The organism is Chloracidobacterium sp. N, assembly GCF_018304765.1.
Lineage (GTDB): Bacteria > Acidobacteriota > Blastocatellia > Chloracidobacteriales > Chloracidobacteriaceae > Chloracidobacterium > Chloracidobacterium aggregatum.
Genome location: NZ_CP072642.1, coordinates 1604555 through 1662225 on the forward strand (window position 1 = coordinate 1604555; position 57671 = coordinate 1662225).

At 61.7% G+C, this 57671-nt stretch carries 51 protein-coding genes (2 of these 51 running past the window's edge); 21 read left to right on the forward strand and 30 right to left on the reverse strand.

What is annotated here, in order from left to right:
- On the reverse strand, positions 1–1405 hold the 5' portion of the coding sequence (locus J8C05_RS06615; RefSeq protein ID WP_211421475.1) for a peptidase domain-containing ABC transporter. It extends 416 nt beyond the left edge of the window; only the first 1405 of its 1821 coding nucleotides appear in the window; the start codon lies at positions 1403–1405; its stop codon lies beyond the left edge, outside the window.
- A gap of 293 nt (positions 1406–1698) precedes the next feature.
- On the opposite strand from J8C05_RS06615, the gene J8C05_RS06620 reads away from it, so the two are divergent.
- The 6 genes from J8C05_RS06620 (at position 1699) to ychF (ending at position 8338) form a co-directional block, all read left to right on the forward strand.
- The gene (locus J8C05_RS06620) at positions 1699–3438 is read left to right on the forward strand and encodes a type IV pilus twitching motility protein PilT (protein ID WP_211421476.1); all 1740 of its coding nucleotides are present in this window, start codon (positions 1699–1701) and stop codon (positions 3436–3438) included.
- A 251-nt stretch (positions 3439–3689) separates the two neighbouring features.
- On the forward strand, positions 3690–5138 hold the full coding sequence (locus J8C05_RS06625; protein WP_211421477.1) for a glycine--tRNA ligase: 1449 nt from the start codon (positions 3690–3692) through the stop codon (positions 5136–5138).
- Between the two features lie 51 nt (positions 5139–5189).
- Positions 5190–5666 (forward strand): c-type cytochrome, encoded by a 477-nt coding sequence (locus J8C05_RS06630; protein WP_211421478.1) that lies wholly within the window; start codon positions 5190–5192, stop codon positions 5664–5666.
- Positions 5667–5795: 129 nt separating this feature from the next.
- Positions 5796–6161 carry a c-type cytochrome gene (locus tag J8C05_RS06635; RefSeq protein ID WP_058867597.1) on the forward strand — a complete coding sequence of 122 codons (366 nt, stop codon included), beginning with the start codon at positions 5796–5798 and terminating at the stop codon, positions 6159–6161.
- Between the two features lie 29 nt (positions 6162–6190).
- Positions 6191–7252 carry an Rpn family recombination-promoting nuclease/putative transposase gene (locus J8C05_RS06640; RefSeq protein ID WP_211421479.1) on the forward strand — a complete coding sequence of 354 codons (1062 nt, stop codon included), beginning with the start codon at positions 6191–6193 and terminating at the stop codon, positions 7250–7252.
- A 27-nt stretch (positions 7253–7279) separates the two neighbouring features.
- Positions 7280–8338 carry a redox-regulated ATPase YchF gene (gene ychF, locus J8C05_RS06645; protein WP_211421480.1) on the forward strand — a complete coding sequence of 353 codons (1059 nt, stop codon included), beginning with the start codon at positions 7280–7282 and terminating at the stop codon, positions 8336–8338.
- Positions 8339–8434: 96 nt separating this feature from the next.
- Here the strand turns inward: ychF and J8C05_RS06650 are convergent, their stop codons facing one another.
- From J8C05_RS06650 to J8C05_RS06660, 3 genes are all read right to left on the reverse strand, one after another.
- Positions 8435–8671, reverse strand: coding sequence for a thioredoxin family protein (locus J8C05_RS06650; RefSeq protein ID WP_014099862.1), 237 nt, complete (start codon positions 8669–8671; stop codon positions 8435–8437).
- A gap of 10 nt (positions 8672–8681) precedes the next feature.
- The gene (locus tag J8C05_RS06655) at positions 8682–9719 is read right to left on the reverse strand and encodes a permease (protein ID WP_211421481.1); all 1038 of its coding nucleotides are present in this window, start codon (positions 9717–9719) and stop codon (positions 8682–8684) included.
- A gap of 85 nt (positions 9720–9804) precedes the next feature.
- Positions 9805–10362 (reverse strand): sigma-70 family RNA polymerase sigma factor, encoded by a 558-nt coding sequence (locus J8C05_RS06660; protein ID WP_041569669.1) that lies wholly within the window; start codon positions 10360–10362, stop codon positions 9805–9807.
- Positions 10363–10577: 215 nt separating this feature from the next.
- On the opposite strand from J8C05_RS06660, the gene J8C05_RS15465 reads away from it, so the two are divergent.
- The 4 genes from J8C05_RS15465 to J8C05_RS06675 all read left to right on the forward strand — a co-directional run bounded on the left by J8C05_RS15465 (position 10578) and on the right by J8C05_RS06675 (position 13910).
- Positions 10578–10793, forward strand: a complete 216-nt coding sequence (locus J8C05_RS15465; RefSeq protein WP_246840669.1) for a GDCCVxC domain-containing (seleno)protein — start codon at positions 10578–10580, stop codon at positions 10791–10793.
- Positions 10794–10850: 57 nt separating this feature from the next.
- The gene (gene lepB, locus J8C05_RS06665; protein ID WP_211421482.1) at positions 10851–11684 is read left to right on the forward strand and encodes a signal peptidase I; all 834 of its coding nucleotides are present in this window, start codon (positions 10851–10853) and stop codon (positions 11682–11684) included.
- A 127-nt stretch (positions 11685–11811) separates the two neighbouring features.
- Positions 11812–12912 carry a magnesium-protoporphyrin IX monomethyl ester (oxidative) cyclase gene (acsF, locus tag J8C05_RS06670; RefSeq protein WP_211421483.1) on the forward strand — a complete coding sequence of 367 codons (1101 nt, stop codon included), beginning with the start codon at positions 11812–11814 and terminating at the stop codon, positions 12910–12912.
- A gap of 11 nt (positions 12913–12923) precedes the next feature.
- Positions 12924–13910, forward strand: coding sequence for a Gfo/Idh/MocA family protein (locus J8C05_RS06675; RefSeq protein WP_211421484.1), 987 nt, complete (start codon positions 12924–12926; stop codon positions 13908–13910).
- 59 nt (positions 13911–13969) lie between these two features.
- Here the strand turns inward: J8C05_RS06675 and rpsR are convergent, their stop codons facing one another.
- From rpsR to J8C05_RS06730, 11 genes are all read right to left on the reverse strand, one after another.
- Positions 13970–14314, reverse strand: a complete 345-nt coding sequence (gene rpsR, locus J8C05_RS06680) for a 30S ribosomal protein S18 (protein ID WP_072234206.1) — start codon at positions 14312–14314, stop codon at positions 13970–13972.
- A gap of 105 nt (positions 14315–14419) precedes the next feature.
- Positions 14420–15472: a tetratricopeptide repeat protein gene (locus J8C05_RS06685; protein WP_211421485.1), complete on the reverse strand. Its 1053-nt coding sequence runs from the start codon at positions 15470–15472 to the stop codon at positions 14420–14422.
- 132 nt (positions 15473–15604) lie between these two features.
- Positions 15605–16627 carry a CobW family GTP-binding protein gene (locus J8C05_RS06690; protein ID WP_211421486.1) on the reverse strand — a complete coding sequence of 341 codons (1023 nt, stop codon included), beginning with the start codon at positions 16625–16627 and terminating at the stop codon, positions 15605–15607.
- Positions 16628–16744: 117 nt separating this feature from the next.
- Positions 16745–18175, reverse strand: a complete 1431-nt coding sequence (pyk, locus tag J8C05_RS06695; RefSeq protein ID WP_211421487.1) for a pyruvate kinase — start codon at positions 18173–18175, stop codon at positions 16745–16747.
- An 88-nt stretch (positions 18176–18263) separates the two neighbouring features.
- Entirely contained in the window at positions 18264–21593 is a 3330-nt protein-coding gene (locus tag J8C05_RS06700; protein ID WP_211421488.1) for a VPS10 domain-containing protein, read from the reverse strand.
- Positions 21594–21739: 146 nt separating this feature from the next.
- Positions 21740–22657: an Hsp33 family molecular chaperone HslO gene (gene hslO, locus J8C05_RS06705; protein WP_211421489.1), complete on the reverse strand. Its 918-nt coding sequence runs from the start codon at positions 22655–22657 to the stop codon at positions 21740–21742.
- 36 nt (positions 22658–22693) lie between these two features.
- Positions 22694–24262, reverse strand: coding sequence for an RNA polymerase factor sigma-54 (rpoN, locus tag J8C05_RS06710; RefSeq protein ID WP_211421490.1), 1569 nt, complete (start codon positions 24260–24262; stop codon positions 22694–22696).
- Positions 24263–24279: 17 nt separating this feature from the next.
- Positions 24280–25074 carry an LPS export ABC transporter ATP-binding protein gene (gene lptB / locus J8C05_RS06715; protein WP_082671141.1) on the reverse strand — a complete coding sequence of 265 codons (795 nt, stop codon included), beginning with the start codon at positions 25072–25074 and terminating at the stop codon, positions 24280–24282.
- Positions 25075–25217: 143 nt separating this feature from the next.
- A complete protein-coding gene (locus J8C05_RS06720; protein WP_246840670.1) occupies positions 25218–27443 on the reverse strand; it encodes an ATP-dependent helicase in 2226 nt (741 codons plus the stop codon).
- 32 nt (positions 27444–27475) lie between these two features.
- Positions 27476–27826: an NfeD family protein gene (locus J8C05_RS06725; RefSeq protein ID WP_211421492.1), complete on the reverse strand. Its 351-nt coding sequence runs from the start codon at positions 27824–27826 to the stop codon at positions 27476–27478.
- On the reverse strand, positions 27801–28808 hold the full coding sequence (locus J8C05_RS06730; RefSeq protein ID WP_211421493.1) for a hypothetical protein: 1008 nt from the start codon (positions 28806–28808) through the stop codon (positions 27801–27803). Before J8C05_RS06730 ends, J8C05_RS06725 begins: the two co-directional genes overlap by 26 nt.
- Before the next feature lie 353 nt (positions 28809–29161).
- Here J8C05_RS06730 and J8C05_RS06735 point away from each other — a divergent pair, with 353 nt between their 5' ends.
- The gene (locus tag J8C05_RS06735; RefSeq protein WP_211421494.1) at positions 29162–29737 is read left to right on the forward strand and encodes a class I SAM-dependent methyltransferase; all 576 of its coding nucleotides are present in this window, start codon (positions 29162–29164) and stop codon (positions 29735–29737) included.
- A gap of 54 nt (positions 29738–29791) precedes the next feature.
- Entirely contained in the window at positions 29792–30610 is an 819-nt protein-coding gene (locus J8C05_RS06740; protein ID WP_014099881.1) for an SAM hydrolase/SAM-dependent halogenase family protein, read from the forward strand.
- An 89-nt stretch (positions 30611–30699) separates the two neighbouring features.
- Here the strand turns inward: J8C05_RS06740 and gatB are convergent, their stop codons facing one another.
- The 3 genes from gatB to J8C05_RS06755 all read right to left on the reverse strand — a co-directional run bounded on the left by gatB (position 30700) and on the right by J8C05_RS06755 (position 33409).
- Positions 30700–32199, reverse strand: a complete 1500-nt coding sequence (gene gatB / locus J8C05_RS06745; protein WP_211421495.1) for an Asp-tRNA(Asn)/Glu-tRNA(Gln) amidotransferase subunit GatB — start codon at positions 32197–32199, stop codon at positions 30700–30702.
- 36 nt (positions 32200–32235) lie between these two features.
- Positions 32236–32607: a response regulator gene (locus J8C05_RS06750; RefSeq protein ID WP_148263973.1), complete on the reverse strand. Its 372-nt coding sequence runs from the start codon at positions 32605–32607 to the stop codon at positions 32236–32238.
- Between the two features lie 91 nt (positions 32608–32698).
- Positions 32699–33409: a rhomboid family intramembrane serine protease gene (locus tag J8C05_RS06755; protein WP_187288351.1), complete on the reverse strand. Its 711-nt coding sequence runs from the start codon at positions 33407–33409 to the stop codon at positions 32699–32701.
- A gap of 286 nt (positions 33410–33695) precedes the next feature.
- On the opposite strand from J8C05_RS06755, the gene J8C05_RS06760 reads away from it, so the two are divergent.
- The 5 genes from J8C05_RS06760 to J8C05_RS06780 all read left to right on the forward strand — a co-directional run bounded on the left by J8C05_RS06760 (position 33696) and on the right by J8C05_RS06780 (position 37624).
- Positions 33696–34199, forward strand: coding sequence for a 3-hydroxyanthranilate 3,4-dioxygenase (locus J8C05_RS06760; protein ID WP_211421496.1), 504 nt, complete (start codon positions 33696–33698; stop codon positions 34197–34199).
- A gap of 45 nt (positions 34200–34244) precedes the next feature.
- Complete coding sequence (gene pheT, locus J8C05_RS06765) at positions 34245–36293, forward strand: phenylalanine--tRNA ligase subunit beta (RefSeq protein ID WP_211421497.1); 2049 nt, start codon at positions 34245–34247, stop codon at positions 36291–36293.
- Positions 36294–36400: 107 nt separating this feature from the next.
- On the forward strand, positions 36401–36685 hold the full coding sequence (locus tag J8C05_RS06770) for a hypothetical protein (RefSeq protein WP_148263974.1): 285 nt from the start codon (positions 36401–36403) through the stop codon (positions 36683–36685).
- A 184-nt stretch (positions 36686–36869) separates the two neighbouring features.
- Positions 36870–37208: a cell division protein ZapA gene (locus J8C05_RS06775; RefSeq protein WP_211421498.1), complete on the forward strand. Its 339-nt coding sequence runs from the start codon at positions 36870–36872 to the stop codon at positions 37206–37208.
- Positions 37209–37258: 50 nt separating this feature from the next.
- Positions 37259–37624, forward strand: coding sequence for a hypothetical protein (locus tag J8C05_RS06780; RefSeq protein WP_211421499.1), 366 nt, complete (start codon positions 37259–37261; stop codon positions 37622–37624).
- A 57-nt stretch (positions 37625–37681) separates the two neighbouring features.
- On the opposite strand, the gene J8C05_RS06785 is transcribed toward J8C05_RS06780, so the two are convergent.
- The 7 genes from J8C05_RS06785 to J8C05_RS06815 form a co-directional block, all read right to left on the reverse strand.
- A complete protein-coding gene (locus tag J8C05_RS06785) occupies positions 37682–38005 on the reverse strand; it encodes a hypothetical protein (protein WP_211421500.1) in 324 nt (107 codons plus the stop codon).
- A gap of 30 nt (positions 38006–38035) precedes the next feature.
- Positions 38036–39034: an FHA domain-containing protein gene (locus J8C05_RS06790; protein ID WP_211421501.1), complete on the reverse strand. Its 999-nt coding sequence runs from the start codon at positions 39032–39034 to the stop codon at positions 38036–38038.
- Between the two features lie 89 nt (positions 39035–39123).
- Positions 39124–39864 (reverse strand): metallophosphoesterase family protein, encoded by a 741-nt coding sequence (locus tag J8C05_RS06795; RefSeq protein WP_211421502.1) that lies wholly within the window; start codon positions 39862–39864, stop codon positions 39124–39126.
- Between the two features lie 86 nt (positions 39865–39950).
- Positions 39951–40214, reverse strand: coding sequence for an HU family DNA-binding protein (locus J8C05_RS06800; protein WP_211421503.1), 264 nt, complete (start codon positions 40212–40214; stop codon positions 39951–39953).
- 130 nt (positions 40215–40344) lie between these two features.
- Positions 40345–41385, reverse strand: a complete 1041-nt coding sequence (locus tag J8C05_RS06805) for a lysylphosphatidylglycerol synthase transmembrane domain-containing protein (protein WP_211421504.1) — start codon at positions 41383–41385, stop codon at positions 40345–40347.
- A 108-nt stretch (positions 41386–41493) separates the two neighbouring features.
- On the reverse strand, positions 41494–43521 hold the full coding sequence (locus tag J8C05_RS06810) for a VWA domain-containing protein (protein WP_211421505.1): 2028 nt from the start codon (positions 43519–43521) through the stop codon (positions 41494–41496).
- A gap of 65 nt (positions 43522–43586) precedes the next feature.
- Positions 43587–44423 carry a hypothetical protein gene (locus J8C05_RS06815; RefSeq protein WP_211421506.1) on the reverse strand — a complete coding sequence of 279 codons (837 nt, stop codon included), beginning with the start codon at positions 44421–44423 and terminating at the stop codon, positions 43587–43589.
- A gap of 165 nt (positions 44424–44588) precedes the next feature.
- On the opposite strand from J8C05_RS06815, the gene guaA reads away from it, so the two are divergent.
- The 3 genes from guaA (at position 44589) to J8C05_RS06830 (ending at position 49381) form a co-directional block, all read left to right on the forward strand.
- Complete coding sequence (gene guaA / locus J8C05_RS06820) at positions 44589–46127, forward strand: glutamine-hydrolyzing GMP synthase (RefSeq protein WP_211423223.1); 1539 nt, start codon at positions 44589–44591, stop codon at positions 46125–46127.
- A 530-nt stretch (positions 46128–46657) separates the two neighbouring features.
- Positions 46658–47473 (forward strand): TatD family hydrolase, encoded by an 816-nt coding sequence (locus J8C05_RS06825; RefSeq protein WP_211421507.1) that lies wholly within the window; start codon positions 46658–46660, stop codon positions 47471–47473.
- Positions 47474–49381 (forward strand): hypothetical protein, encoded by a 1908-nt coding sequence (locus J8C05_RS06830; protein WP_211421508.1) that lies wholly within the window; start codon positions 47474–47476, stop codon positions 49379–49381. It abuts the gene before it with no gap.
- A 20-nt stretch (positions 49382–49401) separates the two neighbouring features.
- On the opposite strand, the gene J8C05_RS06835 is transcribed toward J8C05_RS06830, so the two are convergent.
- The 5 genes from J8C05_RS06835 to J8C05_RS06855 all read right to left on the reverse strand — a co-directional run bounded on the left by J8C05_RS06835 (position 49402) and on the right by J8C05_RS06855 (position 55697).
- On the reverse strand, positions 49402–50145 hold the full coding sequence (locus tag J8C05_RS06835) for an RNA polymerase sigma factor (RefSeq protein ID WP_211421509.1): 744 nt from the start codon (positions 50143–50145) through the stop codon (positions 49402–49404).
- Between the two features lie 212 nt (positions 50146–50357).
- Positions 50358–53231: a M14 family zinc carboxypeptidase gene (locus J8C05_RS06840; RefSeq protein ID WP_211421510.1), complete on the reverse strand. Its 2874-nt coding sequence runs from the start codon at positions 53229–53231 to the stop codon at positions 50358–50360.
- Between the two features lie 93 nt (positions 53232–53324).
- Positions 53325–54512 carry an outer membrane protein assembly factor BamD gene (locus tag J8C05_RS06845; protein WP_211421511.1) on the reverse strand — a complete coding sequence of 396 codons (1188 nt, stop codon included), beginning with the start codon at positions 54510–54512 and terminating at the stop codon, positions 53325–53327.
- Between the two features lie 60 nt (positions 54513–54572).
- Positions 54573–55292 carry a ribulose-phosphate 3-epimerase gene (gene rpe / locus J8C05_RS06850; RefSeq protein ID WP_211421512.1) on the reverse strand — a complete coding sequence of 240 codons (720 nt, stop codon included), beginning with the start codon at positions 55290–55292 and terminating at the stop codon, positions 54573–54575.
- Positions 55293–55349: 57 nt separating this feature from the next.
- Positions 55350–55697 (reverse strand): PASTA domain-containing protein, encoded by a 348-nt coding sequence (locus tag J8C05_RS06855; RefSeq protein WP_157850656.1) that lies wholly within the window; start codon positions 55695–55697, stop codon positions 55350–55352.
- A gap of 181 nt (positions 55698–55878) precedes the next feature.
- Here J8C05_RS06855 and J8C05_RS06860 point away from each other — a divergent pair, with 181 nt between their 5' ends.
- Positions 55879–57671 carry the 5' portion of an ABC transporter ATP-binding protein gene (locus J8C05_RS06860; protein ID WP_211421513.1) on the forward strand. 1 nt of this gene lie beyond the right edge of the window, so only the first 1793 of its 1794 coding nucleotides appear in the window; the start codon lies at positions 55879–55881; the stop codon is cut by the window's right edge — 2 of its three bases fall inside, at positions 57670–57671.

Sequence of the window (57671 nt, forward strand, 5' to 3'; positions counted from 1 at the left end):
CCATCTCCAGAGCCCAGCGCAGGTCTTCCTGGGTCAACCAGTCGGCGCCGACCCGGATGTTTTCCTCGATGGTGCCCTCGAAGATTTCCTCCCGGTCGCCCACCATCCCCACGATCAGCCGGAGCGCATCGAGATTGGCATCCCGGACATCAGTTCCGTTGACCTCGACCGTTCCGTGTGACGGTTCGAGCAATCCGCAGATCAGCGCCATGAGGGTGGACTTCCCCGCCCCGCTGAACCCGACGACACTCACCCAATCGCCGGAATTGACGCTCAAATCCACTCCCGACAGGACTTCCGCACCTGGACGGTAGCTGAAGCGGACATTACGACACACCACCGCCGCGCCCTCCTCGCGGACGGGAACCTCGATGCCTTTTGCCCGCTCAATGGGCAGGTCCTCCACGTGTCCCACCTTGTCGAGGGCTGTCAGCAGGTCATAGACATGTTCGAGCTGACTGATGACCTTGTCCATTCCGGCCAGCACCGATACGACCACGATTTCGGAGGCCACCAGTTGCCCGATGGTCAACTCACGGTTGATGACCAGCCACCCACCAACCGCCAAAATGCCAGCGCTGGCAATGGCATAGAAAAAGTAGTTTCCAACGGCCTGTCGAAAGAGAACGGCGAAGTGCGAGCGGCGGGCTTTGAGATAGGCGACAGAAAGGGCATCCGTCCGTTCCCCCAGAAAGTCCAGCGTGCCGCTCATCTTGAAACTGATGTGGCAGCGCGCCAGTTCTTCAAGCCAGGCAGCAACTTTGTATTTTTTCTTGGATTCGAGAATGCTGGTGCGCAAGCCATTGATGCCCAGCACGAAAATGATGAACAGCCCGGCCAGCACCACTGCCACGTCAAAGCCAAGCAGGTAAGGACTGTAAAAGGCCAGCAGGAGCAACCCGACGAACACCTTCAGGACAGCGTCGAGCCCATCGAGCGCCAGCTTGGCGAAGGCCTTCTGAATGTTGATGACATCAAAGAAGCGGTTGACCAGCTCCGGGGCATACTCACCGGTCAGCGAGCCAAGTTGCACCCGTGGCAGGCGCTCTCCCAGGTTGATAGCCACCCGAACAAAGATGCGCTGCTGCAAACGCTCAATGAGCACCAACTGGAACAGCCGCAAAATACCGCTCAGGCTCAGAAAAAACAGCACCAGCGAGGTGAGCACCACGAGCTGCTGCAGGGACTGCCCTTGGGCAATGTTGTTGACAAGGACCTGCGCCGTGATGGGCACCGCAAGGGAAAACAGACCGGCAACCGTGGTGTAGGCCAGAATGGCCAGAATGTCACGTGAGTCGAGGGAGACGAGACGCCAGAACCGTTGGGGGGGCGTCAGGTGCACGTGTTCGCCGTCTGGGGCTGACAAGGTTTTCGTCCCTTCGTGAACAATGGCGTCGCCACCCATGACGGTACTCTCCTCAAGGCAGAACAGAAAGTGTGCCAACCCGGAACCATGCGCCCGTTTGTAGCCGAGCGCCAGAAAACCTCAGTGCGAGATTCCACACGTTTCCGACTTTTATGACCGCCTACACTGCAAGTTGAACAATTTGGCACATTTGGTGGTTTTGGCAACGAATCGGCACCCAAGCCCATACCTTGCATGAGGGCGGGCAGACCGACTAGATTTTTGTACACCAGACCGTCGTGACTCGCTGAATTCACTGTATCCTGACCTGTATCCTTAGCGGAGGGTGCGCCATGTCGGCGACGATTGAAAGCCTGCTCAAGGACCCGCGGATGGCGGGCGCTGACCAACTCGTTCTCCAGGCGGGCAAGGTTCCGACCGTTTTCAACTCATCCGGGGCAACCGAACTGACCCGCAGCCCGATGACGCCCTTTGACATTTATCGGCTCCTGCAACCGCACCTCCCCGACGACAAGAAAACCGCCCTGATGAGTCAACCGACCACCAATTTCCGGTTGAACGTCAACGGCGCCGGGACATTCGACGTGTCCATCACGAAAGAAGGCGGCGGGATGAAGGTCTCGTTCGTTCCGGTTGACAGCGCCCCGGCCAGGCCGGCTACGCCGAGCGCGCCCATACCTCCGCCCCCCGTATCCAGACCCTCTGGAACGTTTACTCCGACACCTACTCCGGCAACCAGCATCACCCCACCCCGCCCGACCCCGCCGATTCCGCCCACCCGCCCGGTGCCCCGTCCCCCGACACCGGCTTCCGGGATGACCGTGCCGGAACAGGTATCCGGGCGGCAGCCGGCGGTCAACCCGCCAGCTTCCACCACTGGCTCCAGCCCCTCTGTGGCCCCGGCGCACAGTCCGGCAACAACCGGTGCGGGTGCGGCCGTCCACCTGCGCAAGCGCGGTCCGCTCGAAATTGACAAGCTGTTTGAAAAACAGCTCGAACTCAAGGCGTCCGACATGCACATTTCGGCGTCCATGCCGCCGATGCTGCGCCTGGACGGAGATATGGTTGTCATGCAGGGCTATGAAGGACAAACCCTGACGGCCGCTGACACCGAACGCATCCTGTGGGAGCTGATGCCCGATAAAAACCGGGAGGAATTCAATCGCCGGCACGACACCGACTTTGCCTATGAGTTCGGCGATGCCGCCCGTTTCCGCTGCAACATCTTTATGGACCGCAAAGGCATGGGCGGCGTGTTCCGGGTCATCCCCAGCAAAATCCTGACCGCCGAAATGCTTGGACTGTCCAAAGAAATCCTCAAGCTCTGCTTTCTGAGCAAGGGGCTGGTGCTGGTGACGGGCCCGACCGGAAGCGGCAAGTCCACGACGCTGTGTGCGCTCATTGATTTCATCAACCGCAACCGCCGCGACCACATCATCACCATTGAAGACCCCATCGAGTTTGTCCACGAGAACAAAAACTGCCTCATCAACCAGCGCGAAGTGCACAACCACACCGACTCGTTCAAGGATGCGCTCCGTGCGGCCCTGCGTGAAGACCCCGACATCGTTCTGGTCGGCGAAATGCGCGACCTCGAAACCATCTCCATTGCCATTGAGACGGCTGAAACCGGACACCTCGTGTTTGGTACGCTGCACACCTCCACCGCCCCTTCCACCGTTGACCGCATCATTGACCAGTTCCCGGCCGACCGGCAGGCGCAAATCCGGGTGATGCTTTCTGAATCGCTCAAGGGCGTTATTGCCCAGACGTTGTGCAAGAAAATTGGCGGCGGACGGGTGGCTGCCCTTGAAACACTCATCTGTGACACCGGGATTGCCAACCTCATCCGTGAAGGCAAAACCTTCCAGATTCCTTCGGCCATGCAGACCGGCAAGGCCAAAGGCAATGTCACGCTCAATGATGCGCTCCTCGACCACGTCAAAAACAAACGGGTCGAACCACAGGAAGCCTATATCAAAGCCGTGGACAAAAACGGGTTTGAAGGGCTGCTCAAGCGCCACAACCTGGACGTGAGCTTCCTGACCAATCTGGCCAACTCGAACGCCTGATACCCGGCGACTTCCCCGGGCCTGCCGGCCGAGCCGGAAAACCGGCCGCTGAGCAGGGGGCGGGCGTCTGGCGGGGACGCCCCGGCTGGCTTTTCCGTGTCAGCCCGTCCGCCGCACAACCACCATCCAGCGCGAAAAAGGTGTGACAACCCCCAACGCGCGGTGTATAGTCCCCGGCTTGCGCAAGCGACCCAACGCTTCGCCACAGCAAGACCAGAAACGACTGACCTGACACAAAGGTAAGCCAGCTCATGGCGGCGGCCGACATTGGAATCATTGTTTCATTGTGCAAACGACGGGGATTTATCTTCCCGGCAAGTGAAATCTACGGGGGGCTGGGTTCGACCTGGGATTACGGACCGCTGGGCGTCGAACTCAAAAACAACGTCAAACGCGCCTGGTGGAAAGCCGTCGTCTATGACCGCGATGACATCGAGGGTATGGATGGCGCGATTCTGATGAATCGCCTGGTGTGGAAGTATTCCGGGCACGAAGCCACGTTCAGCGACCCGCTGGTGGATTGCCGCGAGTGCAAGGGACGCTTCCGGGCCGACAAAACCTACGAACTCGACTGTCCCCGGTACAAACGCAAGGTTGCCGCCTGTAGCGCCAACCTCACCGAGCCACGGGCGTTCAACCTGATGTTCAAAACCCAGGTGGGCCCCGTCGAAGAGGATGCCGCGCTGGCGTACCTGCGCCCGGAAACGGCGCAGAGTATGTTCGTCAACTTCAAGAACATCGTGGATTCGCGCTGGCGCAAGATTCCCTTTGGCATTGCCCAGATCGGCAAGGCCTTTCGCAATGAAATCGTGCCGGGCAACTTCACCTTTCGGACGCGCGAATTCGAGCAGATGGAAATCGAGTTCTTCTGCAAGCCGGGAACAGACGCCGACTGGCACGCCCACTGGATTGAGGAACGCCACAACTGGTATCTGCGCTATGGCATCCGGGCCGAAAACCTGCGCCGGTACGTCCAGCAGCCGGAGGAACTCGCGCACTACGCCCGCGCCTGCACGGACTTGCAGTACCGCTTTTTTCCCGAACGCGAAGACGAAGAAAAACAGTGGGATGAACTGGAAGGTATCGCCAACCGGACGGACTACGACCTTAGTGTTCACTCCAAAGGCAAGCACGACAAATGGCAGGTGCACAACGAGCACTCGACGCAGAGCCTCGTGTACCGCGACCCGGTGACGAACGAAAAATTCATCCCCTATGTCATCGAGCCGTCGGCCGGGGCTGACCGCGCCACACTGGCGTTTCTGATGGACGCCTACAGCGAAAAGCCCGGCCCGGATGGCGAATCACGGGTCGTCCTGAAACTGCATCCGGCATTGGCCCCCATCAAGGTGGCGGTGCTGCCGCTGGCGCGCAACAAGCCGGAACTCGTCGAGAAGGCCAAAGCCATCAAGGCTGACCTGCAACGTCACGGCATCCGCGCCGTGTATGATGACACGGCTGCGATTGGCAAACTCTATGCCCGGCAGGACGAGATTGGCACACCGTTCTGTGTCACGGTAGATTACGACACGCTGGGTATCGGTAAGACCAAGGATGGCGCAAAGGAAGAAGACGCCCCAGCTTCTCCAGCCGGTTTACTGGATACCGTCACCGTACGTGACCGCGACACCTGGGAACAGGTTCGTGTCCCGATTGCCGGGCTACGGGACTTTCTTGCCGACCGTCTTGGCACGGTGTAACGGTTGGCACAACAGCCCCTCGCACATTCCTCTCAAGGAGTTTTATCCGGTATGCACAACCTGAAGCGATTCCTGACCCTCTGCGCCGCTGTGGCGGCCGGCGTACTGTCTGCCTGTGTTGTCAAAGACAACGTTCCTCCACCGCCGCCGATGAAGCCCAAGGAAGAACAGGTCAAGACGGTTGAACCAACCAAACCCACGACGGAAACGAGTGCCAAGCCGGCGGAACCGGCCAAGCCAGCCGAAGGGGCGGAAGACCCGCTGATTGCCAAAGGGCGGGAGTTATACAACGGCAATGCCTGCGCCGGCTGCCATGGAGACAAGGGGCAGGGTGTGCTTCCCAATGCGCCCAAGTTCACCGATGCGGCCTGGCAGCAGAAGGAAAAGGACGAGGAAATCGTTGCCTCCCTCAAGGGGGCCAAGGCTGCCCAGGGCATGCCGGCCTTCAAAGGGGGTAACGGCACCGACGAAGAACACAAGGCGCTGGTGGCTTACATCCGCTTCCTGGGCAAACCGGCCGGGAAGTAAGCACCACCACAACCCTTTTGTCGTCGCTGACAGGCGTGTGGAGCCGGGCACAAGGTCGCTGGGAGACCAAGCCCGGCTTTTATCGTGCTGCATCGAAAGCAAGGTCGTCGCCAGGTTGGGGAGGCAGTCATGTTCTTTCAGTCAAAAACGTTTGTCGCCGGGCTGGCCGGGATGGCGTTCCTGACGACACTGTTGGGTAGCGGACCGGCAACCGGACGCGCACCGGCCACGCGGGACGAAAGCGCCGGGAAGCGGCTTGCCCGTGGAAAGCGGCTTTACAACGGGGCCGGGGCCTGTGTGGCCTGTCACGGGACGGACGGGCGTCCCACCGTACCCGATGCTCCCGACCTGACAGACGCCGACTGGCAGCGCCAACGTACGGATGAGGAACTGTCCAAATCCATTGCCAACGGCAAAGGAACGATGCCGGCTTTCAAAGGCTCACCGGCGGACATTGAAGCTCTGGTGGCTTACGTCCGGTCACTGGCCAGGTGACACCGGCACGGGCTGCGTGAGCACCGGTCATGGTTGAAGGTCATCTGGAAAATCCACACGACCGCTTCTTCAAGGACCTGCTCGGCCGGCCCGGCGTCGCCGCCGACTTTCTGGCGAATTACCTGCCCCCGGAGTTGCTTGCCCACCTGGATGTCACGGACCCGGAGGCGCTGTCCGGCACCTTTGTGGACGACGACTTGCGGGAGCACCTTTCTGACGCCCTGTTTCGCGTGCGTGACCGGACCGGAGCGGCGGCGCTGGTGTACGTCCTGCTCGAACACAAAAGCACCCCCTGGCCGTGGACGCCGCTTCAGCTTTTGCGGTACGTCGTCGCCATCTGGGAACAGGCGCGACGCGAAGGCCACACCTCCCTGCCGGTCATCATTCCGGTGGTGTTCTATCACGGGCAGACGCGCTGGAACGTGGCCACGGACGTTGCCGGGCTGGTGGCACACCACGACGAGCCGGCGCTGCGCGCCTGGACGCCCTCTTTCCGGTACTGGCTGTGTGACCTGTCCCGCTTCAGCCCGGAAGTCATCAAAGGCGGGGCCCTGTTGCGGGCTGGCTTATCGGTGTTACGTTATGTCTTTACCGATGAGCTGCCGGAGCGGCTGCGGGAGATTTTTCAGCTCATTGCCCTGCTGGAGCAGCAGAGTGTGACAGAATATCTGGGAACGGTGCTGCGGTATCTGGCCGCTACCGGAACCCCCCTTCGGTGGCAAACCGTCAAGACAGCCGCCAAAGAAGCCTTGAAGGAGCAGGCAGAAGCACTTATGAAAGCGCCATTTGTGACAGAAATCTGGCAGGAAGCCTTGGCACAAGGTCTGGAGCAAGGTCGGGAGCAAGGTCGGGAGCAAGGCCACGCCCAAGGGAGTGAACAGGGCAAACGGCTCGAAGCCCTGCACATTGTTCTGCGCCAACTCCGGCGGCGCGTCGGGCCGCTTCCGCCTGAGCTGGAGTCCACGCTCACGACCTTTCCCCTGGAAACCCTGGAAGCCCTGAGCGAGGCGCTGCTGGACTTCCAGACGCAGGCGGAAGCCTTGGCCTGGGTGCAGCAGGCACAGCACCAGACACCGCCTCGTGCCGAATAATCTTCACCTTTCTGGAATCAGACACTTATGAAAGTAGGCATCGTCGGCTTCGCCGGCGCCGGCAAAACCACTGTCTTCAACGCCCTGACGGGCCTGACGGCCGAAGTTGGCGGCTACGGCAGCAAGGAACGCCCCAACCTTGGCAACATCAAAGTCCCGGATGCCCGCGTGGACACCCTGGGCGACATCTACCGCACCAGAAAACGCACCTACGCGGAAGTCGCTTTTGTGGACGTGGCCGGCCCGGCCGAACAGCACAGCACAACCGGGCTGGATGCCAAACTCGTCACGGCGATGCGCGATGTGGATGCCCTGGCCCACGTCGTACGGGCCTTCCCTGACCCACTGGGAACCCGACCGACCGACCCGGCGGCCGACATCGCCAGCTTTGATGCCGAACTCATGCTCTCTGATCTGATCCAGGTGGAAAACCGTCTGGCGCGTCTCAAAAAGGACCAGAAAGCGACACCCCAGGAACGGGCGCTGTTTGAGCGGTGCCACTCCGCCCTCGACGCCGGACAACCGCTTCGGTCGCTGGATTTCGATGACGAAGAACGCCAGCTTATGGCCGGTTTCCGGTTTCTTTCACTCAAGCCACAGATGATTTTGCTCAACGTGGCGGAAGCTGACGTGGCGGCCGGTGTCCCGCCAGCCATCCAGGAAGCGGCTCGGACGCGGGCGATCCCGACATTCGTCGCCATGTGCGGGCAAACGGAAATGGACATCGCCCAGCTTGACCCGGCGGAACAGGCAGAGTTCCTGCGTGACCTGGGGCTGACCGCCCCGGCGCGGGACCGCTTCATTGTGGCCGCCTACGGGCTGCTCGACCTCATCAGTTTCCTGACGGCCGGCGAGGACGAATGCCGCGCCTGGCCTGTCCGGCGTGGGACCAAAGCCCAGCGGGCCGCCGGAAAGATTCACTCGGACATTGAACGCGGGTTTATCCGCGCCGAAGTCATTGCCTACGAGGACTTCATCAGCCACGGCTCGGAAGCCAGGTGCAAGGAAGCCGGCAAGCTTCGCCTCGAAGGCAAAGACTACGTCGTCCGGGACGGCGACATCATCCACTTCCGGTTCAATGTCTGATGAACTTCAGCGGTTTCAGCCTTGGACGGGCCGGTTCCGGCCTGCTCAGCCAAGGTACTCTCCCCTGACGCTTGAGGATGTGTTCCCCCTGACAACTCAGGAACACAACCACTGCTCAATCCTGTCACGGGACGGCATCCCGCCGGCATGGACGACCTTCCCATCAACCACGACAGCCGGCGTACTCATCACCCCATAATGCATGATGTCCTTGATGTCCTCGACCTTTTGCAGCGATACCGCAATGCCCTTCGTCCGGGCAACTTCCTCAATGAGGGCAACTGTGCTTTTGCAAGTGGCGCACCCCGTACCAAGCACCTTGATGTCTTTCATGGCAACCTCCTTATAACACCCAGTTGAAGACGTATCCCACGATCAAAATGCCGGTGGCGACGATGCCAATGAAGGCAGCTATCAGCCTGACTTTGAGCACCTTGCGCAGAATCACCATCTCTGGCAGGGACAACGCGATGACGCTCATCATAAAGGCCAGCACTGTGCCGACGGCTGCCCCCTTGTCCAGCAGTGCCTGAACCACCGGAATGATCCCGGCAGCGTTGGTGTACATCGGAACACCAAGCACAACCGCCAGCGGCACCGACCACCAGGCGGATTTGCCCATGAAGCTGGCCATGAAGTCCTGCGGCACATAGCCGTGAATGCCAGCCCCAATGGCAATGCCGGCCAGAATATACGGCCAGACCTTCCCGACGATGTCGCGCACACTTTGAAAGCCGGCGGCGAGACGTTCACCAAAGTCAACCTCCACGGCGGTGAACTGGGCTTCAGCTCTGGGAATGTCGCGCACCCAGTCTTCCAGATACGGCTCCATGTTCAACTTGCCGATGATCAAGCCAGCCACGATGGCCACGGATAAACCAAGTCCCAGATACAGCAGGGCGATTTTCCAGCCCAGCATGCCAAACAGGAGCGTCAGGGCAACCTCATTGACCATCGGGGCGGCAATCAGGAATGAGAATGTCACACCAAGCGGCACCCCGGCCTGTAAAAAGCCGATAAACAACGGCACGGCTGAACACGAACAGAAGGGCGTCACAATTCCCAGCAAAGCCGCCATGACATTGGCCAGCCCCTCTCTCCGACCAGCCAGCAGGGCGCGGGTTCGCTCAGGCGTGAAATAGGTATTAATCACCCCCATCACAAAGACAATGCCCGTCAGTAGCAGCAGCACCTTGGGCGTGTCGTAGAGGAAAAATTGCAACGTCGCACCAAGGTGGCTTTGGCGGTCAACCGGCAAAGCAGCCACTACCACTTCTGAAAGGGGCTGCAAGGTTTGATACAGGCCCCACCACAGCAGGGCCGCCAGGACAAGAAAGATTCGCGGGTGGTGTTGTGTCCAACGCACAGCCAGGGCACTCATGGCTCTCTCCCCCATTGTTCTCGGCAGCACAAAATCACTGGCTAGCAGCCATCTGTCAGGGAGACGAACAAGGTGGCAAAAGGATTCAGGATGCAGCCGAAGGTGACACGTGGCAACAGACGCGCCCGGACTCATCAAAGCGCACCTGGCAGTTCTCCACCAGGCGGTCGCGTAATCGTTTTCTGGCGCGCAGCAGGCGCGACTTGGCGGCCGGCAGTGTCAGACCATGGGCTTCGGCGTAGGCGCGCACCGTTTGCCCCCGAAGATCGCAGGCTTCAATAATGTGCCGGTCCTCGGCTTCCAGTCGCAGCAGGTTGTGGCTGAGACACGCCTCCAGTTCATCTACGGGACGCCGTTCCACAACCGGTGCCGCCGCCAGGTGCTCCGGCAAGGACTCAACCGGCTTGGACAGACGCGCCCGGTCAATCACGGCATGACGGGCGACCTGGAACAGCCAGGCGCGGGGATTGTCGAGCGCGCAAAACGCCTGCCCCTGCCGCAGGGCCTTGAGAAACACTTCCTGGAGGAGGTCTTCCGCCGCGTCAGGATCGCTGGTCCGGTGTAACAGAAAAGCCAGCAGGGCTTTTTCGTATGCCTGCCAGGCATCCAGGAGACACCCGGACGCGCTATGTGCCTGGTTCATGATTTTCGTACCACGGTTTTTTGGCCACGGTTTTTTGGCATTGTTGGCTGGCGTTGACGGCTCTGACAACCAGACTTTGACAGCTCTTGAGGCGCAATGGCATCCTCACTGACTTTGGGCCAGTGGCTTTGGCCAACCATGACCACTATGGAATGTGGTCGCTTTGGATGTCCAGTCAAGGTCACGCCCCCTCCCCAAGTACAGGATGCGCGGCCATGACCTCCATCATCTGGGAATCGCAACTTACCTGCCCGGTCTGTGGGGCAACCACGGTGGAAACCATGCCGGCCAACGCCTGCCAGTTTTCTTACACCTGTGACACCTGTGAGACCCAGTTACGCCCGCAACCCGGTGACTGCTGTGTGTTCTGCTCATTCGGTTCAGTTCCCTGCCCACCGGTTCAGTTGATGCAGCATTCTGACCAACCGTGACTTTGGACTGGCTTCGCTGGACTGGCTTTGCGTCCGGCGCACGATGACCTGAACCCTATGGAAACCAAAAACAGTTCCCAGACTTCCGCTGCGTCCGAAAAGCCCAAGCGATCGGAGCTGCGCGAGTTCATCGAGATGATCATCACGACGCTCATCATGGCGTTGTTCGGCATTACTTTCGTCATCCGTTCGGTCAATGTCCCGACCGGCTCGATGAACAACACCATCTATTCCGGCGATTTTCTGCTCGTCAACAAATTCATTTTCGGCTACGAGGGCGGTGTCCCCCTTGACGGCTTCACCCCCCACCGCCCGATCCGGCGGGGCGACATCATCGTGTTCAAGTTTCCGCAAAGCGAAGACCAGAACTACGTCAAACGGGTCATCGGCCTGCCGGGTGAGACCATCGAGATTCGGGGGCAGCGCGTGTACATCAACGGGCAGGAACTCCCTGAAACGCGCGTCATTGCCGAAAGCGACCTGGAAGACAGCGGCCGGCTGAGCATTCTCGAAGAACATCCCACCGCCGGGGCGCAGTGGAAGGTCTATTACCGCCCGGGGTCAGACTTTGAGTATGAAACCCAGGATGCGGAGCCGCTCCCGGAACTGCCCCTGCCAAGCGGTCGCTACCGCGACTACAAGAACGAACCGCACTACGGCATCGGGCGGCCGTTCAAGATTCCAGAGGGCTGCTACTTCGCCATGGGGGACAACCGCGACAACAGCCTCGACAGCCGCTACTGGGGACCCGTTCCACGGGACTATGTCATTGGGCGGCCGCTGTTTGTCTATGCCTCGTTCGACCCCAATCCGCAGGCTTCGCTGGGCGAACGGCTGGGGTCTTTCTTTTCCAAGGGGCGCTGGAAACGGCTGGGGTCACTGGTGAAGTAGGCGCGGTGGTGGCGACCCATGGCGTCCCCGCCAGAAAATTCATTTCAAATCGGAGCGGCCGCAAAGTAGGTTGGAAACGAAGTTTCGGCTTCCATCCACTTTGGTTCCTTCTGCGAGGTCGTGCCCTATGATTGCCACGGAATCCGTCATTCAGGAGACGAAAGCGGCGGCGGCAGACAAAAGTCTCATCAGTCCGCGTTTTTATGTCACGGATTACAAGAAGATGAATGCCCTGCGGTTCGATCACATGGCCGAAGCGTTCAAAGCCATGCACAAACGCTTTGCCGATGATCCGAACAAGCATTTCTTCAAACGGGACGACGACCCGGACTTCGAGCAGGATTTCTCCCATCTTCCGCCGTCGTTCAAGGATTTTCTCATTCGTGGTTGTTTGGGCGAGTTTTCGGGGGCGCTGCTGTACAAGGAAATCGCGGACCGCATTGAAGACCCCATCCTGAGCGACACCTACCGGCTGATGGCGCGCGATGAAGGGCGGCACAGCGGCTTCATCCGGCTGGCGATGCGCGACATCAAGGCTGACCTTGACCTCCAGATGCTGCAGGGCGAAAAGGAATTCGTCAGCATGCATCCGAAAATCATCCTCTACACCACGTACCTTTCGGAAGTCATCGGCTACTTCCGCTACATCAACATCTATTCCCACCTCGAAGCCCATCCTGAATACCGTTACCATCCGATCTTCAAGTACTTCGGTGGCTGGTGCCAGGATGAACTCAAGCACGGCGACTTTATCGGTCTTCAGCTCGAAGCCCAGAAAAACCTGTACCTGAGCGGCGGCGTCAACCGGACGCTTATCCGCTTCTTCTCGCTGGCCGTCTATGTGACGATGTGGCTGCGTGATCTCAAAGCGCAGGACTTTTATGCGTCCATCGGCATGAACTGGCGGGAATATGACCTGAAGGTGATCCGGGAAACGAATGCCTATGCCCAGCGCGTGTTTGGGCTGCGGCTCGATGTGGATAATCCAAAGTTCATCCGCATTCTGGACCGCATGGCGGCACGTTACACGGAGATGAACAGGCGTGAGGACGAAGGCGCCGGCAAGCTGGCACTCCTGCCCATGCAGGCGGCCATGGCGGCGGATTATCTGCGTTTGTTTGCCATGAAAGTGCGTACCGATGCACCACCGCCCATCCCCGAATACCCGGTGGCGCCGGTCATCAAGGGCTTTGCCAGCCAGTCCAAAGGTCAGCCGGCTATGGCCTGAGGGCAATTTCCATGCCCACCGTTCTTGGTATTGCCATTCTGGGCAGCGGGCGCGTCGCACGCGCCCGCCTACGCGAGCTCCACGAGCGCTTTGATACCCGTGTGGCCGTCGTCGCCTCCCACGACTTCAATCGGGCCTACGAACTGGCATTCCCGATTGCGGCGGCAGCCACTGAAGACTGGGAGGAAGCCATTGCGCGCCCGGATGTGGATGCCGTCATGGTGTGTTCGACCAACCCGCACCATGCCCGCATGGCACAGGCGGCAATTGCGGCCGGCAAACCGGTCAGTGTGGACTACCCGCTGGCGCTGACGCTCACCGACGCCGAACAGTTGGTCGAACAGTCCCGGGCGCGTGGCGTCGTGCTGCACGTCGAACACATTGAGCTGCTCTCAGCCTGGTTCGAGGCTTTTCGGAAAGCCCTGCCCCGCATCGGGCGAGTCCACCACATCACCTGGAACAACCTCAGCTCCCGCCCGGCAGCCCCCGAAGACTGGACGTTTGACCGCGCACACGGCTTCTCGCTGTTCCAGCAGGCCAGTGTGCCCAGCCGCATCGTCGCCTGCGTGGGACAAATCACCTGGATTGAAGGCGAGGAAACGTTTTCCGATGAGCAGGGCACCCGCTTTGGGCGGCGTGCCACGCATCTGCGCTTCGGCTTCGGCGCAGAAGGCCGTGGAGACATCAACGATGTGCTCACCCGGCACGAGGAAACAGGGCCGGCGGCCGAATTACAGGCCGTGGGCGAGTCCGGCACACTCATCGGACGACAACACCGGGAGGTGTGGTACACGAACCCGGATGGCGCTACTGAGGCCGTGCCGGTCATGCCACGCAGTGGTCTGTTTGCCCACGACATCACGGCGTTCCTCGACGCCATTGCCGGTCGCGGAACGCCGTATGTCTCTCTCGACCATGTACTTGAAGCTCTCCGTTTTGCCGATGCCGCCGAACGGGCGGTGAAAAGCGGTCAGCGGGTCACGCTGACATCGGACTGATCCCCTGCTCACCGGCAGCGAATCCATCACGTGGGGGCTGGACTCGTGGGCGACGGGAGCTAAATGGACTGGACGTAAGGCAGCAGTGCCAGGTGTTTGGCGCGTTTGATGGCCCGTGCCAGCCGACGCTGCATAGTTGGGTTCACGCCGGTCAGACGGCGCGGCAGAATACGCTTGTTGTCGCCGATGAACCGTTCGAGCAGCTTCACGTCTTTGTAGTCAATATAGTCAATCTTGGCTTCCAGAAGCGGACACCGCTTCTTGCGCCGCCCCATGCGACGGTTGCCGCCAGGACGTCCGCCGCCAGCACGGCGGGCACCGGCATTCCCCGTCCCGGCGGGACGCCGTTCCGGGGTGGTTGTCGTCCCGGTGACGACTTCAGTGGTTTCGGTCATTTCCGACATACGCCTCTTTGTTCTCCCTCGATAACATACCGGCGACCGGCAGCACGCCAGGTCAGAAACCCAGGGGCCGCCGGGGCCGGTGTGGATTGGTGAAAAATGAAATCCCTAGTGGATAAGCTCTCCTGGCGGCAAGGTCAGACGGCGTAAAACCTCATCGGCTTCACTGACGCCCAAGGCCGCCAGCCGTCGCAGATCGGCGCTGAGTTCGGCTACGGCCTGGGCATCCAGCTCGTCTCCCTGCAAACCATCCACAAGCTCATAAGCCCGCCGGGACTGCTCCAGCCCCAGCAGGGTGATGATTTCCTCGTAGCACGTGTCACGGATGTCGCCCCCCTGTGACCGTTCCTCCTCGAGCAGGTCATACGCCTGCTGGAAGGCCTCACGGGATTCTTCCAGTTGACCGGCCATGCGAAGGGCAATACCCAGTTTGACAAACGTGAGTGGCACTTCCAGTCCATCCACGATGGCATCCTTCAGCTCGTGGGAAGCGGCTTCGGCTTCGCCGCGCGCCAGCAATGCCGTCCCCAGACCATACCGCGCCAGGGCGTTGTGAGGATCAATCCGCACAGATTCACGGTACGCCTTCAAGGCTTCCTCGACCCGCTCCATCGCCATGAGCAAATCCCCCAGATCGAGATAAATGCGGGGATCGTGCGGGTCGAGGTCAAGCGCAATCTGAAACTGCCGGAGAGCTTCATCATACTTTTCGAGGTCAGCCAGAAGTCCGCCCAGCCCCAGATAGTGCAGCGGCTCTTCCGGCCCCAGTTCAATGGCCCGCCGGTAAGCCACCTCGGCTTCGGGCAGCCGTCCCATTTCCGACAGGAAGTTGCCGTAGTTGTAATGGCTCAGGGCCTCGTTGGGTTCGAGCTTGAGCGCGCGCTTGAAGTATTCTTCAGCCAGGTCAAACTCCCCTTCTTCAACGTAGAACACACCGAGCAGGTGGAGCGGACGCACATCGTCTGGCGCCAGACGCTCGACTTCGCGCAGGTAATCCACGCCTTCGTTATATCGTTCTGTTTCGAGGAGCATGGCCCCCAGCCGGATGAGCACTTCCGGCGATTGCGGAGCCAGGGTCAAAGCCTTGGCATAGGCGGCTTCGGCTTCCTCCAGTTCCCCTTCTTCAAGATAGGCATCGCCTTTTTCCAGAAGTTTTTCCAAGGAAGGCGAAGCCGGCTTCGGAGACGTTTTCGATTTGCGTGATTTCCCGGGCATAACCGTGTCGTGAATGGTATCCGTGACGCTCAAAAACAGGTTTACCCTTGGCAGAAGGGTGTGGTTCTCAAGAGGCGCTTATAAAACGGCCAGGGCGCGCCGCCGCCCCTCACAGGCCACCAGGGCGCTGGCAAGCTGGGCATGGTCAAGCCTGGCACCAATGAAGACGAGGTGCTCTTCCGGTGAAGGTGACAGCGTCACAGGACGGATGTAGAGATCACCGTTGACATACATCATGACCCACAACCCGTCTTCGCCCTCGAAACGTACGAAGCCCTTGGCGCGCACAATGTCCGGGGGAAGCTGCCGCATGAATTCCTCGAAACGCTCCCGCACCAGTGGGCGCAGCAACCGGCACGACATCGAGTGAAAGTCCGTATGGGCTTTGTATTCCTGCTCGTTGAGCGCCGTGAGCTGTTCCCGCATTGCCGCCCGGCGGCGTTCGCGCTCAGCCGGCTCGACCTCGGCCAGCAGCCACTGGAACGCTTCATCTCCGGGCACGATGCCTTGGGTGGCAAGGTACACTTGGGCGTACGGGTTGTTTTCTTCAACGTACCGCTGGATGTCGGCAATCTGCTCCGGTGTAGCTTCATCGGCCTTGCCGATAACAATGACATCGGCAAACTGGGTCTGGCGTTTGACAATCGCCTTGAGCACCTTTGACAGACGGGTGAAGTTTTTGGGGTCGGCCACTGTCACCAGTCGGGTAATCGTCACGCGGTCGAGCAGGTGTGGCGCTGTCGCCTGATCGAGCAGGTCCACCGGATCGGCCAGCCCCGTGGCTTCGACGAAAATCACTTCCGGCTGCCGGGTAGCGACTTCGGTAAACGCCTGCACAAAGTCTTCCCCGATCTGGCAGCAGATACAGCCGTCGCTCAGCTCCATGACGCTGAAGCCTTCGCCCCGCAGGATTTCACCATCAATGCTGATGTCGCCAAACTCATTCATCAGCACGGCCACCTTACGTCCCAGGCGGCGCATGTGGTGCAGCACGGCGAGCAGCAACGTCGTTTTGCCACTTCCCAGAAAACCGGAAATGACAATCGCCGGCACGGGCGAAGCCCCACCGGACGACTCCGGCACAGTTGTCTGAACGCTCATGGCAGTTTCCCCCAGAAATGGTTTCTCATCGCGGGCGCCAGTCAGGTGTAAAGCAGGCAATAGTATCACCCGGACGCGGTGTTACCAAGCATATATCGGAAAGGCATCGCCTGAAACTCATTCGCCGACCCGCTGGAGATGGACAAGGTTGTTGACCGGCAGGCCCTTGATTTTGCCGGCCAGCACCACGAGTCGTTCCCCCGACTCGATCCACCCCAACCGCAGCAGCAGCCCCACCCCTTCGGCAAACAAGTCTTTCATGTCCGGCGGATTGGGCATCAGCAGCGGTTCAATCCCCCACACGGCCGAAAGCTGCTGATAGACCCCGACATCCGCCGTAATGGCCGCAATCCGTTGCTTCGGGCGCAGCAACGCCAGCGCCCGCGCCATCTTGCCGCCCTCGGTGAACACGGCAATGACCCGCGCGCCGACATTTTCCGCCGCAAAAACGGCCGCTTCCGACAGTGCGCGCAGGGACGAACTGCCCTGCAGGTTCATGAACTTGTTGGAACCGGCGCGCCAGGACTGCTGCCCGGCGAAAGCCTCTTCGGTGTACTCCACAATGCGCCGCATCGTGCGTACGGACTCGACCGGATACTTCCCGGCTGCCGATTCGGCCGACAGCATGACCGCGTCAGTGCCGTCGAGAATGGCATTGGCCACATCCGACGCTTCGGCGCGTGTCGGGCGCGGGTTATCCACCATGGACTGCAACATCTGCGTCGCCGTGATGACAATCCGCCCCTTGCGGTTGGCGTGCCGGATGATTTCTTTCTGGAAAATCGGCACCCGCTCGGTCTCGGCTTCAACGCCCAGATCGCCCCGCGCCACCATGACCCCATCCACGATGTCGAGGATTTCATCGAGGTGGTTCAGGGCTTCGGGTTTCTCGATTTTGGCAATGAGCGGCGTCTGGGCTCCAAGGGCGGCAATGTAGTTTTTGCACTGCCGGCAGTCCTCGGCCGAACGTACGAATGACAGCGCCACGTAATCCACCCCCTGCTCAATGCCAAAGCGCAGGTCATCGCGGTCCTTGTCGGTCATCGAGGGCAGCGACGTCGGAATGCTCGGCAGGTTGATGCCTTTGCGTTCACTGAGCACGCCGCCATTGAGAATGAGGCATTCGACATCCCGTCCCTGGACGGCTGTCACACTGAGCTCAATCAGGCCGTCGTCAATCAGGATGCGATCACCGGGCCGGGCATCGTAGGCCAGACCATCGTAGTTGCAACTGATGCGCTCGGCATTGCCGGGAATATCCTCCGGCGTAATCACAATCCGGTTGCCCGTGACCAGCATGACCGGCTCGCCACCAATCAACCGTCCGGTGCGGATTTTGGGACCGCACAAATCCAGCAGGATGGCGAGCGGCTGTTGTAGTTCTGCCGCCAACTGACGGAGTGACCCGATGACCTCGGCGTGTCCCTCATGGTTGCCATGCGACATGTTGATACGGGCGACATTGACCCCGGCAACCAGCAGGGTGCGGAGGATTTCCGGGGCGCGGGAGGCCGGGCCGATGGTGGCGACGATTTTGGCGCGTGCCATAGCGGTTCGTTTCCTTTGCAGTGTGGCGGTGACGACCTGCCACAGCATAGCCCAGCCACCCGGCCAGGTCATGGCCGGACAGAACGCCCTACCGCTCCGGCCAGGAGGGAAACCGGCCGGGCGTATGGGGCGCGCCCAGCGACTCCAGCGTTTTCTCGATCCGCCCCAGATCATCGGTCAGCGCGCGTAAGTCACCCAGCGCCTGCCGCAGTCCTTCGGCCACGATGGCGTACTGGGCTTCATGGGTTTGCGTGGGACGGGTGAGCGTCGCGCTGCGCTCCGCCACAATTTCCGACAACCGCTCGGCCAACCCCGGCGGTGTATTTTCATTGCGCGCCTGAAGCACACGGTCCCCGCGCAGGCGGACCATCAGGGCATCGAGTCGCCGGGTCAGCGCCGTCGTCTCATCGAGCAGCCTAGCATCCGCTGCCGGCGTCTCCAGAATGGCTTGTTTGACAGCCGTGAGCCGCTTCTGGACTTCCTGTGCCGTCTCCAGTGCACCGTGCATCGTGCGCTGCGCCGTCAGCAACCGCCGGTGAAAATCCTCGAAGGCGCGGACATCCTCGGCCGCCCGCTCATCGAGAAAACGCACCCGGAAGGTCTGGGGCGTGCCAAGCTGGCTGGTGACGCCATCGGCGCGCTGATACAGGGTGATGGTGTACGTCCCCGGCGGCACGAACCATCCGACCGGCGGACGGGCAAAGGGATTTTCCTCTTCCCGTGGCGGAGGTGGAAGTTGGGGCGCGGGCGTGCGCAGGTCCCAGGCCACGCGGTTGAAGCCGGCTTCCTGGGGCGCGGTGATGCGCCGGACAACCTGCCCCTGCTCATCCGTCACCACGGCAAATGTCGCCGGTGCTTCTTCCTGCGCCTCCTCCCGCAGTTCGTCGCGGGTTGGGTAAGGCACGTCGTCACCTTTCTTTTCGGCTTCCTGGCGGCGCTGTTTCTTCGTTTTGGGGGCCTCCTTCAGATAGTAGGTCAGAACGGCCCCGAAGGGCGGATTGTCCGCCACATACAACGCATCCCCCTGGAAACCGCGCTTCCCGCCCCCCAGCGGTTCAGACTCGACATACAACCAGGCATCACGCACCGGAAAAGTCTGCGCCGGCTGCGCCAGCAGGTCTTCCGTCACCGTATGCAGCGCGCGGTAATCATCCAGAACATAAAAACCGCGCCCGAATGTGGCGATGATCAGGTCATGCTCGCGGGTCTGAATGGCAATGTCCCGCACCGCGATGGTGGGCAGTCCCCCTTTGAGCTGCACCCAGCGGCTGCCGCCGTTGGGCGTAAACCACAACCCGAACTCCGTGCCGACAAACAAAACATTGGGATTGACCGGGTCTTCGGACAGGCACTTGACCGAGCCACGCTCCGGCAGGTTACCCCCACATGCGCTCCACGTCCGCCCCAGATCAGATGACTTGAGCAGATAGGGCTTGAAATCGCCGTTTTTGTGGTTGTCAAACGCGACATACACCACATTGGCATCGTGCCGGGACGGGACAATGCGGCTGACGAAGGTCTGCTCCGGTACACCGGGGAAGGTTTCCAGCTTCCGCCAGGTCGCGCCGCCATCTTCGGAAATCTGCACCAGACCGTCGTCCGTCCCGACAAACAGCAGGTTCTCCCGCATGGGCGACTCGGCAATGGTCGTGATGTTGCCGTAGAAGGAAGTCGAGGCGTGCTTGGCCACGGCATCGGGTCCCCAGACCTTGCCAAAGACCTTCAGCCTGTCGCGGTCGAGCTGACGGGTCAGGTCGCCACTGACGGCCCGCCAGCTATTTCCCCGGTCATCACTGCGAAAGAGCCGGTTGGCAGCAAAGTACAGCCGTTTGTGATCGTGCGGACTGATGATGAACGGTGAATCCCAGTTCCAGCGCAACGGCGGTTCATCGGGGCCGATTTTGGGCTGAATCCCGACGCGCTCGCCGGTGCGGCGGTCGAAACGAAACAGATTGCCGTACTGGTACTCGCAATAGACGATGTTCGGATCGGTTGGGTCCACGCGCACGTGGAAGCCGTCCCCGCCGACGGTCACAAACCAGTCGGCATTGGTGATCCCGTGGGCATGGCGCGTCCGCGACGGGCCGCCAAGGGTGTTGTTGTCCTGTGTCCCCCCATAAATGAAGTAGAACGGCTCGCTGTTATCCACCGTCACGTCATAAAACTGTGTCACCGGCAGGTTGGCTTTGAACTGCCAGGACTGCCCACGGTCAAAGCTCTCATAGACGCCGCCATCACAGCCCACGAGGTAGTAATCCGGGTCAGCCGGGTCAATCCACAGCGCATGGTGATCTACGTGGACGTGCCGCATCCCCGGCATCGGCGTCAGGGTCTTGCCCCCGTCATTGGAAACCATGAGAAACACATTCAGGACGTACACCCGCTCGACCTGGCGCGGATCGGCGACAATCGTGCTGAAATACATCGCCGTCTGGTCGAAGGGGTTGCGCCGCTCCCAGGTTTCGCCGCCATCGAGCGAACGGAAAATGCCGCCTTTGCCGTCGGCGGCTTCGACACAGGCATAGATGACATCCGGGTTGGCCGGCGAGATAGCCAGACCAATCCGGCCCAGGTGCACCGTTGGCAGACCGGTGGTGACTTTGCGCCAGGTTTTGCCGCCGTCCGTCGTTTTGTAGATGGCGCTTTCGGGCCCGCCATCAATGAGCGTCCAGACGTGCCGCCGCCGCTGATACGCCGCAGCCAGCATCACGTCCGGGTTGCGCGGGTCCATGACCACTTCGGTGACGCCGGTGTCGGGGCTGATGTCCAGAATGCGCTGCCAGGTCTGTCCGCCGTCGGTGGTTTTGTACAACCCACGGTCGCCGCCTGACCGCCAGAGCGGCCCCTGCGCCGCCACATAGACCGTTTCGGAATCCCGCGGGTCAACGAGAATACGGGCAATGTGCTCGGATTCCTTCAGCCCCAGATTGCGCCAGGTGCGGCCGTCGTCGTCCGAACGATACACACCGTCGCCGTAACTCACGCTGCGTTGCGAGTTGTTTTCACCCGTGCCCACCCAGATGCGGAAGGGATGTTTCGGGTCAATGGTGACAGCGCCGATGGAAAAGGAAGGCTGGCTGTCGAAGACCGGCGTCCAGGTCACGCCGGCGTTGGTGGTTTTCCAGACACCGCCCGAAGCCACGGCGGCGAAGTAGCGGCGGCGGTTGCGCGGATCAACGGCCAGCGCAGCAATGCGCCCGGAAGCCACCGCCGGGCCGAGCGAGCGGAACTTCAGCCCGGCGAGCGCGGCTTCGTTCAGTGGAGACGTTTCTTTTTTGGTGTCCGCGGCCGTGGGTGCGGCCGGCTTGGATTCGGTTTTTTTCTGACGGGTGGACTGCGCCAGCGCCCCAGGATGCAACCAAGGGATCACAACCAGGCTGGCGACCAGACAGTGTACCAGCAGCAGACGATATGACATGGGCTTATGGGTGAGCCATCACCGGATGGTGACGACGCGCGTTTGGATTGATGATTCGGATTGCATACCCAAAGGGACGAGTGGAAAGCAATCACCAACCGGCAGGTTCGACCGGCATCGGATCCAAAAACCTTGGCAGACCAGTTCTATCCGGCCGTTTCGAGCGCGATGAGCCGCTGCAAATCATCGGCCGAGAGCCGATACACGGCATTGCAGTAGTGGCAGGTGAGTTCGGCCTGTCCCTGTTCGGCCAGCAGGGACTGCATTTCTTCGACTCCAAGCGCCACGAGCAGGCGTTCCGTCCGCTCCAGCGAACAGGTACAGGCAAACTTCAGCGGCCGTTCCAGCAGCGGCCGCCAGTCCAGCTCTCCGAGCGCCTGGCGGATGAGGTCTTCCGGTGTCGCACCGGCCTTGACCATTTGGGTAATCGGCGGCGCCATTGCCACCGCGCGTTCCAGGTGGGCCACCGTAGCCTCGTCAGCATCCGGCAGCACCTGCACCAGAAAGCCACCGGCCGCGCCTACCACCCCGTCCCCGGCTTCCATGTACACCCCCAGACTCATTGCCGACGGAATCTGCTCCGAGTTGGACAGGTAGTAGGTCAAATCTTCGGCAATCTCGCCCGACACCAGGGGAACCGAACCACGGTAGGCTTCCATCAGTCCAATCTCGAAGCCGCCTTCCCGGATGACGTGGAGCACACCCTTGCCCACGGCCGCGCCAATGTTCAGCTTGCCATCGGGACGCAGCGGGACATCGGTCTGGGGATGCTGCACGTAGCCGCGCACCTCCCCCTGCGCATTGGCTTCCGCCGTAATCGTGCCCACGGGCCCGCGCCCTTCGATGTGGATCGTGACCCGTTCGCTGGTCTTGAGCGAACTGGCCAGCAGCGCCGCCCCGGTCAGTGTCCGCCCCAGCGCCACCGTGGCCGTTTTCCACGACTTGTGCCGCCGGCAGGCTTCCTGTACGAGGTGGGTGGTCGTGGCCGCCACGACACGCACGCTATCCCCGGCCGCCACAGCTTGCAGCAGGCGATCGGGCGTCGGAGAAGGTGAAAGCTTCATGGGGCGGAAATTCCAGCAGTCGGGATGGCGGTCACGCTAGCCAGTGACCAGGCGGCGTTCACGCGAGCCAGGAATATGCATCTGTTCCCGATATTTCGCCACTGTTCGCCGCGAAAGACGCTGCCCTTCCCGGGCCAGCAGGCGGGCAATCTGATCATCGGTGAGCGGCTCACGCGGGTCTTCCTCGGCAATGAGCTTTTTGATTTTCATCCTGATGATGTCGGTCGAGACCACTTCGCCGTTGTCGTTGGTCAACCCTTCGGTGAAAAAGCGCCGCAGCTCGATGATGCCCAGCGGCGTCTGCACATACTTGCCGTTGACCACCCGGCTGACCGTTGACAGATGGATTCCAACCCGCTCGGCAATATCCTTGAGCATCATCGGCTTGATGTGGGCTGGGCCGTGATCGAGAAAGTCCCGCTGACACTCGACGATGGCCTCGCAAATCCGGTAGATCGTCCGGCGGCGGTAGTCAATGTTGCGGATCAGATCAATGGCCGCCCGCAAACGGTCGCGGATAAATTCACGTTCTTCACGCGAAGCGTTGGGGTTTTCCAGAATGCGGCGGTATTTGGCGTTGATACGCAGTTGCGGCAGCCCGTCGTCATTGAAGCGGATGATGTAGTCATTTCCCAGTTTCTCGATGAACAGTTCCGGCTGAACCAGTTGCGCCCCCTGGAGCAGTCCGTCGCCAATGCGGGCAAACCGCCGGCCGGGAAAGGGATCGAGCTGGCGAATGAGCGCGACTTCCCCGGCAATGACCTCACAGCCGACGCCCAGCGTTTTGGCGAGTTCCGGCCAGCGAAACGGCACGAGCCGGTCGAGGTGATCGCGCACCAACTGTACGGCCAACCGGTCGCCATGGCCTTGCTGTTCGAGCTGGACGACGAAGCACTCACGCACATCACGGGAAGCGCAGCCAACCGGGTCAAGCCGCTGTACCACCTGGCGCGCTGTTTCCACCACTTCGAGCGGCCAGCCGCCAATCGTTGCAATTTCCTCGCAGGAATCGGCCAGAAAACCGCGCTCGTCCAGACTGGCGGCAATGGCTTCGGCTGCGGCTCGCGTGGCCTCATCCAAGGGTAACAAGGCAATCTGGGCCTGCAGGTGTTCCTGCAGGGTCAGGTGATGCCTCAGCCGGTTTTCAAGGTTCTGCTCTTCGCGTTCTTCATACTCGCCCAGCGTACGGTAGCCGGGATCAAGGTAATGCTCAAACATTGCGCCGAAATCCACTTCCGCAAAGGGATCAGGCGCTTCGGTCGGTTCTTCGTCCGCCGGTGAGACGGCTTCCCCATCCAGCGCCGGGGCGGCCGTCTCTGTTTCGGCCCCGGTCAGTGCTGGCGCATCGTCTCCGGCGTCTCCCGGAAGCCCACCTATCTCCCCTTCAACTTCCGCCGCCAGCTCATCCACCGGCGTGATGTCCTCCACCGGCTCGTGGGGGTCCGCCTCTTCCAGAATCGGGTTTTCCACGACTTCCTGCATGGCGAGTTCGGCGAGGTCGGTCAGCGTCATGCTGAGCATCTCGATGCGTTGCCGCATCTGGGGCGTCAGCACCAACCCAAGACGCTGTTCCGTGCGGGGCGCAAGTTGCGGACGCAGGTTCATAGCCAATGACACCCAGCCTAAAGACGAAAGTTCTCTCCGAGATAGACCTGCCGCACTTCCTGGTCGGAAGTCAGCTCTTCCGGCCGGCCTGACCGAAAGATGCGCCCCTCACTGATGATGTAGGCACGATCAGTGATGGCCAGTGTTTCCCGTACGTTGTGGTCGGTGATCAGAACACCGATCCCCTTTTCCCGCAAGCGGGCCACGATGCCCTGGATTTCAATCACGGCCTTGGGGTCAATCCCGGCAAAGGGTTCATCCAGCAGGATGAACTTGGGTTCGATGGCCAGACAACGGGCAATTTCCGTCCGGCGGCGCTCGCCGCCCGAAACGGCATAGCCCATCGTGCGGCGGACGTGCTTGATGTCGAGTTCATCGAGCAGGGCTTCCAGGCGCGTCTGGCGCTCCATGGCCGACAGATTGAGCGTTTCGAGAATGGCGAGAATGTTGTTTTCGACGGTCAGTTTCCGAAAAATCGAAGCTTCCTGCGGCAGATAGCTGATCCCCCGGCGGGCGCGCCGGTACATCGGCAGCGCCGTGATGTCCTCGCCATCGAGGGCAATGATGCCGGCATCCGGTGTTTCCAGTCCGACGATCATGGCAAAGGTCGTCGTCTTGCCGGCCCCGTTGGGCCCCAAAAGCCCAACGACTTCCCCGCGCCCGATGTGCAGGGTGACATCTGAAACGACTTCGCGCCCACGATAGGATTTCCGCAGCCGCTGGGCGGCCAGCGTCTCCGTCTTCTCCGGCTGCATGACGGGTGCGGGTGTGGCGTCAACGACCTGTAAACGGGCAATTTTTTTCTTGAGCATCAATCGTCACAGACGACACACAAAGGATTCACACCTGGACAGCAGGCAGTCAGAGGCAGGAACACCGCGAATGTAGTGAGAAGCCTGCCGGGGCGTCAATCAGCCGCAGCCCGCTGGATTGACGCCGGCGCCGGAAGCACGGCTCAGCGCCGGGGCAGCCGGGTCAGGGGGGCGGCGGCCGCCACAAACCGCTTGATGCCCTTGCCCGGAAAAGCGATGTCGAGCTTGCCGTCGGCCACCCGGACGACCTGCCCTGCGCCGTAGGTTGCGTGTTCCACCCGGTCGCCCAGCCGGAAACCCTCCGCCGTGCCGGTCGCCGGCTGACTCCGCGCCGGCTCCACGGACGGTTTGGCAGCCGATGGTCCGGCCGGTGCACCATACGACGCGCCATACGACAGGGGCGACCGCGTGATGCCGCCGGATGAAGGCAGTGCACCGTCGAACTGCACGATCTGTTCCGGGACCTCTTCCAGAAAGCGGGAGGGATCGGTGATCCGTTCTTCGCCATACACCCGGCGGCGCTGCGCCTGCGTCAGATAGAGCTGATGCCTGGCGCGGGTGATGGCGACGTAAAAGAGCCGCCGTTCCTCTTCGAGTTCCTCCGCGTCGTCCACGACGCGCGCATGCGGAAACAGCCCTTCTTCGAGACCGACGACAAAGACCAACGGGAACTCAAGCCCCTTGGCGCTGTGAATCGTCATGAGCGTGACGCGGGCGTTGTCCACGAGGTCATCGGTGTCGGACACCAGCGCGGCCTGGTCCAGGAACTCCCGCAGCGAAGCCCCCCGTTCGTCGGCTTCGGTTGCCGCCGTGACGAGTTCTTCCAGGTTCTGCCGACGACTTTCGGCTTCAAGTGTGCCTTCCTGGGCCAGCATCTCCAGGTAGCCGGAGCGGTTGACGACGGCCGACACCAGAGCCGCCAGCGGAGCCCCCTCCAACCGGGCTTGTAGGTCACGAATCAGACCGGCAAAACCGGCCAGCGCCGTTGCCGCACGTGGATTCAGTGCGCCTTCCGCCAGCACCTGCTCCATGGCGGTCCAGCGTGAAAGCCCGTCGCGTGCGGCCCGGGCGGTGATGATTTCCAGGGTGGCCTTGCCGATGCCCCGCGCCGGCACATTGATGATGCGCTCGAAAGCGGCGTCGTCATGCGGATTGAGCAGCAGCCGGAGGTAGGCCAGGGCATCCTTGATTTCGGCCCGCTGGTAAAAGGAAAACCCGCCCACCAGAACGTAGGGCACGCCACGCCGCCGGCAAGCTTCCTCAAACAACCGGGACTGGGCATTCGTCCGGTACAGGATGGCCGCACGGGTTTCGGCTTCCGGCAGGTGCGACCGCTGGCGCTGCCACTGCAGCAAGGCTTCCACAACGAGGTCGGCTTCGGCCTCGGCCGTCGGGGCGATGAGCCCCCGAATCGGCTCCCCAATGGCATTTTGCGTCGTAAGCTGTTTTTCCCGGCGGGCGCGGTTGTGCCGGATGACGGCATTGGCCGCCTGGAGAATGACTTTCGTCGAACGGTAGTTCTGCGCCAGAACAATGGTTTTGGCCCGTGGGTAGTGCCGCTCGAACTCCAGAATGTTACGGATGTCCGCTGCCCGAAACCGGTAAATGGACTGGTCGGGATCGCCCACGACGCACAGGTTCTGATGGCGTTGCGTTAGCAGCCGCACCAGGTTGAACTGCGGGGGATTCGTGTCCTGGTACTCGTCAATGAGGATGTAGCGAAAACGGTCCTGGTAGGCATCCGCCACGTCTGGAAACCGCCGCAGAAGTCGTACCGTCAGCAGCAACAGGTCGTCAAAATCGAGCGCATTGGCCGCCGCCAGGCGCGTTTCATACAGCCGGAAGGTTTTGATGATGGCATCCCGCTTCGGATCGGAGGCCGGGGCCATGGTTTCCGGCGTCTCCCCCTGATTCTTGGCGCGGCTGATGGCGTACTGAATCATCCGGGGCGGAAACTGCTTTTCGTCAATCTGGAGTTCCTTCAGACAGGCTTTGATGAGCCGCCCCTGGTCGTCGGTGTCGTAAATGGTGAAGTCACGGGTGTAGCTCCCGCCAAAGCGGTCGAGATGGCGGCGCAGGACGCGGACACAGAAGCTGTGAAACGTCGCGACAAGCAGTTCTCCATAGCGGCGGGAAGGCGGCAGAAGCTGGTGGACGCGCGTTTTCATTTCGAGCGCGGCTTTGTTGGTGAAGGTCACGGCCAGGATTTGTTCGGGCCGCGCCAGCCCCTGATCGAGCAGGTAGGCCATGCGGTGAACGATGACCCGGGTTTTCCCGGAACCGGCGCCGGCAATGACGAGCAGGGGGCCGTCCGTCGTGGTGACGGCGGCGCGTTGTTCGGGGTTGAGTCCATCAAGCAAAGCATTCATAGCCATGTTCCAGGCAGCGGAGAGATTGGATGTCAGACCGGCGCAGGGGCGTCACCGGGGAAATGTCGTTGCTCGGCCAGCGCCGCGTTCGCAATCCCTTCCTGTCTGCCCGCTGGCGAACCATCCTTGACCGTCAGCGGACGCACAACCAGCCAGACGCCTTCGCTTCCGACAACCTTCACCGCTTCCCCACGCCCAACAGGAAATGGAGACCGGGCGGCCCACAACTCTCCGGCCAGGCAGACGAAGCCCTGTGGGGCCAGGGCGGTTACAGTCTGCCCGGCAACGCCCGGGCCGACCGCCGAAAATCCGGTGCGCTTGTTTTGCCAGCCCCGCCACCAGCCGGATGCCCAGCGCCTACAGACGGAGAAAAATGTCTTCATCGAGTTTGGCCAGCCGGAACCGGACATCCCGGAACTCAATCCGCTGCTTGAACTTGCCATTTTCGTACAGTTCCTTGCGCATGGGCACGAGCAGGTTCTGTACCGGGCGAAAATCATAAAACGACTCCCGAAACCGCAGCGGCTTGTCGTCCGGTGTGGGTTGCACTTCATATTCGAGGTGCAGAATACGGTAGGTCTGGCTGCTGATGAAGTATTTCGTCCTGGCTCCATCGCGGTGGGTCAGTTCCAGGCCAATCGTATCAATGCCCATGATGCGTTCGCCGGGAACGCGCGTTACCGTCGTTCCGTCTTCCTTGTAGCGCAAGAGAGCAAAGTAATCGTGCTTGAGCGAGGCCAGAAACGTCGCCTGGGCTTCCGGGGTCAGGGTGATGGACTGGCGGTTTTGTGCCGCCCAGTTGGTGTAGCCGTTGAATCCAAACACCAGTTGCTGCGGTTCATCCCCCTGTGGGCCGGGGAGTTCCACCTCGATGCGGACACAGTTGCGGTCAGAAGTCTCACGGCGCAGGATATGTTCCACGATTTTGCCTTCAATCGGCGGACGGTTGTCGTCGGTGGCAATCCTGATGCTGCCTTCAAGCCGCGCATTCGTGAACACATAGTCTATGACCGGCCGGCTGCCATAGGCATAGATGACGATTTCGGCGACGGTTTCGCCATCCCATGTTTCAGGTTTGTTGAGCTTGACGGCCTTGGGCTTTTCAACCTTGGGCGTCTTGTCGCGGGCGGCCTCGTCCGGGTTGTCGCTGCGCTTCTTCCCGCCGTTTTTGCCGTTCTCACCCGGTTTGCTGTTTTCCCGCGCTTTTTCCTCATCCGGCCTGGCCGGGGTTCCCGGATTCGGCGTCTGCCCGGCCGGAAGCCGCCCGGCAGCCGAGCGTACCGGTGGCGGGGTCAGGGCAACAACGAAAAAGTAACTCCACAGAGCACAGAAGCAGAAAAGCGTCCACCGCTGAAAACCAGGCATGTTTTTCCTCCACAAACCGTCTTTTGGGATGCCGTCGGCACGAGTCATCCCTGTTTTGCCGTCACCGTCGCATCCCAATCTCATCCGCAAACCTTACACACAACCCGCACAGCTTACACGTGCGAACCGGTCCATGTTCCACAGAAAGCACAATCAGGGTCTCACGCCAGCGGCGGAAGCGGTTTTTTTGCTCCGTCACGCCAGACCTGTGCTGAACATGTGCTGACGACGATTTGGCTTCCGTCATCGGCTGGCCGCCGCCCAAAAAGATGTTTGTTTCCAGTCCGGGGGTTGCGCTATATCTGCACCACACCAGACACGTTATCCCGCTGCCCAGTCTCATTCGTCCCCCAATGAAGAGTACGACGGCCATTTTCTGGAAGTCTTTCGTCAAGCATCCGCGCTATACCGGCGCCATTGCCCCCAGTTCACAACGCCTGGCCCAAGGCATGCTCGCCAGAACCGACTTGCGGACCGCCCGCTTCGTCGTGGAGTTGGGACCCGGGACAGGGGCGTTTACCGCGTCCATTCTGGCCGCCCTGCCGCCCGGAGCCGAGCTGCTGGCCATCGAGCGCAATCCCGAACTGGCCAGCTTTTTGCGCTACCGCCTGCCACGTGCCCGCGTCGTGTGCGACGACGCCGCGAACCTGGAACGGCATCTGGCGAACCGCCCCCACCCACCAGCGGCAATTTTCTGTGGGCTGCCCCTGTCGTGGCTTCCGGCGCGCGAGCGCACGCGGATTCTCGACGTGGTCGCGGACGCGCTGCCGCCGGGAAGCACGTTCACGCTGTTTCAGTACGTCCACGCCGCGCCAACCCCACCGGGGCAGCAGGTTCGCCGGGCGCTTCAGGCACGCTTCCAGCACGTCGAGCGTTTCCCGGTCTGGTGGAACTTGCCGCCGGCCTATGTTGTACACTGCATCAAATGACCCCATCGCCAGTCCTGCCGATGATCTGTATCTGATTTCTGGAGACCTTCCTGCATGTCCAAGCGCCATCTGGTGACGCTCCTGACCGACTTTGGCACGATGGACCACTTCGTCGCGGCCATGAAAGGCGTCATTCTTGACATCCACCGGGACGTGGACATCGTGGACATTTCCCACGACATTCCGCCACACGATGTCTTCGCGGCAGCGTTCGTCCTCAACAGCGCCATGTCGTACTTCCCACGGTTTACCACGCACGTTGCCGTTGTGGACCCGACGGTTGGCTCGGCGCGGCGGCCGATTCTGGTGATGACCGACAACTACAACTTCATCGGCCCCGACAACGGACTGTTCAGTTACGTTTACCAGACGGAAACGGTCAACCGGGTCATCCATATCACCGCTGACTATTACTTCCGCCAGCCGGTGTGTCCAACCTTTCACGGGCGGGATGTCTTTGCGCCCATTGCCGGCTATCTGGCCAAGGGCGTGGACCCCCGGAAAATGGGCGAGCCGATTACGGACTACGTGCGTTTTGACGTGCCGCGCCCGGATGTCTCCGACCCGAAACGTCTGCGCGGTGCCATTCTGCATATTGACCGCTTTGGAAACTGCTTTACCAACTTCACCAAAGAGCACATTCAGTTGGCCGCCCTGCGCGCTGGCGGCCGGTTTCTCGTCATCCACCCGCAGGACCCGGCCAAGAGCCGCGAGGTGACGAAGTTCGTCACCCACTACGCCGAGGCCCAGCCCAATGAGTTGTTCGCCCTTTTTTCGAGCACCGGCTACCTTGAAATCGCAGCCCTGAAGGTCCCGGCGGCGCGCGTCCTTGAAGCCCGCCGGGGGATGGAAGTGCAGTTTGTTGTGCCGTAGGCAGCCAAGCCCGAAAGGCCGCCGGGGAGCCTGCTCCACCGGGTTTCCCCGCTCCCTGGGTGAAGGGCAAAGCGCGCGGGCCAGCGTGGTCATGGAGTGTCGAGCAGGCGTTTGAGCACTTCGTTGACCACCTGGGGATTGGCTTTGCCCTTCGTGGCCTTCATCACCTGCCCCACAAAAAACGCCAGCAGGGGTGTTTTTCCGCCCCGGTATTCAGCCGCCTGCTTCGGGTTGGCGGCGATGACCTCGGCGGCAATGGCTTCAATCTGCCCGACATCCGACACCTGCCCGCCACCCAGTTCCTGGACAATCTCCCGGGCCGCTTTGCCGGTGGTCAACATCCGCTCGAAGACTTCCTTGGCCAGCTTGGTGCTGAGCGTGCCGTCGGCAACCAGGGCGATGAGTTCCGCCAACGCCGCCGGGCTGATGGGCGAGCTTTCCAGGGAAAGCTTTTCAGCCGGGATGCGCGCCAGCAACTCATTGGCAATCCAGTTGAAAGCCGCGCGGGCGTTGCCGCTGGCTTCGACACAGGCTTCAAAGAAATCGGCCATTTCGCGGGTCGTCGTCATCAACGAGGAATCTTCAAACGACAACCCGTAGCTTTCTGCAAAACGCCGGCGGCGGGGTTCGGGCAGTTCCGGCATCCGACTGCGCAAAGCCGCAATGGTTTCGGCGGTGAGGACCAGCGGCGGCAAGTCAGGTTCGGGAAAGTAGCGGTAGTCGTGCGCCTCTTCCTTGCTCCGCATGGTGTAAGTCCGGGCTTCACGCTCATTCCACAGGCGCGTTTCCTGCACGATGTGCCCACCTTCTTCGAGAACCCGTATCTGCCGGGCAATTTCGTAGTCAATCGCCCGCTGGATGAACCGGAACGAGTTGAGGTTTTTGGTCTCCGTACGGGTGCCGAGCGTCGTGCTGCCGCGCCGCCGGATGGAGACATTGGCATCACAGCGCAGGCTGCCTTCTTCCATGTTGCCGTCGCAGGCATCCACATACAGCAGGGCGCGCCGCAGGTACTGCACATAGTCGTAGGCTTCCCAACTGCTGCGGAAGTCCGGCTCGCTGACAATCTCCACCAGTGGCACACCGCTCCGGTTGAGGTTCACATAAGATGAGGTATCCGAATCCGGCATCCCTTCGTGAAGGCTTTTGCCAGCGTCTTCCTCGATGTGCATCCGCTGGATGCGAAACGTCTTCAGGCGCCATTCCACCGGACGGCCGGTTTCATCCCGTTCGCTGGTCGGGATTTCCACGTACCCGGAAACTGAAAAGGGCTGGTCGTACTGGGAAATCTGATAGCCCTTGGGCAGGTCCGGGTAGAAGTAATTTTTTCGCGCAAAAACCGAAGTTTCGTTGATGTGCAAATTGAGGGCAAACGCAGCCAACGCAGCCTTTTCCACCACCAACTGATTGAGCACCGGAAGCGCTCCGGGCAGCCCCAAACACACCGGACAGGTGTTGGCATTCGGTTCCGCCCCAAAGTCAGTCGGGCAGGGACAAAAAATTTTTGTACGGGTCTTCAATTGCGCGTGAATTTCCAACCCGATGACCGGCTCGTACTTTTCACGCAGGAGCTTGGCAAGGTCTGTCATGGAACGAAGTTCTGTTACAGGAAGCGGGAACAAACGTTACGGACGATTGCGGGTCGCCGCCTTGACAATCGAAAGAAGCTGCGACGGCGAAAAGGGCTTGCGGAAGTAGGTGACGACGCCAGCCTGCAAAGCATCCACTTCAGTTTTCACGCTCGTGTTTCCGGTGAGAATGATGACCGGCAAATCAGACAGTGCCGGTATCTGCCGCAGCCGGCGATAGGTCTCACTGCCATCCATTTCAGGCATGTCGAGGTCAAGCAGAAGGCAGGCAAACTGGGGATCGCGCTCCAGCATTTCGAGCGCCAACCGCCCGTTTTCCACCGTCACCACGTCGAATTCACGCCCCAGCGTGCTCTTGATGACGGCCCGAATCCCGATGTCGTCGTCGGCAGCCAAAACCCGTTTCATTCCAATCCGTTCCTCCTCACGGCTTTTTCTTTTCCACAGCGCTACCGGAAACTGTACCGGCTGCCGCAGACAACCATTTGGTCCACTTGCCTCATGGGTGTCCCCCTGGACGCCGCGCCCCCCGGTCTTCACGGTTCATACGCTCTTCGAGTTCGTCCCACATGCGCTGCATTTCGGCCTCGACGACGCGGAAGTTCTTGTACTTGCGCCGGATACGCCAGCGCCGCCAGGGTCCCGTCACCCACTCCCAGGTCGCCCGCAGTGGCGCCACTTCCCCGCCCCGGATGGTCAGAAAACCAATCCCCAGGGCCCACAGGGCTGAAACGGAATCCGGGTAGCCATACAGCAGAAAGACGATGTCTATCGCCGCTGAAACATAGAAAATCGTGCGCCCGCGCAACAGCACGAAATTGAAAAACGTCGGGGTGTTCCACAGGCGCGCAGCAAAGACGCCCACCATCAGGGAAAACAGCGTGGCGGAACTCGCGGCAAAAACAAACGAGGGAACCGGCGAAGGCAGGAACTGGCGTACCACCAGCGCCATCAGAAAGGTGCCCAGGTAGGCGGCCGCCCCGCCCAGGAAGCACAGCGCCAAAAACCGCCCCGTGCCGAGCATGCGCTCCACAACGTTGCCGAAAAGGTAAAGCACAAGCAGCCCGATCAACCACCCGAACGGCGTCAGCGGGGTAATCGTCGCCGTGAAAAACTGCCAGACCGCACCCTGGAGAACTGCTTCCGGCAAAAAGAAAAACGGCACCGGCACGAGCGCCCGCACAATGACCACCACGGTCGTTGCTGCCATGAGGAACAGCGTACCAGGCAGTGGGCCACCGACATTCACCGGCAGATCATCGAAAACACGGCGCATAGAGCAGACTGGGAAGCCCCTGGCAAAGTGGAGCATCTGCCGGACGGCATCGCACAGGCCGGCAGAAACGACGTGACTATGGCACGGAAACGCAGTTCAAGGCAATGAAACCTGTTTCCTTCTGCCCACTTCATCCCAGGGTTTTCATGTCGCTCAGGAACGACATAGAATGCGGCGGCCTCAGTTTCGTGAACGAGCCCCCTTCCGTGGAGCGCACGTTATGCTGACCACAATCAATCTGCACCAATGGATTGCAGACCACCGGCATCTTCTCCGCCCACCGGTGGGGAATGCGCAGATATGGAAAGACCGGGAATTTATGGTGACAGTCGTGGGCGGCCCCAACCAGCGCAAGGACTACCACATTGATCCCGGTGAAGAGTTCTTCTACCAACTCGAAGGCGACATGACCCTGCGCCTGATTGAAAACGGGGAGTTTCGGGATTTGCCCATCCGCGAAGGTGAAATCTTTTTGCTCCCGCCACTGGTGCCGCATTCCCCCCAGCGCGGCCCGAACACCCTGGGGTTGGTCATCGAGCGAATCCGGCGACCCGACGAACAGGACCGTTTTGAATGGTACTGCGATCGCTGTGGGCAGCGGTTGCACGAAGTCGCCCTCCACGTCACCGACCTCACAACCCAACTCAAGCCGCTGTTCGATGCGTTCTGGGCTGATGAGCGCGCCCGCACCTGTACGGCCTGCGGCCACGTGCTCCAGCCATGACCAACGCTGACGACAACGCCGCGCAGCCCTAACCTCACAACCCGTATGAAAGCGAGCTACAACTGGCTTGAAACCTACGTCAAGCCCGATCTCCCGGCTCAGGAATTAGCCCAGCGGTTCACGGCCGTCGGGCTGGCCGTGGATGCCGTCACCGCCGCCGACGGCGACTTCATCTTTGATTTCGACCTCACCACGAATCGCCCGGATGCGCTGTGCCATTTCGGTCTGGCGCGGGAGGCGGCCGTGCTGACGGGCACCCGGTTGTCTTTTCCTGACATCCACCTGACGGAGCAAGCCGTGTCCGGCGGACCAGCAGTGCACGTCCAGATTGCTGCGCCTGATCTGTGCCACCGCTATGCAGCGCGCCTTATCCAAGGCGTACGGGTTGGCCCGTCGCCGGACTGGCTGGTACGCCGTCTGGCCGCGGTCGGGCAGCGCAGCATCAACAACATCGTGGATGTCACCAACTTCGTGCTGCTCGAACTGGGACACCCCCTGCACGCCTTCGACTTCGAGCGGCTGGCCGGACGGCGCATTGTAGTTCGCACGGCCAACCCCGGCGAAACCCTTGTGACGCTCGACGGGGTGCAACGGACGCTCACGCCGGACATGCTGATGATTTGCGATGCCGAACGCCCGGTGGCCGTCGCCGGCGTCATGGGCGGCGCGGAGAGCGAGATTTCCGTCGCAACCACGCAGGTGCTGCTCGAAAGCGCCTGGTTCACGCCGTCCACGGTGCGCCGCACGGCGCGCCAGCTCGGCCTGCACACCGAGGCGTCACGCCGCTTTGAACGGGGTGCGGATTTTGAAAACGTCCGGCGTGCCATTGACCGCTGTGCCCAGCTTATCGTCGAGGTTGCCGGCGGGGTCGTGGTTGGTGGGCCGGTTGACGTCATCGCCCGGACGCGGACGCCCCACACCGTCCGCCTCCGCCATGCGCGCATCGCGGCGCTGACTGGCGTTGAAGTCACACCTTCCAGAGCCGCCGACATCCTGACGGGACTGGGCTTCGAGCTGGTGACGGAAGATGAGGGCGAAAGCGAATGGATTGTGCCGGGCTTTCGGGTGGATGTGAGCATCGAGGAAGACCTCATCGAGGAAGTCGTGCGGCACGTGGGCTATGACGCCATTCCGGCAACGCTCCCCGGCTGGAATGACGCCGGCGGGTATCTGCCCGGCGAAGAAAAGCGGCGGACACTGCGCCAGACGCTTCTCGCCCACGGCTTCCACGAAGCCATCTCGTTTAGCTGGTGCTCCGGCGAGACACTGGCCGCCACCGGTGCGCCCGGCGGACGACGGATTGCCAATCCGCTTGACCAGCAGGAAAACGAACTGCGCACCTCCCTGCTTCCGGGACTGTTGACGGCTGTGGCGCGCAACTTCCGCTTCGGCACCGAGGATGTCCGGCTCTTCGAGATGGGCAAAGTCTTCCACACGGTGGACGGTCAGCTTACCGAGAAGGAATGCCTGGCGCTGGCCACGGCCGGCCGCGCCATGCCGGAGGACTGGCGTGGGCAACCGGCGGCCGAGAGTTTTCACACCCTGAAGGGCATGCTGGAACTCCTGTGTGATGCCGTGCGCTGCCCTGCTGTCACCATTGCCGCCCCGGCGGCGGACAGTGCCGTGACGGGCTTCCTGCCCGGACAGGTTGCCCTGCTTCAGATTGGCGGCCAGCCCGTCGGGCGGCTTGGGCGCGTCAGCCAGGCGCTGGCCGCGCATTTTGACTTCAAGTTGCCGGTCTATGTGGCCGAACTCGAACTGGCCACGCTGCTGTCCGGCGCGACGACCTTCTCGGCCTACCGCCCGCTCCCCCGCTATCCACGGGTCGAACGCGACATTTCGGCGCTGTTTGACGCCACACTGCCGTTGGCCGGCATTCAGGACTTCATTGGCAGCCTGGCCATTCCAGAACTGGAGCAGGTCCGGCTGCGGGATATTTTTACCGGCGCGCAGATTCCAGCGGGACAGCGGGCCATAACGCTCAACTTGTGGTATCGTGCAGCCGATCGCACGCTCACAGACGAGGAAGTGTCCGAGCGTCATCGCCAGGTGGTGGAGGCGCTGTGCGCACACCTCGGCGCGACGATTCGCTGAGCGTGTGGCGGGAACGCGGCCTGTCGCGCCAGGAACGCATCGGGTCAAGCCGGACAGAAGAAATCATCGAACCAGAACCATAAGACGACCGAGCCAGAGGGAAAGCCGTGACGACGCTCAACGGAATGGAGAAATTCAATCACCTGGAAGACAAGCTGTACCGCATCGTCGAATACGCCAAGCACCTACGCCAGGAAAAAGAATCGCTGGAACGTGAAGTCGCCGCACTCAAACGCGAGGCGGCGGCACGCGCCGAAGAAAATGAACGGCTCAACCAGCGCCTGCACCAGATGCTCAATGAACGGGATGCCATCAAGAACAAGGTCGAGGCCATGCTGGATGCCATTGCCCTGGTGGAACCGGAGCTGACAGAAGCGGCGCGGCGGGGATGAAGTCAACCTTTTCCAGCCTGGACATGGGACAGTGGATGGATGTGAAACGGGCCGGCGGTGACGCCCGGCCCACCCGATGAGGACACGGAGAACAAGCCAGGGCACCCCACAACCAGAGCCCCCATGGGCTGGGACGGCAAGTGATTTTCCCCGTAACCCAGTGCCAATGTAGAGGTTATGTCCGATGGCAAATCCACGTGAAGCTGGCACGCAACCGGTTGAAGTCCGTATCTACGGGCAGGTCTATAACATTCGTGGTGACGGCAACAGCGCCTACATTTCCGAGCTGGCAGCCTATGTTGACCGCAAGATGCAGGAAGTGATGAGCAGCACCAACACGGTGGACAGCCTGCGGGTGGCCATCCTGTCGGCGCTCAACATTGCCGATGAGCTTTTCCAGGCCAACCGACGCATCGAGCAACTCGACGCCATGGTTGGGGAGCGCAGCCACGACTATGCCAACCTCATTGACTCCGTGCTCCGCAAGGAAAAGTCCCCAACGCCCGAAACCAAGGCCCAGTAACTGCAATGCACTTCCGGCCGGTCAGCGACGACTCACAGACGAGGTTGCCCATGACACCTGAACAGTTCGACACCATCAACCGCCTGTTTCAGTTGACATTCCAGGTGGGAGACCGCCTTGGCTCGGAGTCGAGCGATCCGGCACAACTGCTGCTTACGTCGCAGCCGAATCTGGAAGGCTGTCAGGCGTACTTCCCGGCCGAATACACCCTGGAGCCACTTGAAGCCGGGCAGTGGCAGGAACACCTGGCCGATGCTCCCGCCCTGGCCGAAATGGTCTGTATCCTGGACGCATCTCCGCTGTCCTGTGGGCTTTACCGGCAGGATGAGGTTTCCTGGTGGGTCTGCGCCTTCTGGGCGGCCCAGGAACAGCTCGGCACGAACCTCCTGTTTCGCGCCCACCGGGTCGAAACGTAGGCGTACCGCGCGGCATCCGTTCGGCAATGTGCCTGCGACGAAGTGGATGACTCCGGGCTAACTGATGGATTCTTCTGTCCCAAAGCCCAAGTAGTCGCTCACACTCATGCCAATGCGCTTGGCAAAGAGCTGTCCCATGGAGTGAATCTCGCCCAGGGATTCATCGAGCAGTATCCGCTCGACGCGCCACATGGGGAAAAAGCTGTGGGTCAGTCCAATGTTGCTTTCCCCATTGGCAATGGCGCTGAGCCAGTCATCGAAAGCGTTGATGTCAAGCCCCCGCAGATGGACCCCGGATGGCTCCAGGCTGGTCAAAATCCCCCAGAGTTTTTCGCGCGGGCTATGCAGCCCAAGAACCACACAAGCGCCTGGACGAATCATATAAGCCTCCTGGGATTCGGTTGCGGCACGTCATTCGGAGTCGAGGACCTTGCTCGTTTCAAAGATAATTTCGCTGCGCATCACCCGCACGGTCGCATTGCCCGATGTTGGGTTGGCTTCATCGGGCACTGTCTCCACCTCAGCCGCCAAATCGGACAACTCGGTCACCGGGGGATCAAGCTCAAAGCGAACCAGGGCCGTGCCCAGACGCAGGATGTCGTCATTCTCCAGCCGGATGCCGGTGGCATCACCCGGTGGCGTCTCGATGGATTGCCCGGCCCGCTCGACGGCCGTCCCATTGGCGCTCCCGGTGTCAAACAGGTAGAAGTCACCATTGTCAAAAACAATCGAGGCATGCTGGCGGGAGACGCTTTTGTTGGGGGAGCCGCTCTGGTCGTGGCGTGCATAGACAAAATCATTCCGCCGCAACACTTCGCCGGATTTCAGATCGAGTACCGTCCGCAGGCGGCCCAGAAACGTCGTGCGCTTGGTGATAATGAACGGTGAGCGATAGACCTCACCGTTGAGCGCCGTCAGACGCGCCAGCCGTGGAATCTGCGGCTTGACGCCTTTGACCTCGACGATACGCCCGGCCTGCTCATCCACCGTGACGGCAAGGCCTTCGGCCGGCTCAGCCGGTGAGGACCATTCAAAACTCACCGAACAATGGGGCGGTGCGCCGGCCGCAGCCACCAGGGGACGAATCTCAACGACCAGCGGCTCCAGCAACCGGAAACCCGACCCCGTAATGTAGTCATAGACCATCTTCGTAAACACGATGGAGTTGAACAGCACTTCGAGTTCTTCGAGCTTGGCCGGGCGCAGGTTGGGCACCGTAAAGACCATGCGATTGGGCACGAAGGTCTGGTTCCCAACCCAGATGAAACGCTTGAGCGAAAGCTCGTCCAGAATCTGCCGCACCAGCAGATGGGGCTTGACATCCTCCGGCGTCAGCACCGGATTGACACGGATGGCTTCGGTCAGGAAACGTTCGAGTTCAAGCAAACTTCGGCGAGTGTCACTGTTCATCGGAAGGCACCCACATCACAGGAACATTGCAAAAGCCAACCGGGACGCGCTGCCAGTCGCCACGGCTGGCAGCCCTCCCGCAACCACCCCTAAGCCGAAAAGTCCGCAAGACACGGAATCTCGATTTCGTAGGCTGAAACCGGCAGCGTGGGATACTTCTGATAGACCACCTGGGCTTCAACGTGGAGACAGCTCAAACAGTCTTCCTCCGTGCAGCCGGTATCCAGCCCGATGGCGCTGCCGAAGACATAGATTTCACCCGGATTCCGTACACCCTCCGCTGGCAGCAGACGCGCCGGAGTATGCCCAAAAAAACAGGGCTTGCCGTCATAGAGCGTGAAAAAATTCAAATCGCGGGTCCACATCAGCACTTCCGGTTCACATTCCGCCGGGTGCTTGCCGGCGGCAATACCGGCGTGAACATACAGGGCCCTTTCATCTTCGTAAAAAAACGGCAGACTCCGCAAAAATTCAATGTGTGATTCGGGAATGCCAATGGCCAGTGAAGCCGTATTCTCATCAATGTCAAAGCCGTACTGCTGAAGGGTCTGAATACCGCCGTTTTCGGGAATCAGCCACAGCGGATCGCCGTAATCGAGCAGGTCCAGCAACATCTGCTCGTGATTGCCGCGCAGACACACCACGTTGGGATTGCGGCGGCGCAGTTGCAGGACGCACTCAACGACTTCCGGTGATTCGTCTCCCCGATCAATGAGGTCTCCCACAAAGATCACCCGGTCATGACGCTCATCATAATCCACGGCTTCGAGGATTTCCCGCAGTTGCCGGGCGCGCCCGTGAATATCTCCAAAAACGTACGTGTTACCCATACCCTGAACCCTGTTCAAGCCCCGGAAAATTACGTGTTTCCACCCGCCAATTGCACCTGTGCAATTGCGCATCAGCCAAAGTCAACCTAGTGCGCCAGCTCCTTCCCCGGCTTGAAACGGATGGTCTTGCCGGGCGGAATGTCGGCAATTTCACCCGTGCGCGGGTTCCGCCCGACGCCACGTTTGCGGGGCTTGACCACAAACACCCCAAACCCGCGCAACTCAATCCGTTCGCCACGTTCGAGCGCCTGCTTGAGGCCCTCGAGCAGGGCATCTACGGCAACCTCCGCCTTGGACTTGGCAATTCCGGTGGCCCCGGCAACGCGATTGACGATGTCAAGCTTGATCACGGTTCACTCACACCCAAAACGTCATGATTGATGACCTGTCCCCTGCTGCGGCGCGGGGCAGCCCAGTCCACCTCGTGGACAGCCTTGTGTACGGCGTGTGAAGGCAACGTAAGGGTCACTTGAAACGCTGTCAAGCCGGAAGTGACTCATCCAGTGTTTCCCCGTCGCCAACTCCCGTTTCTTCTGTCAATTGCCCCCAACTCAGGCGTTCACGCAGAAACAGAATCAGCCCCAGCAGGGTCAAAGGGACATACCACACAATATGGGAAACAAACGAAAATGCGAGGGCGGCTTCCTTCTCAACACCAAAGGCGCTGAGGCTGTGCGTACAAAACCACTGGTATGTGCCCACATAGCCCGGTGCGGAAGGCAACATCGCCCCCAGGTTGACATAGCACATGACGTAGAGGATTTGCGTCACCCCTACGTCCAGATTGCAGGCCAGCGCCACGAACCAGGTCATGTAGAGACTCGCGATCCAGATACCGAACGAATCCACCCAGACCCAGGCCAGCGTACGCAGGGAGCCGCCGCAACTGACCCCGCGCAGAAAACGGTCGGTCATATCCGCAAGGCGCGCGGCATAGCGTCCCAGGCGGACGGCTGTCAGACCGCGCTCGACCAGGCGCACGACGGTTGGGCGGAGGACGATAGCGGCCACGAGGCCGGCGGCACACCCGAAGCCCAACCAGGCCACGCCGGTGGCAATGACCTTGCTTTCCGGCGGGAGCTTCAGGGTCAGCAGCGTGAAGGAAATGAGTAACAGCAGCATGAGCACGTCAGCCAGCCGCTCGGTCACGATGGTGCCAAAGGCAAAGCTTTTGGTCGTCCGGGTTTTGCGCCCGACCAGATAGGCACGCGCCACTTCCCCGATGCGCGCCGGCAGGATGTTGTTGGCCATGTAGCCAACGGTCATCACGGAAAAGCAGTCGCCAAAATGAATCGCATCATCCGCCGGGCGTCCGACATCGAGCAGCCGTTTCCAGCGCACGGTACGCCAAGCAAAACCGGCCCACATGAGAACAAAGGCCACCGCCAGGTAGGGCCACTGGACAGCCCGCAGCGCCAGCCCCGTTTTTCGCCAGTCAATGCCGTAAAACGCAAGTCCGGCAAACACGATGCTGAGCAGGATACCGAGCCAGATTGTGACCGTTTTGAGCTTGCCCTTCATTTGGCTTTGGAAAGGACTGGAAGCTGGTCTCCCTGCGGTTCAGCTAAGTGGCTGGCTGACAGCTTTAGCCCCCGGCGGCGCACGGCAGCCAAGCGTAGGGCGCACGGTTCAGCGGTCATAGTAGCCACGGCGCGTACGGATGATGACGCCGGGACGCCGGGACGTTACCTTGACCCGCCGCCACCGGCTGCTGTGTTCGACTTGGGTGGGGTAATAGGCCAAACCATACACCGTACGCAACTCGGCAATGACTTTCTGGTACACGCCGGCGAGGTCCTCGACCCGTGCGGCGACATAGAGCACAGCGCCGGACGCATCCGCCACCTGCTGGAGTTGCGTACGCGCCAGCGCATAGACCTCGGCCGTCTCCCCCCAGTGATTCCGAAAGTTTTCCTCTTCGGTGTCCAGGTAAATGGGATAGACCAGCGTGCCGGATTCCAGAATCGCCTCCAGCATCTGACGAAAAGAAACCCGCGACGGCGCCGGGTAGGCGGCGCTGATGCTGTTGTCCACGCCATCGGTCATGACGACGACGGCGTTGCGTTCGTCCTGAAACGGAGCCAGCACTTCGGTAAGGGTAAACCACATGGCTTCGTAGTAGGCGGTTCCCCCGTCGGTGGCGCGCATTTCGGCAATCCGCTGCTTGAGCAGCGCACGGTCATTCGTCGGGCGGCAGAGCACATGCACGCTGCGGGTGAAGGTGACGATGGCAACCCGGTCCTGGGGACTGGTCAGCTCGACGAAGCGCCAGGCGCCTTTGCGGATGGCTTCGATCTTTTCGCGGGTGCTGCCGCTCAAATCCAGCAGCAGCACCAGATTGAAGGGCGTGTTGGTCGGCTTGAAGTGGGCAATTTCCTGCTTGGTTTCTTCGTCGAAGATGGCGAAATCCTCGGCTGTCAGGTTGGTGACAGCCCGCCCGTCCTGGGTGGTGGCAATGACGTTGAGGTTGACCAGCCGGGCATTGAGGCGAATGGTGTCCGCATCAACGCCCGTCTCGTCGGCTTCATCCACCGGAATATCCAGGGCGCGCCGGCGGAGTGTCGGGCGACCGTCCGGCGTTGTGCGCAGGGGGTCGCGGCGTGGCAGGTTGGCCAGTGCCTCGTCAGCAGCCGAGAACTGTCCGGCGTCATGGTTTGGCATATCTCCGGTGCTTCCGCGGTTGTCGCCGCCGGCCGGTGGCAGACCGCGCATTCCCGCAGCGGGGTCCGAAGCCGGGCTGCGGCCCCCCGGTGGAGGGATGATGCGCACGCCAATACCGCCTGACATGGTAGTGTCATCCCCGAAACGTCGCTGCTGCCGTCCGATACCACCCACGCCGCCGTAGGTGGCGCTGGAGTCATCCTGTGATTGCGTGCCGCCGCCGAAAATGGGCGTCAGCGGACGGTCAGACGGTCGCTCATCAGGCGGCGGGAAGCGTGTCGGTTGCGAGGGAATGGCGTCATCCGCCACGGCCACAGAGGGCGTTGAAGCCGGTTCCACGATGGCGACACTCGACCGCAGGGACTTGAGCGCAACATGACCGGCGGCCGACCGGACGATGATTGCACGCCCGCCGCGTCCCAGCCGCCCCTTGATGGCCCGACTGCCTTTTTCGTCATACCTTGCCAGGCTGAGGTGACTGGTGGCCGTCCCGTTGGCTGAAGAGAGTTCAACATCGGCATCGAACCAACGTGGGACTTCAACAGCAACATCACCGCTGTCGGTTTCCACCGTGGCGCTGGCCACCGGACCAATGAGTTCGATTGTCCCGGAATGGGACAAAAGACGGACGTGGGACTCGGCCGGAATGTAGAGCTTCAGATTAATCCCGCCCATTTTCGGGATGCAGCGCACCGTGAACTGCGAGGGAGTGGCGACAATTTTGATGTCCCGCTCATCCACCCAGCGCCCATCGGGGCGGGCCGCCATGATGTGGATGAGGTCTTCGCCCCAGACCTCCACTTTGGTCGTCCCGGAAGTATTTTCAACCTGAATGGTGCGTCCCAGGCCGGCCTCGAAACTGCGCTCAAAGACCTTGAGCTGCCCGGTCGCCGGGCGCTGGGCGCTCACCGGCAGACCACCCAGCCCCGTACATGCCAGCAGGGATAACAGAACCCACGTTGCCCGCTGCCGCCACGTCCATCCGTTGGTTGCCATAGCGACTGTCTCCTTCATCCACCGCGCCGAAAGCCCCGGAACAACAGCTCCGTCCCATCGTCCGGTCAGCGCAGCCAACCGGGAGGGACCCCCAGACGCCGGGCTTCTTCCTGCAGGACCGTGTATTGCACATACAACCCGGTCAGCCGCGCCTGGGCATCCCGGATGCGCTCATTGACGTTGATCAGTTCCCGTTTTTCAGCCGTCATGACTTCCTGTGGCACCAGCACCCGGTTGCCGAAAGCATCCCGCCCCAAAAGAAAGGTTGTTCCTTGTTGGTCAATCCGGCGTTGCAGCCCCTGAGCCTGGCTGGACAGCGAACGGATGATTTCCTGCTGGGTATAGATTTCCATCAGAAGACTCCGCGCCCGCCCCCGCCAGTAGGCTTCGTCATTCGCCCTCGCCAGGTTCGGGTCCGGGCTGGACGAAACCGAACCGGTCGTCCGTTCCGCCGTATTTGGCACCGGCGCACTCTGCCGGGGACGCGCCGCCGCATGGCGCATCGTGCCGCCAAAATCGGCATTGGTCAGCGTGCGCACCGGCTTCTGCGCCGCTGTGGAAACCGGCCTGGAGGGGATCGGCGGGGGCGTCGCCGCGGCCAGCGGCGTCGTGTGCTCATCGGCGCCAATGGCGCGCGGCGGGCGGGCCTGCGCCCGAAACGCGCCATCCCCCTGCCCGTTGACCCGCTCGGTAGCCGCAATGTCAATGTTGGCCAGAGCAATCGAAATCCGCTGCCCGTCGGAGGTCGTAAAAATCGCCACTTCGTTGACGATGCGGTACTCGTTCCGGACTTCCAGCCGTTTCCCATCCCGGAGCACCAGCACGTAATCAGCGGCCAAGGCCACACCTGACCACAGTGCCATCCCCAGCCAGACGACCGTTGCGGCTACCCAGCGTGTCATCGCGTTCCTCCTCATCGAAAGCCGGCTTTTTCCTGAAAACGCTTCCCTGGATGGGCCCTGAGTGAGCGATTGTTATCCAACGATAGCACGTCATTTTGCCATTCGGCGATATAACGTGCTTAGATAGTGCCAGGTTTCACCCCAACAACGGCGGCCACGCCCGTGATTCATTCGGAAATTGCGCTCATTCTTGACTTTGGCTCGCAGTACACCCAGCTCATTGCCCGCCGCACCCGTGAACTGGGGATTTACTGCGAGATTGTTCCGTGTCACACGCCACTGGATGAAATTCGCTCCAAATCCCCCCGCGCCCTGGTGCTCTCTGGCGGGCCGGCTTCGGTGTATGCCGCCGACGCCCCGCACTGCGATCCCGGTGTGTTCGCGCTGGGCGTCCCTGTCCTTGGCATCTGCTACGGCTTGCAAACCATCGCCGCCCGGTTTGGCGGAACGGTGTCCCCTTCAACCCGCCGCGAGTTTGGCGCGGCACGCCTGCGGCAGTACCAGACCAGCCGCCTGTTTGCAGGATTGCCGGAGGAATTCGATGTCTGGATGAGCCACGGCGACCACGTGGTGCAGCCACCGCCGGGATTTACCGTCACTGCGCAAACGGAGGACGCACTCGGCGCGCTCGAAGACCCGGCGCGGCAGCTTTACGGCTTGCAGTTTCACCCGGAAGTCGTCCACACCCCGCTTGGGCGGGACATCCTGCGCAACTTTTTCATCGGCATTGCCGGCATGCGGGCCGACTGGAACATGCAGAGTTTCGTCGAGGCCGCCATCGCCGACATTCGCGCCCGGATTGGACCCACCGGACGCGCCATCTGCGGACTTTCCGGCGGCGTTGACTCAACGGTTGCGGCGGCGCTCGTGGCAGAAGCCATCGGCGACCGCCTGACCTGCCTGTTTGTGGACAACGGCCTGTTGCGGCTGGGTGAGTTTGACGAAGTGCTGGCGATGTTCCGGGATGCGATGCACCTGAACGTCAAAGGCATTGCCGCCGGCGAACGTTTCCTGACGGCCCTGGCGGGCGTGGACGATCCCGAAGTCAAGCGCAAAACCATTGGACGGGTGTTTGTCGAGGTCTTTCAGGAAGAGGCTGCCAGACTCGGTCAGGTGGAGTTTCTCGTCCAGGGCACGCTCTACCCGGATGTCATTGAATCCGTGTCGGTCAAGGGGCCGTCAGCGGTCATCAAGAGCCACCACAACGTCGGCGGTCTGCCCGAAACGCTCCACCTGAAACTGGTCGAGCCGCTCCGGGAACTGTTCAAGGACGAAGTACGCGCCGTCGGCCGGCAGCTCGGCCTGCCGGAAGCCCTGCTGCGCCGGCATCCTTTTCCCGGCCCGGGGCTGGCCGTACGCATCGTCGGAGAAGTCACCCCGGCGCGGGTGGCCCTGCTGCAACGCGCCGATGCCATTGTCACGGAGGAAATCCGCGCGGCCGGGCTGTATGACGACATCTGGCAGGCTTTCGCCGTGCTGCTGCCGGTACGCAGCGTGGGTGTGATGGGCGATGAGCGGACGTATGAGCACGTCTGCGCCATCCGCGCCGTCACCAGCCAGGACGGGATGACCGCCGACTGGGTTCGCCTGCCCTACGACGTACTGCACCGCATCAGCCGCCGCATCATTGCCGAAGTGCGGGGCATCAACCGCGTGACGTACGATATTTCCTCGAAGCCGCCAGCCACCATCGAGTGGGAATGAGCCGGCGCGGGGCCGGTTGGAACCTGTCCACGCCCGGAAAACCCGGTCAGGCTGCCGTAACACCCGGGCTGTCGGGCGATATGGTGGAGAATGGCGTATGAGCACAAAGTCAGACCGCTTTCCCGATGACGATGCCAACTGGTTGGCTGGCATCAAGCAACGCATCGTCGCCGCCCGCCAGTGCGCGGCCCTGCGGCCAATGCCGAATTGATTGGGCTGTATTGATTGGGCTGTACTGTGGCAGGTTGGCCGCGAGATTCTGGAGCGGCAGGTAGCACAGGGCTGAGGCAGCAAAGTCATCGAGCGGCTGGCGCGTGATTTATGCACGACGTTCCCGGACATGAGGCAGGCACACCCGAGGAAAACCAGGCATGAACCGTGACACGGCAACCCAAACCTGTCCCGGGCCAGGCCCAGGCTACAGCGGTGTTTTGGCGTGACGTGGCGGCACTTTCCGGCTCCCACGGCGCGCAACAATGACTTGATGTGCTTTCCGGGACGACTGAAGATTGAGCAGGAGTAGATAAACGATGTTCGTGGATTCACACTGTCACGTGGACTTTCACAGCTATGACGACGACCGGGAGGAAGTCCTCAACCGGGCACGCGCTGCCGGCGTCGGGATGATGCTTGAAATCTGCGGCGGCGACATTGCCCGTGGCTCGCTTGACATCGGTATGCGCATCGTTGACCGTGAACCCGACATCTACGGCGCGGTCGGGGTGCATCCCCACGATGCCGCCGCCTACGGGCCCCCGCTCGAAGCCCGGCTGCTCGATCTGATGACGCACCCGAAAGTCATTGCCTGGGGCGAAATCGGGCTGGATTACTACTATGACCGCTCACCACGTGACGTACAGCGGCGCGTCTTTGCCCGCCAGATGACCCTTGCCCGCGAACGCCAGCTTCCCATCATCCTGCACATCCGGGACGCCGACGAAGACATGATCGCCATGCTGCGCGACTACTGGACGGAGGTTGAACGGCCCGGCATCTTCCACTGCTTCAGCGGCTCGTGGAAACTCATGGAAGCCGGCGTCGAACTGGGCTTCCACATTTCCTTTTCGGGCAACGTCACCTTCAGGAAAAACCACGAGTTGCGTGAGATTGCCCGTGCCGTGCCGCGTGAACGTCTGCTGATTGAAACCGACTGCCCCTTCCTGTCGCCGGAACCCTACCGTGGCAAACGCAATGAGCCGGTGCGCGTCATTGAAGTCGCCCGCCAGTTGGCACAGCTTCACGAAATGGATGTCGCCGACCTCGGCCGGCTGACGACCATGAACTTCTGCCGCCTTTTCCGGCTTGAAGCCGCCGTGCCCTCGGCGGTAACCACTGCCAAGGCATGAATGACCCTGCTGCGTCAAGCCGCCCTTGATCTCGTCATTGTCGGGCTGCTGTTTTCCGGCCTTCGCTTTGGCGGCCGGGTGTGCCGGCGTCTGCTCCTGCCCGGCACTGTCCACAGCGCCCTTGACGATCTCGCCTTGGGGAGCATCGGCGCGGGCTGGCTGGTCTTTGCGGCCCAGACGTTTGGCGGTTACGGGCGGCCGCTGGCACTGCTGTTCCTTGGCCTTGGCGTGCTGGGGCTGCTTGATCGCGCGTGGTGGACAGCCCTTGCCGGGGGCTGGACGCACTGGCGGCAGATGCCTTGGACGAACCGCGCCGCGCTGGGGGTCATTCTCATCAGCTTCGGCAGCGCCGGCCTTGCCGCTTTGGCTCCGCCCACAGCCAAGGACGCGCTCGTGTATCACCTTGCCGTCCAGAAAACCTATCTGGCCGCCGGGCGCTTCGTTGAACTTCCCAACAACATCTTTGCCTACTTTCCACAGTTGGTCGAAGGGCTGTACGCCTGCGGCATGAGCGCCGGGAGTGACCGGACGGCCGCGCTCATCCACACCGGCTTCGGACTGCTGCTGTGCCTTGGTACATACCGGCTGGCCCGCGCCACGGGGCTGTCGTCCACCGGCGGATGGCTGGCGGCCGCCGTTCTCGCCAGCACCCCCATGGTCTGGCTCGAAGCCGGCTGGCCCTATGTGGATTTGGCGCTGGCGTTCTACGTCGTACAGGCGCTGCACCGCCTTCTGGACTGGCACGCCACAGGCCGCACTTCGGCGCTGGTGCTGGCCGGCGTGTTTTTTGGCGGCGCGGCCAGCATCAAATACCTGGCGCTGCCGCTGGCGCTGGCGCTGCTACCGGTACTGCTGGGATGGCTGGCCGTCACCTCTCCGGCACCTTCTCCGGGCCGCGTCATTCGGACCCTGGCGCTGTTTTTCGGGCCGCTGCTGGTCGTCGCAGCACCCTGGTACGGGCGCAATCTGTGGCTGGTTCACAACCCGGTCTTCCCGCTGCTCTACACCCTGTTTCCGACGCAGAGCACCGGTTGGGATGCTGACCGCGCCCGCCTGCATCTGCTGTTTCTGCAGGGCTACGGCAGCGCCACGAAAGACTGGCTCGACTATCTCACCCTTCCCTGGCGGGTGTGCTGGCTGGCCCGCACTGACGACATCCGGCACTACGACGGCGAAGTTGGTGCGGTTTATTTCCTGTTCGTTCCGGCGCTGGCGCTGTGGCGGTGGATGGACAGCCGCCTGCGGGGACTGACCGCCTTTGCTGGCCTGTTTTTCGGGCTGTGGGCGCTGTCGTCGCAGCAGGTACGCTTTCTGCTCCCCGTCCTGCCGCCGGTGGCGGTGGTGAGCGTCTGGTTTGCCGCCGACTGGCTTGGCATCAACCGGAGGTTGCGCCGGATCGGTCTCGTCTGCCTGGGACTGTTCATCACGGCCAATGTCCTGCGCACCGCTGATCTGGCCGTTGAAGGACAGGCCGTGGCGGCGGGGCTGGGCCTTGTTCCGGCCGGGGATTACCTTCGGTCGAAGCTGCCCGAATACGGACTGTTCCGCTTTCTTGCCGAACATACCGAACCGCAGGCGCGCATCTGGCTGGTCACGACGGGCGCCCGGACGTACTACCTCGAACGCCCGTTTCTGACCGATTACGCTTTTGAGGACTACACCCTGGCGCGCCTTGTCTGGGGCGCCCGCACGGCGGACGAGCTGGCCGCAGCCGTGGCCCGGCTCGATGTGGACTGGCTGCTCATCGCGCCCGGCATCGTACTCGATCCCAAGACAACGCCGTTTGAAAACGAAGCGGAACGGGCACGATTTGTGGCGTACCTGCGGAGGTACGCCACACTCGTCCGGCAGGATGGGCAACTGGCCCTGTTCTGGTTGGAAGGGGCAGGCGCGGAACCTGCCCGTTAGCGATTGGGTGGCCGTGACCTTCAGGCGGCTCTGGCCCCCGTCAGGATTTCCTGCATCCGGGCGCGGGCCTTGTGCAGTTGCGACTTCGATGTGCCGGCGCTGATGCCGAGCAGGCCGCCGATTTCCTCGTGTTCATAACCGTTCAGGTCGTGCAGGATGAGCACGGTACGATACCCACGGGGCAGCTTTTTGACGGCGGACAGCAGCGCCAGTTTGTCCACGAATGGCGTTTGCGATTGCCGGATCGTGACCGGCGTGACTTCTTCCGGCATATCGCCTTCTTCGGTCACGCTCTCCATCCGGTTGGACTTTTTACGGAAGTGCATCAGCACCTGATTGACGGCAATCCGGTGCAGCCAGGTGGTGAACGCCGCTTCGCCACGGAAGCTGTCCAGCTTGCGGAGCACCTGTACAAACACCTCCTGGGTCAGGTCTTCCGCATCATCCGGGTTGCCGGTCATGCGCAGGCAGATGGCATAGACCCGCCGGTAATGCTGGCGATAGAGGGTGTCAAAGGTTTCGGCTGCCGCCGGCGAGGGCGGCTCCGGTTCCGTCGTGGACTCCGGGGTGACATCTTCTTCCAGTTCTGCAACTTCATCCAAACCGGGAACGCCCGGTTCGAGACCAAATTCGCGTCCCAGCAGATGGTTTTCAGATATATCGCCAAGTGAACTGTCGGCAAAGTCAGATGAGGGAGGAAACGTGGCAGGCGAGGGGGTAAAGGCAACTGACAATAAGGTGTCTTCAGTCGTCAAACGGCACATGATGGAAAGCCTCCTAATCGTGAACTGGCAATCACTGGCTTTATGTAAAAACAAATCACGTGCCAAAGTTCCCGGAAGGCCGGGCAGAAAACGACAACCTCTTTGCTTTCAACCACCTGGCAGGCAACAAAGAACCGCCGGCCGACCGTGGTCAGAAAACAACCACGGCCGGCCGGCTCATTCGGGCGCACGATTTGGTGCAGTGGCAGCCCCTAGCGCAAACCGGTGCTGAACGTAATCGTCGGGCCGAAGATCAAGCCGTTGAGAAACAGGCGGCGCTGGGCATGCCAGATGCCCCGGTAGTGGGGGTCGTCGGCAAACAGAATGACGTGCCCGGCGCCAATCTGCTCCTCGATGACGGGCGCCGTCTGACGGACAAACCGCTCCGTATTTCCCTCCCAGACGAAGCCGGACAGTGGCTTGGGATTTTCGATGGTCAGCACGTTGGTGCCGGTTTTTGAGGGACGGAAGAAACGCTGGGTCAGCAACACGGGAAGCTCCGCCTGCTCATGGCTGAAGGTCAGAAAATGCTCCCGATTGACCACCGCCCGAAAAATGGCTCCCGGCAGCGGCAACGGTTCCTTGCCCAATCCGGCATCGGGGGAGGTCGCCGCATCAGCCGTTGGCTCAACGGTTTTCTGGCTCTCCCTGGCGGTTGTTTTTTTGCGCCCCTGCTCCCGATAGCGTGCTGGTGTGCTGCCGGTTTCCGGTGCTCCGGCAGCTTCATCCGACGCCGCGCCGGGCTTGTCAGCCGGTGCTGACGCCGGGCCGTCTTTTTCGGCGTCGCCTTCTTCTCCAACCAGCCGCGCGCCCGTCAGGTCAACGTCCTTGTGGGCGGCAAAGGCGGCAGCGCCCCCAAAGCAAATCAGCGTTCCGCCTTCGCGGCACCAGAGCTTGAGCCGCTCGATACCCTCCTTGCCAAAGGCCCGCCGGTACGCCCCCGGTGAGCCATCCGGCAGAATGAGTACATTGAATTCACTGAGGCGCAAATCCAGAAAGGTCTCGACGGTGATGGGCGTAAATTCCGTCCCGATGTCCCTGGACAGCATAAACCACAGCGCCCCGTATGAAGTCTGGCTGACGCCTTCCTGGGCAATGACGGCAATGCGTGGCGGACGCAACGTGTAAACGCCTTCGGAGCCGACACCCGTAATGCCGGTGTCGGTGTAGGCGGAGTTGATGGCCTGCACCTCAACCCCGCATTCACCGGCCAGCAGGGACAGGCGGGTGTGGAGGGTTTCAGGGTTGCGCTCGGTGCGCAGGATGAAACTCCCACGCGGATAGGTGCGCTCTCCGGCCCGCAGGGGGCGAACCGCCGTCGCCAGCCGGTAGCCTTCCTGAAGCAGGCGCAGCGCCAGTCTGGCCTCGGCATCCGACGTGTAGCCAAAGACATACGCCGTTTTGGCCGGGGGCGGAAGCGGCGGTGCCGGTGGCACGACCGAGGTGACCGGTGTGGTTTGGACCGTCGGCCGGCTCCCCGCCCAGTATGCCGGCACGTCCAGCGCCAGCGGCAGTGACCAGGCCGTGATGTCGTAAAACTCGGTTTCTTCCTTGGGGGCGTTGGGTCCGCGTTTGGTATTGCGCCGCGCCTTTTCAAGCTGCCGCTCGATGAAGGCCTGGTCCTGCCGGGTGTCCGGTTCCAGCAGCGCCCGGGCCATGCGTCCCCGTGGCTGATCGAACGTGACCATCAGTGTGCCGGCCGGAAACTCCCGCGTCGGCTGGACGCCGCCGAAGTAGTCGTGGACGGCTTTGAGGGTGAAGGGAGCTTTGGCCATCTGAATCTCCACGCCCTGGTGGAGCAGGGCCTCCACGAGCCGCTGGCGACGCCCCGCGTCCCCTTCCGGTGGGAACACCACACACTGCAGGGGGCCCTGCCGCCCTTCGGTGATGGAGCGGACGAAAAACGCCCGGTAGTCCCGCAGCCGTTCCACGCGGTGCGCCGCCGCCGTTTGCAGTGTCGCCAGCGAGGCCGTGAAGTGCCGGGCGATGCCGTCCCGCAGCGTGAGAATACTTTCGTCGTCCCGCCGCCAGTTGAGTCCTTTCCAACCGCCGCCGTCGGTCTCATACGTCATGCCGGTCGCGCCGTTGAGCGATGACCAGCTATCCCAGTAGCCCGGATAAAACAGATCGAACACATCCCGGACGTAATACTGCCACCCGTGACGATCAAAGGCGGCCGCGTTGCCGCGCCCGAAAACCTCCAGCCACTTGTCCGACTGCCCACGGTCAAGATTCGGATTGATGGGCAAAGCCGCCGGCGGGAAGAAATAGTTGACCGTCTGCCCGTGGTGGTCGGCGCAGACCTGCGGATGCCATTCCAGAAAGGACTGCATGGCCGACTGCGATTCCACCTGCGAGGCCATGACCAAATCCCGGTTGAGATCAAACAGGTAGTGGTTCAGCCGCCCGTAGATGCTCCACGGCTCACGGTGCTCGATGGCAAAGGGTTCAGGACGACCAATGCCGACGGCGTTGTACCAGGTGACGAACCGCTCGTGGCCATCCGGGTTTTGACACGGATTGATGACCACCACGGTCTGGTCGAGCAGCTCGGTAATCGTCGGATGCTGGCTGGCCACGAGCGTGTAGAGCACTTCGAGCATAGCCTCGAAGGCCGCCGACTCATTGCCGTGAATGCTGTAGGCCAGCCAGACGATGATCGGCAGGTTTTGGATGAGCGGCTCGGCCGCCTCGTCCGAAAGCTGGCGGGGGTCGGCCAACCGGGACGCGTCGGCCTTGATGGCTTCCAACCGGGCCAGATTTTTCGGGGCGCTGATGACCAGCGTGTAGAGCATCCGGTGTTCCTCCGTGCGTCCGCGCTCGAAGACACGCAGGCGGTCGGACCTGGCGGCATAGTCGCGGAGGACACGCTCAAAGCCAGCATAGTTGGTGTGAAAGCTGCCAATTTCGTAACCCAGCGTCGTCCAGGGAGAAACGAAATCCGGGGCGTAAGGCGCAAACTGCCGGAAATCGAAAGCGACGGTGGCTGTCGTGGGCGGCGACGGAAACTGGGCAAAGGAAGGGGGCAGCGGCATCAGCAGAAACAGGCAAAGCAGCGCAGTGAAGGAAGCTTTCAAAATTTTCATGGACGTGGCGCAGGCCGGGCACCGCCCAAGGCAGCGCGATGGAAGCGCCGGCCCTGACGCATGCCGGGAGAAAAGATGAAAATACGCGCAAAGCTAGCGGGGCGGCTGGGCTTTCGACTTCTTGCTTTTCTTTGGCTCGACAACTTTGGGCGTCGGTTCGTCCGCCCGCTTGGGCGTCGGCTCGGACTCGGTAGCCGTTGGGCGCGCGGCCTCGGTTTGCCCGTTCGTGGCGCGCTGCCCGTAGGTCTGGATTTGCTTGCCCTGTCCGGTGATGGTGGATTCGGGGGTGATGACATCCGTCCGCACACCCAGGCTCACCAGCAACTCCTCGACTTCAGGATCAATGGTGTCGTCTTTCTTGAGGATGATGCCTTCCTTTGTCACGCTGGCGCTGGGGCCGAAAATTTCCTCGAACTTGCGTTTGATGAAGCTTTTGCGCACCACCTGCTTGACTTCGGCACCCTCGGCGGGAGCTGGCACTTCCACGCCAAACCGTTCGAGATATTCCGCCGCCTTGTCGCGCCACTCACTGTTGGGATACTCCCGCACGATTCGGGCAAAGGACTTGGCCGCTTCGGGCGTATCCTCCAGTTGGGTCAGGGAGACGCCATGCAGAAACAGCGTCTCGTCCATGTAGGTGAAGTCAGGATAGTTCCGAATGATGCTCTCGCAGCGTCCCTTGACGGCGACGTACTTCTGTTGCTTGAAGTACAGGCGCGCCACGCCCAGGCTGTGCATGCCAAGCTGCTCGCGGGTGAACTTCAGGTATTCCTGCACCTGGGGCTGGAGCTTCGACTGCGGATACTCCCGGACCAGCCGCAGCAACTCCCGCTCTGCCCGCCGTGCTTCCGTGTTGTCGAGATTGGCCGGGCCAATCTGCCGGACGTGAATCTGGGCGATCTTGAGCAGGACATCATCCGCCAGCGGATGCTGGGGAAAAAACTGCAACCACTCGCGGTATTCCACATCGGCCTGCGCCAGACTGGAAGCGCCACCTTCCCGGTAAAACGAGTCGGCAATCAGAAGCTTGGCGAGCGGAAGCAGCGGGCTGCCGTCGTAGCTTCCAATCAGGGTGCTCAGCAGCAGGCGGCCTTCCTCGTAGCGCCGCTTGCGCATGGCGCGCAGCCCTTCGGCATACAGCTCCCGGTCGCGCCCCTCACGAACTTCCTCAGTCGTGACCTTTTTCTTGGGGCTTCCACAGGCCAGGGAAGCCGCCAGGCAGGCGGTCAGGGCCAGCAGCGCCCAACTCCGCTTCAGCGTCGGCTCAAACCATTTTGACATCAACAACTTCCAAGCCCTCCACCAGAGAAGCACGGGAGACAGCCCCCGGCTTCGATGACTTCATACAGCCGCCGGCACGGCCTCGCCGGACTCACCATCGGGCGACGCGACACCCAGCGCCGCCGCCCGGAGTTGCCTGACGGCCAGCCCCGGATCAGGCGCGCCGAACACGGCCGAACCGGCGACGATCCACTGCGCGCCGCGCTCCACAAGTGCGCGTACGTTGTGCTGACCAATGCCGCCATCCACCTCAATGGCCACGTCCAGACCACGTTCGTCAATCATCCGGCGCAGGCGGGCCACCTTGGGCAGACAGGCTTCGATGAAACGTTGCCCGCCAAAGCCCGGATTGACCGTCATCACCAGTACGAAATCCACAAAGGGCAGCACCTCTTCCAGCAGGACCAGCGACGTTCCGGGATTGAGCACCACTCCAGGCCGCGCTCCCAGTGACCGGATGGCTTCAAGGGTGCGATGAAGGTGATGAACGACCTCCACATGGACGGAAATGCTGTCGGCGCCGGCATCCCGAAAGTCCTTCAGGAAGGCATCCGGGTTGGTCATCATCAGGTGCACGTCGAGCGGCAGGCGCGTCACCCGGCGCAGCGCCGCCACCACGGGCGGCCCAATCGTCAGGTTGGGGACATAGTGCCCATCCATGACATCCACGTGCAGCAGGTCCGCGCCGGCCGCTTCCACCCGCTGGATTTCTTCCGCAAGGCGCGCAAAGTCGGCCGATAGAATCGAAGGCGCTATTTTGACTTCAGTCTGACCTGTCATTTCCCACCAAACCGTTCATTTTAGTGGCCGCACGGGCGAAAAACGCGCCGAGGTCACTCACTGGGGGCGACTGACATTGATCTTCACCGGAAAGGGACGGCGGACGACACTGCCCGCCTTCGGGTTTTGGCGCACGACCGTGCCCACCGGCTCCGGCGCGTTCGGCACTTCAATGATCACGACGCGCAATCCCTGCTTTTCCAGTATCTCACGGGCTTCAGGTTCGGTTTTTCCGACCACGTTCGGAACCGTCACCCGCTCCCCACGTGTCACGTAGCACGTGGCAATGCTGCCGGTAATGAAAGCCACAACGAGCAGAGACACAAACATCACCCGCCATACAAGGCGCTTCAGCCAGGACCCAATCGTGCGCTGCGGCTGGCTACTGCTGACTACGCTCGCCATGGGGCGCGACTCTATCACCCACGCCAGAACAGCGGCAACCGATTCGTTGGCCCCACCTTGCCAGGTTGAAACGCCAGTGTGACCCGGAGGTACATCACCCACTCCCGATTGCCTGGCGGGCACGACTTCCCGGCTGCACAGGCGATGGACAGCGCGGTGATTTGCTCTAAAGTTGTCCGCCATGAAAGACCTGCTGCGCCTTCTGGGCTATGCACGCCCCCATGCCGGACGGATTGTCATTGCCGTCCTGGCCGCTGCCGGTGTTGGTCTCTTCGAGGCTGGCCGCACGGCGCTCATCCAGCCCATTTTCGATGGTCTGGGCCTCGGCAGTGATACCTTCCCGACGACCATCGGGGGCGTGACCGTACCCCGGTTGCAGACCTGGCTCCCGGCCGGCAGCGCCTACTGGATGGTCGTGCTGGGGCTGCTCATTGGCTTCAGTCTCCTGCGCGGGCTGGCGGAATTTGCCGCCAACTTCCTGCTGACCTCCGTGGGGCAGTCGGTCATTGTCACCCTGCGCATGGCGCTCTTTACCCATGCGCTCGACCAGTCGGCGGCCTTTTTCGACCGCCGCCGAACGGCCGAACTGACCAATGCGCTCATCACCGATGTGGAGAAAGTACAGTCCGGGGTGGCGCAATACCTGGCGGATGCCCTGCGGGAAGGCTTCACGCTGGTCTGCCTGCTGGCGCTGGCGCTTGTGCTGTCGTGGAAGCTGACCCTGCTCACCCTGTCCGTCGTGCCGCTGCTGGCGCTGCTGACGGCGACGTTCGGACGCCGCCTCCGGCAGTCCAGCCGCGCCACCCAGCAGGCGATTGAAGACGTGCTGGCGCTGGCGACGGAAGTGCTGTCCGGCTACCGCATCGTCCAGGCGTACGGCGCACAGGCGACGGAGCAGGCGCGTTTTCAGGCGGCCGTTCAGCGGCTGCGGCGCTTCAACCTCCGTACGGCCCGCGCCCTGTTTCTGCCCTCCCCCCTGCTGGATGTGCTGGGCGTCGTGGTGGGTGCGGGCGTCATCTTCTACACCCACCACCTCATAGCCAGCGGCGAACTGACGCCCGGCGCTTTTACCGCCACACTGCTGGCGCTCGTGCGCCTGTATGACCCACTGCGCAAGCTGACCCAGACCTACCAGGCCTATCAGCAGGTGATTGTCTCTGCCGGTCGGCTCTTTGCCCTGCTCGATGAGTCTTCGCCGGTTACGGATGCGCCAACGGCGCTGACGACGGCCACCTTCCAGCAGACTTTGGCGCTGACCGACGTGGTGTTCACGTATCCCGAAACGGCGCGGCCGGCGCTTGATGGCGTCACCTTCAACATCCGCCGGGGGGAAACTGTCGCGCTGGTCGGGCCGAGCGGCGGCGGGAAAAGTACGGTCTTTGCCCTGCTCCTGCGCTTCTATGACCCCGTCCGTGGAAGTATCACCCTGGATGGCGTGGACATCCGCCACGTCACCCGCGCGGCCCTGCGGCAGCTTGTGGCCTATGTTCCCCAGGAAACGGTCCTTTTCGACGGCACTTTTGCCGAAAACATCGCCTATGGACGGCCCGGCGCCACCCGCGCCGAAATCGAGCAGGCCGCGCGCGCGGCCTACGCCCACGAGTTCATTCTCGAACGGGGCGGCTATGACGCGCGGATTGGCGAAGCCGGACGGGCACTTTCCGGCGGACAGCGCCAGCGGATTGCCATTGCCCGCGCCCTGCTGCGCAACGCCCCCATTCTGCTGCTCGATGAGGCGACCTCGGCGCTGGATGCGGAATCCGAACACCTCGTCCAGGCGGCGCTGACGACCCTGATGCAGGGACGCACCACGCTGGTCATCGCCCATCGGCTGGCGACGGTCCAGCGCGCCGACCGGATTTTGGTCTTTGAGCGCGGGCGCATCGTCGAAGCCGGCGACCACGCCACCCTGACGGCGGCCCAGGGAACGTACCGGCGGCTCTACGAGCTTCAGTTCACGTCCCAGAGCAGCTA

What these genes read in the sequence shown, in the direction of transcription:
- J8C05_RS06620 (WP_211421476.1), top strand. Translation starts at nt 1,699, where the DNA reads ATGTCGGCGACGATTGAAAGCCTGCTCAAGGACCCGCGGATGGCGGGC.
- J8C05_RS06625 (WP_211421477.1), top strand. Translation starts at nt 3,690, where the DNA reads ATGGCGGCGGCCGACATTGGAATCATTGTTTCATTGTGCAAACGACGG.
- J8C05_RS06630 (WP_211421478.1), top strand. Translation starts at nt 5,190, where the DNA reads ATGCACAACCTGAAGCGATTCCTGACCCTCTGCGCCGCTGTGGCGGCC.
- J8C05_RS06635 (WP_058867597.1), top strand. Translation starts at nt 5,796, where the DNA reads ATGTTCTTTCAGTCAAAAACGTTTGTCGCCGGGCTGGCCGGGATGGCG.
- J8C05_RS06640 (WP_211421479.1), top strand. Translation starts at nt 6,191, where the DNA reads ATGGTTGAAGGTCATCTGGAAAATCCACACGACCGCTTCTTCAAGGAC.
- ychF (WP_211421480.1), top strand. Translation starts at nt 7,280, where the DNA reads ATGAAAGTAGGCATCGTCGGCTTCGCCGGCGCCGGCAAAACCACTGTC.
- J8C05_RS06650 (WP_014099862.1), bottom strand. Translation starts at nt 8,671, where the DNA reads ATGAAAGACATCAAGGTGCTTGGTACGGGGTGCGCCACTTGCAAAAGC.
- J8C05_RS06655 (WP_211421481.1), bottom strand. Translation starts at nt 9,719, where the DNA reads ATGAGTGCCCTGGCTGTGCGTTGGACACAACACCACCCGCGAATCTTT.
- J8C05_RS06660 (WP_041569669.1), bottom strand. Translation starts at nt 10,362, where the DNA reads ATGAACCAGGCACATAGCGCGTCCGGGTGTCTCCTGGATGCCTGGCAG.
- J8C05_RS15465 (WP_246840669.1), top strand. Translation starts at nt 10,578, where the DNA reads ATGACCTCCATCATCTGGGAATCGCAACTTACCTGCCCGGTCTGTGGG.
- lepB (WP_211421482.1), top strand. Translation starts at nt 10,851, where the DNA reads ATGGAAACCAAAAACAGTTCCCAGACTTCCGCTGCGTCCGAAAAGCCC.
- acsF (WP_211421483.1), top strand. Translation starts at nt 11,812, where the DNA reads ATGATTGCCACGGAATCCGTCATTCAGGAGACGAAAGCGGCGGCGGCA.
- J8C05_RS06675 (WP_211421484.1), top strand. Translation starts at nt 12,924, where the DNA reads ATGCCCACCGTTCTTGGTATTGCCATTCTGGGCAGCGGGCGCGTCGCA.
- rpsR (WP_072234206.1), bottom strand. Translation starts at nt 14,314, where the DNA reads ATGTCGGAAATGACCGAAACCACTGAAGTCGTCACCGGGACGACAACC.
- J8C05_RS06690 (WP_211421486.1), bottom strand. Translation starts at nt 16,627, where the DNA reads ATGAGCGTTCAGACAACTGTGCCGGAGTCGTCCGGTGGGGCTTCGCCC.
- pyk (WP_211421487.1), bottom strand. Translation starts at nt 18,175, where the DNA reads ATGGCACGCGCCAAAATCGTCGCCACCATCGGCCCGGCCTCCCGCGCC.
- J8C05_RS06700 (WP_211421488.1), bottom strand. Translation starts at nt 21,593, where the DNA reads ATGTCATATCGTCTGCTGCTGGTACACTGTCTGGTCGCCAGCCTGGTT.
- hslO (WP_211421489.1), bottom strand. Translation starts at nt 22,657, where the DNA reads ATGAAGCTTTCACCTTCTCCGACGCCCGATCGCCTGCTGCAAGCTGTG.
- rpoN (WP_211421490.1), bottom strand. Translation starts at nt 24,262, where the DNA reads ATGAACCTGCGTCCGCAACTTGCGCCCCGCACGGAACAGCGTCTTGGG.
- lptB (WP_082671141.1), bottom strand. Translation starts at nt 25,074, where the DNA reads ATGCTCAAGAAAAAAATTGCCCGTTTACAGGTCGTTGACGCCACACCC.
- J8C05_RS06720 (WP_246840670.1), bottom strand. Translation starts at nt 27,443, where the DNA reads ATGAATGCTTTGCTTGATGGACTCAACCCCGAACAACGCGCCGCCGTC.
- J8C05_RS06725 (WP_211421492.1), bottom strand. Translation starts at nt 27,826, where the DNA reads ATGAAGACATTTTTCTCCGTCTGTAGGCGCTGGGCATCCGGCTGGTGG.
- J8C05_RS06730 (WP_211421493.1), bottom strand. Translation starts at nt 28,808, where the DNA reads ATGCCTGGTTTTCAGCGGTGGACGCTTTTCTGCTTCTGTGCTCTGTGG.
- J8C05_RS06735 (WP_211421494.1), top strand. Translation starts at nt 29,162, where the DNA reads ATGAAGAGTACGACGGCCATTTTCTGGAAGTCTTTCGTCAAGCATCCG.
- J8C05_RS06740 (WP_014099881.1), top strand. Translation starts at nt 29,792, where the DNA reads ATGTCCAAGCGCCATCTGGTGACGCTCCTGACCGACTTTGGCACGATG.
- gatB (WP_211421495.1), bottom strand. Translation starts at nt 32,199, where the DNA reads ATGACAGACCTTGCCAAGCTCCTGCGTGAAAAGTACGAGCCGGTCATC.
- J8C05_RS06750 (WP_148263973.1), bottom strand. Translation starts at nt 32,607, where the DNA reads ATGAAACGGGTTTTGGCTGCCGACGACGACATCGGGATTCGGGCCGTC.
- J8C05_RS06755 (WP_187288351.1), bottom strand. Translation starts at nt 33,409, where the DNA reads ATGGCAGCAACGACCGTGGTGGTCATTGTGCGGGCGCTCGTGCCGGTG.
- J8C05_RS06760 (WP_211421496.1), top strand. Translation starts at nt 33,696, where the DNA reads ATGCTGACCACAATCAATCTGCACCAATGGATTGCAGACCACCGGCAT.
- pheT (WP_211421497.1), top strand. Translation starts at nt 34,245, where the DNA reads ATGAAAGCGAGCTACAACTGGCTTGAAACCTACGTCAAGCCCGATCTC.
- J8C05_RS06775 (WP_211421498.1), top strand. Translation starts at nt 36,870, where the DNA reads ATGGCAAATCCACGTGAAGCTGGCACGCAACCGGTTGAAGTCCGTATC.
- J8C05_RS06780 (WP_211421499.1), top strand. Translation starts at nt 37,259, where the DNA reads ATGACACCTGAACAGTTCGACACCATCAACCGCCTGTTTCAGTTGACA.
- J8C05_RS06785 (WP_211421500.1), bottom strand. Translation starts at nt 38,005, where the DNA reads ATGATTCGTCCAGGCGCTTGTGTGGTTCTTGGGCTGCATAGCCCGCGC.
- J8C05_RS06790 (WP_211421501.1), bottom strand. Translation starts at nt 39,034, where the DNA reads ATGAACAGTGACACTCGCCGAAGTTTGCTTGAACTCGAACGTTTCCTG.
- J8C05_RS06795 (WP_211421502.1), bottom strand. Translation starts at nt 39,864, where the DNA reads ATGGGTAACACGTACGTTTTTGGAGATATTCACGGGCGCGCCCGGCAA.
- J8C05_RS06805 (WP_211421504.1), bottom strand. Translation starts at nt 41,385, where the DNA reads ATGAAGGGCAAGCTCAAAACGGTCACAATCTGGCTCGGTATCCTGCTC.
- J8C05_RS06810 (WP_211421505.1), bottom strand. Translation starts at nt 43,521, where the DNA reads ATGGCAACCAACGGATGGACGTGGCGGCAGCGGGCAACGTGGGTTCTG.
- J8C05_RS06815 (WP_211421506.1), bottom strand. Translation starts at nt 44,423, where the DNA reads ATGACACGCTGGGTAGCCGCAACGGTCGTCTGGCTGGGGATGGCACTG.
- J8C05_RS06825 (WP_211421507.1), top strand. Translation starts at nt 46,658, where the DNA reads ATGTTCGTGGATTCACACTGTCACGTGGACTTTCACAGCTATGACGAC.
- J8C05_RS06830 (WP_211421508.1), top strand. Translation starts at nt 47,474, where the DNA reads ATGACCCTGCTGCGTCAAGCCGCCCTTGATCTCGTCATTGTCGGGCTG.
- J8C05_RS06835 (WP_211421509.1), bottom strand. Translation starts at nt 50,145, where the DNA reads ATGTGCCGTTTGACGACTGAAGACACCTTATTGTCAGTTGCCTTTACC.
- J8C05_RS06840 (WP_211421510.1), bottom strand. Translation starts at nt 53,231, where the DNA reads ATGAAAATTTTGAAAGCTTCCTTCACTGCGCTGCTTTGCCTGTTTCTG.
- J8C05_RS06845 (WP_211421511.1), bottom strand. Translation starts at nt 54,512, where the DNA reads ATGTCAAAATGGTTTGAGCCGACGCTGAAGCGGAGTTGGGCGCTGCTG.
- rpe (WP_211421512.1), bottom strand. Translation starts at nt 55,292, where the DNA reads ATGACAGGTCAGACTGAAGTCAAAATAGCGCCTTCGATTCTATCGGCC.
- J8C05_RS06855 (WP_157850656.1), bottom strand. Translation starts at nt 55,697, where the DNA reads ATGGCGAGCGTAGTCAGCAGTAGCCAGCCGCAGCGCACGATTGGGTCC.